The following is a 55,020-nucleotide window of genomic DNA, read 5'->3' as shown; positions in this document are numbered from 1 at the left end:
CCCTCGCACGCGGTGAACATCGAGTCGTTGCCACCGTCCAGGCCGAGCCGGGCGAGGCGCCGGAACTCCAGCGCGGCCGGCCCCGGGATGCCGTCGTCCGTCATGGTCCGGGGCAGGCCGCCCATCGCGCCGTGCACCGAGATACACGCCAGCTCGACCAGCCGTGCGGTGGTCACCGGGTCCTCCACCAGCAGCGTCGTGAGGACGTCCTGGCACGACAGGCAGCGGTCCATGGCCGCCCCCAGCAGCTGGCCGAGCAGCTTGTGGTCCACCGGACGGCCGCCCGGGTCGCGGTAGTCGTCCGGGATCTCGAACCACTCGTGCCCGTGCTCCTGCGGTTCCGGCCGCTCCCGCCGCGGCTTGCCCGGCTTCTGGCGTCCCATCACGCCACCTCTTCCTGCTGGTTGGGGTCGTTCGGCTGTACATCGAGGACAACGCGAAGACCGCCGGAGCGGTGCGTAAGCCGGGTCGGCTCGGACACCCGCAGCGTCGGCGCGTTCTGCAGCACCGGCAGCAGGAGCTCCAGGACCCGCTCGCCGAGCTGGCGATCGTCGGTCATCAGGCGAAGCTGCGGCATCAGCGGGCCACCTCCTCCGCGCCGGTCAGCGCGTCGCCGGAGGTCTGGGCGGGCAGCACGGCGGCCGGGCGGCCGGCCACGTCCGCGAGCCGGTCCAGGACCGCGAGGCAGTCTGCCGCTCCCCGGTGCGGGCCGTTGAGCTTCTGCCAGCGGTAGCCGCCACGGTGCGAAGGCTCCCCGCACCAGGTGCTGAACGGGATCATCACGTCCTCCCAGGTCATGGTGGACAGCCAGGCGTCCGCGCTGGCCCGGGGGTCCGCGTGCCCCTGCCGCTGGTAGTAGCCGGCCAGTTCGTTCCGCAGCACCAGCCGGTCGAAGTCCACGAGGTTCCAGCCCACCACCCGGCGCCCGTAGAGCTCGACCCTGCCGCCCCCGCGGACTTCCCGCCGGGTGAGGGCGTGGGTCAAGTCGCCCATCAGCGCGTCGAAGTCGGTGCGGCCGGTCAGCATCTCGTCCGTGATCCCGTTGTGGCGGGTCGCCTCCGCCGGCATGGGGATGCCCGGGTTCACCAGGCGGTCGAGGAGCACCCGCCGGTCCGTGGTGACCACCCCGATCTCCACGATCCGCGCGGTATCCCCGAGCCCGGTGGTCTCCAGGTCGAGCACCGCCACCTCCGGGTCGTCCAGCAGGGCCGCCGCCCAGGCTGCGAGCCCGGCCACCTCTCGATCCCGTTCCATCCGTTCCTCCACTCCTCCGAGCCGGGCCCGCCGGTCCGGCCTTTCGGTCGGATTTTCGATTTCAGTCACGGCGAGTTCTCTTTTCTGGGGCGATTAGAGCGTATCAAGAAATAGCGCAACATGGGCCGGGATGCAAGTATTTGAGGGGAATCGAAACGATGCGCGGAAATGGGTTTTGCGAGCCGGAACAACAACCGAGGTCGGTTGTTTATGGCCGAGATCGGCGGGCCGCGGAGGGCAATCAACCGAGGTCGGTTGGTCACTCGGCTGTCTCCTCCGGCTCGGGCCGGCCGTAGCGGTCGAGGGCCTGGCGGACGATCCGGCCGGGGGAGTGGATGAGGTCGGCCAGGCGCTCCCGCTCGGCCCGCCCGAGGCTCGGGCTGTAGAGGGCGAGGGGTCGCGCGCTGACCCGCCAGGATGCGGTCCGCAGCTCGGTGACCAGCTCGGATGGGAGGAGGTAGTTCCGTTCCACCAGCCGAACATCGGGGGCCGGCCCCGGCCAGCGGCCGCTCAGCTTCATCTCCCCTTCCTCCTCCGGCGTCAGCGGCTCCCAGGGGCCGGCCAGGTCCGGCTCGGCCAGGCGCTGGCGCACGGCCCCGGCCACGACGACGTCGAGCGGGGGCCAGGTGTCGGGCCGGATCAGCGCGAGTTGCACCCGGGCCTCCCGATGGGTCAGCCCTTCCCTTTTCAGTTCTTTCAGGTATTCATCTTGCTCCAATTTCTGGCGCCTTTTTCGCAGATTGAATCGGCTTGCCTGCTGCGGAGTGATGCTCACCGTGATCTGTACCGAGGTCATGTTTTCCAACCTACCGAGGTCGATTGTTGGGCCCGGCTTGCGCCGCCGTACGTCCGCTCAGCTGGCGGAGTCTGAGGCCGGAATTGATAGTTGGCCCCTGGAATTGATAGTTGGCCCCTGCGGGGTTCTGGCCACACCGGGTAGTTGAGCCGGGCCACGATGGTTGGAACCTGGCCACGCATGTTGGAACCGGGCGACCCTTCTCGGGGACCCTTGAGTGACCCTGTCGACCCTGAGGGATGTGGGCGCCGGCGGCCTGGAACCAGTGAGGAAGCCGGGGGTGTCAGCGCCGGGGGCTACGGTCTCGATCCATGGGTTTCTCCGGATCTTTCGTTGTGGCACGGGCCGAGCAGCCGGTGACCGAGCTGGCAGCAGTACAGGCGCTTGCCGCCACGTCGTGGTGGTCGGCCAGGGATGGCGCCTGGCAGATCCTGCAACTGTCTCCAGGCGTTGCTCCGCATGACTCGATCGCGACTGAGACGGGAGCCCCGGCCCTCGTCATGTATGTCCACGACAGCGACGTCGTCAGCGTGGAAGCAGCCAGCCCCGGCGGTCTGACCTGGCACTGCGCACTGTCTCCGGAGATGGCGCGAGACTACGACGTCCCCGAGGAGTGGATCGGTGATCCCGACGAGGTCACCCGTCAGGCCGTGGCCTGGGCGGAGGCAGCCGGCCTTCAACCCGACCCAGTGGCGGTGAGAACCACCCTTGAGGCGGAATGTGACCCACTCGCCGAGGGTTTGGTACTCGACCTGGTCCATGCCCTGGGGTTCAGGTTCGGCGACGGCGAGAGCCTGATCACGTGTCAGTGATACCCCTCCAGGGGCCGGTAAGCCGCAGGGTCCTCAGCACTGGTACCGGCGAAGCTATACAAGGGCCTTGCTGGTTCCAAGAATCGTGACCACTTGGTGCCAACAAGCGTGTCCCATCGACGAGAAACCGTCAGGTCGCTCGGCCCCACTGGTTCCAACTCTCGTGTCCCGGCTCAGTAGTTGCGACTTTTCGAGCTAGGTGACATCCGATCTCAGTGGTTGACACCGTCGCAGTCAGCGCCGAAGCCGTACCGGATTTCTGCTATGCCCGTTCCTGTGACCCGCGCGCCGTTAGTGTCGAACCCGTGATCGTATGGCTCAACGGCACCCACGGTGCAGGCAAGACGACGACCAGTGCACTCGTGCAGCAGCTGATCCCCGACTCCCGGGTGTTCGACGCCGAGAAGGTTGGCGAGACACTCATGGACATCACACCGGGGCTGCCCGGGACGGACAACTTCCAGCATTGGCCGCCGTGGCGGCCACTCGTAGTCGAGACCGCCCGCCACGTGCTCGACTACACCGGCGGGACTCTGGTGATGCCGATGACTGTCCTGGTCGAGCAGTACTGGCGCGAGATCAGCACGGGCCTCGCCCAACACGCCATTCCGGTGCGGCACTTCGTTCTCCATGCCGACCAGGAGACCCTCCGCGGGCGCATCGCAGGGGACACTGTTGTTGGTCCCAACTCCTGGTTCCGTCTCAAATACCTTGAGCCCTACGCCGAGGCGGCCCGCACCTGGTTGCACGCCGAGGCCGAGGTCGTCGACACCACGCACCTCACGCCCGCCCAGGCCGCCCTGCAGATCGCAGAGGCCGTCAGGAGTTGAGGTCCGCCGCCACGCGAAACAGGCGGGCCAGCTCAGCCCAGCACCGCACTGTCATCCCCGCGCTGGCCGCCATCCTCCTGATCTCGGCGGTCAGGTTGCCCGCCACGCTCCGGCCTCCGCTTCGTGATCTTCACTTGACCGGGTGAACATCACCCCGCCTGGCTACCCGCGGGCGCCGGGGGTGCTGGGGTTGGCGCATGAGTTTCCGGACCGGACCCGCCATCCGCTCGGACGCATGCGATCTCACCGCGCTGATCAGCACGTTCACCGGCGATGGCGATCACCGCCGGCGCCTGGTGCTCGATGCGTCCTGGCCGAGACGCTGGTCGACGACCTGGCTGTTCGACGGCGGCCAGGTGGTCTGGCCGGTCAGGGATCTGGAGTCGGTGCCGGTGCTCGACTCGCAGCCGGTTCGCCGGTTCACCTGGCGGGCCCGGCAGCGGCACCGGCCGGGCCTGGAGCCCATGATCTCCACCGGCCGCCAGCACGGGTTCGAGTCGCTGGAGGAGCGGGACCTGCTGCGGGCGCTGGACTTCCTGCGGGCCCGGGAGGTGCTGCCGCAGCCGTTCCGCCTGGACTTCGAGCACACCGGCGGCCGCGCGGCTCACATCCCGGACTTCCTCGCGCTGATGCCCGACGGCAACTGGCTCTTCGACGTCCGCCCGGCCGCTCTGGTCCGCGACGAGGACGCGCGGAAGTTCGCCGCGACACGAGAAGTCGCGACGGCGGCCGGCTGGCACTACACCGTGGTCACCGGCTGGCGCCCGCACGTGGTGGGGGTGCTGGACGCGTTGTCGGCCCGGCGCCGCCCGCGCAAGGACCTGCTCGGCCTGCACGGCGAGTTGCTGGACGCCGTCGCCGAGGGGCCGTTGCGGTTCGGGGAATTGGTGGAGTCGACGGACTGGCCAGAGCTGGCGCGGGCCGAGGCGGTCCATTTGCTCTGGCACCGCCGGCTCGGTGTCGATCTGGGCGAGCCGCTCGGCGACCGGTCCCCGGTCTGGCTCGCCGGACAGCAGCCGATGATTCCGTCGCAGGGGCGGCGGCAGTGAGCCGCGGCGTCCTGGTCCTGGCGCCCGGCGTCCGGCTGGAGCTCGGTGGCGTCTGTTTCACGGTCGAGGAGCTGGAACCGCATCTGGGCCGGGTGGTCCTGGCCGATGCCGGCGGAGAGCTGAGCCGGCGGTCGTTGCGCTGGCTGGCGAACCACCCCGGTGTCCGTCCGCTGCCCACTCCCGGCCGTCTGGCCCGGACCGGCGGCGACCGACGGGGAACGGTTCTGTCCGACCTGACACCCGAGCAGATGCGGCGGGCCCGGATCCGGGCCGAGCACGTGCTGGAGACCGAGACCGGCTTTCGGGCCGGGCACCCGGCGCGGGCCCTGCAGGGCGAGCCGAGGCCGGGCTTCGATCCGGCGATGACCACGCTTGGCGAGCGCCGCCGAGCCAAGGCCGCCGAACTGCGGGCGATGCCGCCCGTTGAGGCGGAGGCACTGGGGCTGCGGTTCATGAGTGAGCGGACGCTCAAGCGCCTAGCCCGCAGCAAGGGCGAGGACCTGGTGCTGGCCTGCGCGGACGGCCGCTGGCTCCGCGCGGGCGGGGGCCGCCCCAGCATCACCCCGGAGATCCGGGAAGGGATCTACGCGGTGAGGGAGGAATGCCTTCGGCGCTCGCGGATGACCATGGCCGCCCGGCACCGGCTGCTGCACCAGTACATCCGGGAGGTGTTCCCGGACTTCCCGGCCGAGGACGTTCCGTGCTGCAAGACGCTGGCGGCGGTCTGGCAGGAGTGGTTCGGCCCCGACGGTTCGCGGCAGCGCTACGTCCGCACCGCGGAGATCGCGCAGGCCGGGCGGAGGGTGGTGGTCCACCGGCCGGGGCAGGTGGTCGCTCTGGACTCGACGCCGTTGCCGGTGAAGGTCCGCGAGCAGGTGTTCGGCGAGCCGGTGTCGGCGGTGATGTCGCTGGCGCTGGACCTCTACACGCACTCGATCGTGGCGTTCCGGCTCACGCTGGTGTCGGACACGTCGGTGGACATCGCGATGCTGCTGCGGGACGTGGTGATGCCGCTGCCGATGCGCGAGGGCTGGGGCGAGGACATGGAGTGGCCCTACCCCGGCGCTCCGGCCACGCTGGTCGCCCAGTTCGCCGGGCACAGGGTCGCCGCGCTGCCGTTCTTCGCGCCGGAGACGGTCACCACCGACCACGGCGGCCCCTACAAGAGCCACCAGATCGTCGCCGCCGAGCGGGCGCTGGGCTGCACGATCCTGCCGGCGCGCACGCTGCGGGCCCACGACAAGTTCGCCGTCGAGCGGGCGTTCTCCTCGATCAAGACGCTCCTGCTGGAGCACCTGCTGGGCTTCACCGGAACGGATGTCGCCGACCGGGGCGCCGGCCCCGAGGCGGATGCGGTGCTGACGCTGGCTCAGGTCGAGCATGTGGTCGCCACCTGGGTGGTGAAGGTCTGGCAGAACCGGGAGTTGGGCGAGTACGCGCCGGCCTGGGCGCCGGACGGGCCCCACAGTCCGAACTCGCTTTTCGCGGCATCAACACGGCAGGGCGGCCTGGACCTCGAGATCCCGGGCCCGGAGCTCTACTACAAGCTCCTGCGGCCCCACCACGTGATGATCCATGCGGGCCGCGGGGTGAAGATCCTCGGGCTCTACTACTACGCCGACGTCCTGGACGAGGACCGCTTCCACGGCCGGTCCTCGCGCGGCGGCCGGCACAAGGGCAAGTGGGTCATCCGCTCCGACCGCCGCGACCGCCGCACCGTGTTCTTCCAGGACCCCGACGATCCCGAACGCTGGCACGTCCTGCGCTGGACCGGCCTGCCTCCCGAGGGCGAGGTCCCGGCGTTCTCGGACACCAACGTCGACGCCCTGCTCGGCGAGGTCCGCCGGGCCGGGCTGAAACCGCGCTCGGACGAGGAACTGCTGCCGGTGCTCCTGGACATCCTCGGCTCGGCGATCCCGGTCAGCCAGTGGCCCTCCCAGATGGGCAAGCGGGAGAAGAGCGCCCGCTCGCGCCGGGCCGCAGACGCCGCGCAAGCCGCAGCCGACCAGCCCTCCACGCCGGAGGGCCCGGCGGCCGAAGTGGTCGCCTGGCCCGTCGAGGCAGCCGACATCGCGAAGGCGGTCGATGCGGAACGACGCCGGCTACGCGAGGCGTCGGTGGTCCGCCGCCCGGTCCCGCCGCCGCGGCTGGGCGACAGCCTGCGCCGACGCAACCTCTTCCTCATCCCGCCCGACGACGCCCCCGCCCCGCTTGAGGACCACGCATGACCGATGCCGCACCGACCCACCCGCTCGCCGAGATCCTCGGCGGCAAGCCTCCCCGCCGGGACACCCACGAGGGCTGGCAGTACTACTGCCGGTCCCGCCGGTCCTTCGTCCCGGCGCCCCGGCTGTCCCTGGACCAGTGGCAGGCGATGAGCGATCGCGACAAAGCGCTCCACAACCTGCACCGCACGGCGACGCACGTCAACATGCCGCTGCAGGAGACACCGATGGCAAAGAGGGTCGCCTCTCTCGTCGACCGGCGCATCCGGGGCAACGCCATGCGGCTCACGTCCGCGACCTGGCCTGGGGTGATGGTCTTCGGCCTCGGTTACCAGGGAAAGACCGAGACCGTCTGCGACATCGCCGCCGAGTTCGAGGTCACCTTCCGGGAAGCGGGCCACCAGATCAATCCGCACGCGATGCCCGGAACGCGAGCGCTTCACGCCCCTGTCGTCTATGTCCAGACGCCGGTCACCGCGACGCCGAAGAGCACCTGCCAGGCGATCCTCGACTTCTTCGGCGCCCACACGAAGGGCCTGACCCTTCCCCAGCTCGTCCAGCAGGTCGCGGCCTCGCTCGACGGCCATGGGGTCCGCGCGTTGATTCTGGACGACATCACGAGACTCCGCATGCACCGGGCCGACGACCAGGACGTCCTCGATCTGATCCGGGCGTTCATGAGCATGAACGTCACCCTCGTCCTGATCGGCGCCGACATCCCCGGTTCCGGCCTGCTGCGGAAGGCGAAGTGGGACTCCCGGGCCCGCCAGTGGGTGTTCCCGCCCTCGGCGAGCACCCACGTCCACGGCCTGGAGGTGACCCAGACCGAGCGCCGTTTCGACCTCGTCGAACTCGGGACCTTCGAATGCACCACCTCGGAAGGCATCGAGGCCTTCCTGGACCACCTGGCCGGCCTGGAAGACGGCCTGCGGCTGTTCAAGGCCTGGCCAGGAATGCTCACCGGGGGCACCATGCCCGAATACCTGAGGCGCCGCACCAACGGTGTCATCGGCCTGCTCGCGCGCCTGATTGAGGACGGCGCCATGGAGGCCATGGCCAGCGGGAAGGAGTACCTCGACGAGGAGCTTCTCGACACGATCACCATCAGCCTCGACGCACTGGGCCGCGATCCCGGAGCCGGGGAGATCCCCATCGTTCCGGACCTCTCCTCTTCCAAGGCGAAGAAGCCTCCGACCCGACGGCAGAAGCGCCCGCGCAACACCGTCTTCGACGACCTCGGCCCCAGGGCAGCCGCGGGCGGGGCCTGAGTCGATGGTTCCTGGCCGTGACGCACACCCTCCGCTGCCAAGGAGCCTGGCCCCGCTGCCCGGCGAGGGCTTGCCCGGATTCGTCCTGAGACTCGCCCATCACCTCGATCTGACCCCGACCCAGGTGGTCAGGCGAACGGGGCTCGCATTCGAGGACCGGGGCCAGGCCCCGCTCCGGCACCTGTTCATGCTCGAAGCGAACGTCCGGGCAGCGTTCGCCCGCTCGACCCGGCTGACCGAGGACGAGTCCGACCAGCTGACCCTCCGCCCCTGGAGCAGCCACTACCCTCCGGTCGCCGACGTCCTGGTCTGGCCCGGACAAGCACCACGACCCCGAACGGTGACCACCGAGTGGATGCTGCTGTCGTCCAGCCGCTACTGCCCGGACTGCCTCGCCGGCGACGGGAGCCGGATCCAGCAACTGCACGGCGGACCCTGGAAATTGTCCTGGCGCCTGCCCGTGATCTTCGCCTGTCTGGAACACAACCGCATGCTCGTCGACACCTGCCCACGCTGTCGGCGGCCGGCCCAGGCCGGATCATGGGCAAAGAGCCCCCAGCTTGTTCCCCTCCCGGGCCTCGGCCACCTTCACCCCGCACGCTGCCGCAACCGGGTCTCAGCCGGGCCTCAGGGCACGGTCTGCGGCCACCCGCTGGACGATCTCGCGGCCAGCCCCGCAACACAGCTCGCTCCGGACCTCGCTGACCTTCAACGCAGGCTCCAGACGATGCTGGAACCCGGCCACTACCCCTCGACGGCAATCTCGCGCTTCTCGGACCTTCGAGTCGCTGTCGCTCTCATCACCGCGGCCCGGCAGCCGCCAGACCCAGCCGGGCCACCCAGCGGCGCCATCTCGCAGCTCATGGACGAGTACAGACGCGGTGTTCACGGGCCCTGGCCCGGACAGACACAGCCACGCTGGGGCGCTCTGCCCACCGCCAGCACGGCCTCCGCAGAAGTGCTCAGCCTCGCCGACCGGCTCGTCCGCCTGCCGAGAACTGCGTTCCGGGCCGAAATCCACAACCTCGCAGGACGCGCCCCGCGCTACGACGCATCCGCCTGGAGCCAGACCTGGGACATCCTGAGGACCAGGTGTTCACCGCTCTTCAGGCACGACGTCGAGCAGTGCTGCCAAAAGATCTTCGTGCCTACGCATATCTCGCACACCGGCCCGCTAGTCATCCCGGTGCGCGAACGCGGCTACCTGCCTGAGCACATCCCTCAGCGTCCCCCGGGCAGTTGGCTCACCGTCCTGGCAGAGAACGGGGCACCTCCAGGGCACCTGCGAAAGCCCGTCCAGTTCCGCCGAGTCGTGGCAGTCCAACTGGTCCAGGCCGCTGCGGGCTGTTCCGTCGACGCAGCAGCCGAGCTGCTGGGCATTCCCCATAGCTGGGACCGCTCAGGCCCCGGCGCGCTCATGCGTCAGAACCTCCATCCGAGCCAGAACAGCGCCCATCCGCTGTTGAGCGCGGATATCGCCGAGGCCTTCGAGGCCCTCACCCAGCACATCGCCCGAGAACCCGTCAACTACTACCAGCGCCGCCAGAACCTCGCCTTCTGGCACCTTGGGCACTCCGATTGGGACACCATCACCCAACAGCTAGGCCGGATGCTCGGTCAAGGCCCGCGGACAAGCTCCCACGAGCTACTCCGGGAGTGCGCCTCCGCTTACGTCTGGGCCGCCGTCACCGGCAGCGAATGGCAGCTCGCACCCTCGTTCCGAGCGCCGCTGTCCGCCTTCAACCGCCGAGTTGGGCCCGGGACACCCGAGCTCCGGATTCTGCACCACATCCATCACGCCACAGACCACAGGCTACGGACGGTCCTCGACGACCGGGTCCGGGCCCTGATCGGCAGCGCAGATCGCCAACCAGGTGACTACTCTCCGTGACTTTGCGCGACTTGCTCAGGCCAACTATCGGTTCCGAACTGGGCCAACTATCGATTCCTACACGATCCTCCACCAGCACCGATCGACGGATCAGGGGCCAACAACCGATTCCGGTCTCAGAGTCGGGGCGCAGGCCGAGCGGTCGGCGGCCGGTGGTCGGGCGCACCGGGGCCGAGGGCGGGGGCACCAGGCCCTCCCAGGGGTCCGGCCGGGTCCCACGGTCGGCGGGCGGGGCGGCCGGGTGCTGCTGGGGGAGCCACAGCGGCCGGCGGGGAGTCTGAGGGTTCGTCACCTGCCCAGTCTGCCGCACACCGGGGGCCCGTGCCGTGCCCGCAGGCGCTGCCCCGGGTGCGGGTCAGAGATCGTCTCCGACGGGCCAACCCTGCGGAGGGGGTGGCCTCAAGATCCGTGCCGGGCGGTTCTCGCCGTTGGTGGTGGGGTGGGTGCGGGGGAGCTGGGGGTGGCCCCCTCGCCGGACGCCCTCCGCACCCTGGCACAGCCCGGCGGAGGACCAGGGCGACCTGTCCAGGACTTTCCGCCGGCCGCCGCCCGGGGGGCGACGACCACCGGAAACTCCCTCCCAGGCCGGGCGCCCAAGAGGCGCCCGGTCCCTGGCCCCCCACCAGGCCGCGCCCCCACCGTGAGGCCGCCCAACGAGGGAACCACCCCCAGCTCGGGGGGAGGACTGGCGAGCCGCCGGCCGAGCGGGGCCCGGTCAGCCGGCGGCGAACACCCCCGAATTTCATTGCGTTGCATTGCATATCATGGCTGACATGCAATGCAAGGGTGTGCTATGCTATGGAATAGTCGGGGCGGGCGGTCCGCCCCGGAGTCGAGAGGTCGAGCCCATGAGCGAGCAGCCCGCAGAGGTCCCCGGCGACGACAGCGCCGCCGGAGCGGCCGTGTGCGCGTTCCCGGGGTGCACCAGGCCGCCCATCCCCTCCGAAGGGGTGGGGCAGCCCAACAAGTACTGCGACAACCCGAAGCACACCGCGCTGACCGCCTACCGGGAGAAGAAGCGCCGCCAGCGCGCCGGCGGGGAGGAGACCGCGTCGGACCGCCCGGTGAAGGAGGCGATCGAAGGCGTCGGCTTGCTCCGCAAGGACGTGCTGGCGTCGGTGCAGACACTGTTGGACCGCCTGCCCGCGGTGATCGAGCGGCTGGAGACCATCGCCGACCCGGAGGCCGCGGCCGCCGAGATCCAGACCGAGAAGGAGAGCGCGGCCGCCGACGTCGCCGACCTGCGGAAGACGCTCGCCTTGGAGCACAAGCAGCGGCTGGCCGCCCAGGCCGAGCGTGACGTGGCCAGGGCGGAGAGGAAGCAGGCCGAGGACGCCGCAGACCAGGCCGACACCGAGCTGCAGGAGGCCCGCACGCAGTTCGAGGCCGACGCAGCCCGGCTGGAGGAGGAGAAGACCTCCGCCATCGCGGCCGCCCAGGAGGCCGCCGAGGAGCGCGTGCTGCAGGCCCAGGCGGTGGCCGAGGCCCAGGTGACGCAGGTCCGCGAGACGGCGGCCGCCGAGGTGGCCCAGGCCCAGGGCGAGCTGGCGGAGTTCACGGCGGAGCTGGAGGCGTTCAAGGCCACCACCGCCGAGGAGCGCGAGGCCGAGCAGCGCCAGCTCCAGGAGGCGCTGGCCGAGGCCGCCGAGAAGGTGACCCGGGCCGAAGCGGACAAGGCCACCGCCGAGGGCGAGCGCGACCAGGCCAAGGCCCACGCCGCCGACGTCGAGCAGAAGGCCGCCGTCCTGGTCGCCAAGGCCACCGCGACGGCCGAGGCGAAGGACGAGACGATCTCCGAGCTCAAGGAGTCGGCGAAGACCGCCCGGGAGGACCACCGCCAGACCGTCAAGGACATGGAGGAGACCGCCAAGGAGCTGCGGGCCCGCGTCGAGGAGCTGCTGGAGGAGAAGCACCAGGCCGCCACCGCCGCCCAGGCCGCCGCCGACCGGATCAGCGAGCTGGAGGGCCAGCTGGCCGCCGCCACCGACAAGAAGGCCGGCCGCTGACCGGCGGGCCGTCAACTCCGAGACGAGAGGATCACCCCATGGCCGCCACCCCGGAGGACATGTCCCACGCGATGCTGATCGCCATCCTGATGAACAACGGCGGCAGCATCGACCTGCCCGGCGACGCCTTCACCCCCGACGCCATCGGGGGCCGGGACGGCGCCTTCCACGCCGTCGAGATGGTCCCCTTGCCGGACGGACGCCTCCGGCTGTCCGTCGTCGCCCGCCCCGCCGGCGACGAAGGCCGCATCGAGTTCCGCTGACCGGTCCGCAGCTGGCCCGCCCGGTTCTCCCCGGGCGGGCCGAGGGCAAGATGCCGAAGTACGAACGAGAAGGGGGCAGGGTGCTGCTGGAGACCGTGGCCGCCATGCTGGGGGCCGGCGCCGCCGTGGTGGTGGTGAGGCCGTTCCGCCGGGCCCGCCAGCTGGCCGAGGTCGAGGCGGCCGCCGAGCGGGGCCGGGAGCACCGCCGGCGGTTGCTGCGGTCGGCCGCGGACATGGCGATCACGTTCACTCCGGCCGGGCCGGACGGCTGCCGGTACGTCACCGTCGCCCGGGTCCAGGAGCTGGCCACCGAGCACTTCGCCGTCCAGGCCGGCCCCGAGGAAGCCGCCGCCGCACTCGCCGCCCGGCTGCACTACCGGGGGTGGTTCGGCGTCAGGACGGACCTGCACGAGCGCGGCTGAGCCGCCGTCGCAGAATTTCCGATCTTCGGACCATCACAAATCGGGACGTTCCATCCCAGTGACCACAGGAGTGCGTGTCATCACCAGCACGGACCGTAGGAGTTGTGAAATGCTGCCCGATGGCTTAAACCGATCGGATCTGGAGATCGCCTAGACGTCCCCCAGACACGTAGAAGCGCCCCGCCGGGATTGCCGTCCCGTGAGGCGCACACCACGTCAACTACATACCGCTGTTGTCTGACTCTCGATTCCCGCCCAATGGCTACCAACCGCGCCGGGTTCCGAGGTCCAGGACGACACACCCTTTTAAGCGTTCATCCGGGAGACGACTATAGCCGTCAGCTCACCGGTCTGCACAGCACTGCCCCGATCTGACACGCCGAGTCACACCACCACGACCGAGCGTCCCACGTCGTCCAGTTCGCAGATCGTCACCGACTCCGAGACCAGCCCGGGAGCCCTCCGGTTCCCCGCGGTCCACCGCACCACCTGGTACCGCCTCACCTGCCTTGCCCACGAGCGCCGCCGCCACGGCGACGCCGTCCAGGCGCTGCTGCAGCACGCCACGTACGAGTCCGGGGCGCGCGGGATCATCCGCGACGTCCCCCGCATGATCAACACCTACAAGGCCGCTCAGGGCGTCTCCGAGCGGTCGGCTTGGCGTGCCCTGCGGATGGCCGTCCAGGCCGGGTGGGTGCGCTGCCTGCAGCACGCCGCCCCCGGCTACCCGGCCCGCTACCAGCTCCAGGTCCCGGTGGACCTGGTCGTGCCCGGCCTGCCCGAGGACCTGGAGGAGGCCCTGCGGCTGTGGGACAGCGACGCGCTGCCCGAGCCCGACGACGCCGACTCGTACTTCGGGCACCTCTCCCAGGCCCCGATCACGCCGGTCTCGCTGGAACCGCCAGCGGAGCCGTTCCCCGCCCCCCGCACCGCCCCTGATGTCACACCAGACTCTGGTTCTCCCACTGAGTGTCAGACGTCTCCTTATACCGCGAAGGCGCTATCTCCCCTGTGGGGAGATACGTTCACCACCCCAGGGGAAACCGGCGAGCTCGGGGACGAGGACGCATGGCGACCGCCCCGCCGTCGCCAGGCGCCCAGCGCCGAGGAACTGGCCGCCGCGCGGCAGGTGCTCGCCCGGTGCCGCCGCTGGTGGCAGCACCAGCGAGGGGGGGCCGGGGTGCTGTCGGCCCGTGAGCTGGAGGGGCTGGCGGAGCCCACCGCGCTGGCACTTCGCCGGGCGACCGCCAGCGAGCTGGTGGAGGCCATCACGGTGCAGACCCGCTCCGCCCGCTCGCTCGCCGCCCTGGTCGGCCACCGGCTGTGGCGGATCATCAAGACCCGGACCGAGTGGGACCAGGCCCGCCCGCCCGTGCTGGCGGACGGCTGGCGGGCCGACGAGGAGCACGGCCGGTACGCCGCGCTGCTGGCCCGCCAGGCCCAGCTGCCGGAGTGGAACCGGGCAGGGGCCGCCCCGGCCCGCGCCGCCCTGCAGGAGGCCCGCCAGCGGGCCGCCCGGCGGGTCGAGGACGAGCAGGCCGAGCAGCCGTCGAGGGGCTGGCACCGGGAGGCGGAGGACGACTTCCAGGCCAGCCTGGCGGTGCCCGAGGACGTCAGCCCGCTGGAGGTCTACCGGGCCCGGGTCGAGCGCTCCCAGCGCGAGAGGTGGGAACGGCAGTGGCGGTAACAGTCCCGCCTCTCAGCGCGTTGACCAGCACGAACGAACGGGGGAACGGCATGACGAACCACCAGAGCGAGGCCCGCGGCCGAGTGCTGCTGCTGGCCGCCGCACCGAGGCGGAGCCGCCGCCGGCTGCTCGACCCCGAGCACGGCGTGACCACGCTGGCGAACGTCTCGGCGGACCGGCTGCTGCAGGGCTGGGCCGGGCCGGTGGACGCGGTGCAGCTGGTGGACCCGGGCGAGCCCCAGGCCGTGCTCGCCCGCCTGCAGGAGGCCGCGGCCGCCGCCGGGCCGCTGCTGGTCTACGTGTGCGGGCAGCTGATCCGCGACCACCGCCAGCACCAGGTCCACCTCGCGCTGGCCAAGACCGGAAGCACGACGATCAGGTACACCGCGCTGCCCTGGTCGTGGCTGGCGCAGGCCCTCGCCGCCCGCTCGGCAGGCACGACGACCGTGGTCGTGGACGTGATCGCCGACCCGAGCTGTCTGCCGATGCGGGAGGAGGACCTGCAGCTGCCCGAAGCCGTCGAGCGGTACGGCGTCGTCGCCCCGCCAGCCCGGCGCGGCCCGTGGCGACCGCCGGCCTACACGGTGCAGCTGGCCCAGCTGCTGCGGTCCGGTCCGGTCGGCCAGCGGCTGGCGGACCTGCACCCGGTGGCGGCCGCCCAGGCCGGGCTGGAACCGGGCACGGTGGTGCTCGCCCCGCCGCCGGTCGAGGTCGAGGTGCCCCGGCCCAGGCCCGCCGTCCACCAGCCGCCGATGCCGACCCGCCCGCCCGTCGAGGTGCCCGCGGTGGACCTGCGGCCGGCCATCGCGGAGGCGATGCACGCCGGGCACCACCAGGCCGCCGCCGAGCTGGCCGCCCAGTGGGAGCGGAGCGTGCTGCGAACCGCCGGGCACCTGTCCCCGGAGATGGGCGACGTGCTCGAAGTCCAGGCGACCGTGGCGGCCGCCGCCGGGCAGGCCGCGCGGGCCGCCGACCGGTGGACGGCCACGGCGGAGCACCGGCTGCGGTGGTCCGCCGTCGAGGACCAGGCCGTGCAGTTGGCCGCCCGCAACGCGCTCGCGTGCTGGCGCCAGATCCCGCCCGGCGAGCCGGAGCTGGCGACGCTCGGCGCCCGACTGGCCCAGGTGCTGCAGGCGATCGGCCGCGGCACCGCCGCCGACGCCGTTGCCCGGCGGAGTGCCTGACGGCTCAGGAGCTGAACGCGCTCCGGAGGCGGTCCAGCTTCTCCAGGACCGCCTCCGGGGACGCCGCGGCCCGCTCGGCGGCCGCCGTCGCCAGCGACACCGCCGCCATCCGGTTGAGGCCGTCCAGGTTGCTGATCAGCCCGAAGTCGCCATCGGCGAAGGCCCGCAGCGCGGCCGCCACGTCCGCAGGCATCATGACCCGCCCCATCGTCACCACGACCTCCACCGCCACGGTCGTGGTCGGCAGCGCGGCCGTGTCGCCCGGACGGCAACCGAGCGCTTCGACCGCGTCGGCGAACATCTCCTCAGCCCGGTACTTGGCGTGGTGGTAGAGCGCGACGCCGCCGGCCGGGTCGGTCAGCCGACGCATCGCGGTGTTGAGTTCGCCCAGCAGGTCCCGGACGTCGTCCGCGTCGTGTCGGACGCAGGCCCGCAGCAGGTCCACGGCCAGGACGTTGCCCCGCAGTGCGGGCAGCGAAGGGTTGGAGACGGTTTCCATGCCCCGGCCAACGACCCGGCACCCGAGGGGACACCCCGACCCCGGCATGCTCCGTGTCCGAACTTCCTCATTTCTGGTCGAGAAAGTGAAACCGCCCCCAACCCGGTGCAGGTCAGGGGCAGTACGACTGACGGCGCGTCAGGTGGCGTCGGGGGCGGGGGAGAGCTGGCCAGGGTCGGCCGGCCACTGGTGGCCGCCGCCGGGCGGGATGAGCCAGACCCGGCGGTCCACGACCTTGTCGCTCCAGGTGGACCGCAGGACTTCCTGACCGTCGATGATGCCGACCCACCCGGTGGCCGCGTCCAGGACGCGCTCGCCGTCGCGCGGGTGCCGCTCGAACTCGTGAACGGCGTGTTCACCGTTGTGGTAGCTCACCCCGCCTCCGCCTCTCTGCCGTCGAGGGGAAGGCGGTCCAGGAGCTCGGCCACGGCGTGGACCACGGTGGCGGAGACCCGGCCGAGCTCCACCATCGGCTCGCCGCCTCCGGAGGGGTGGTCGCCGCGGACCCCGGGGAGCTCCAGGCCGTGGCGAGCGAGGGAGAGCCGCAGCCGCTCAGACGCCAGGATGGCGAGGCGGTACGCCTCCGAATCGCTACCGGACATGCGCTGAGGTGCCAGATGTGCCATCCCCGCACCGTAGGGAGCGGGAACGGCAGTGGGGGGCACAGTCTGTGCCCCCCACTCCGGTATGACGAACTAGGCCGCGATGCCGACCGACCCGGCCAACTGTCGGGCGGCGGGCCGTACGGACGCCGGGCCGTCGAGGAGCTGGCGGACCAGGGCGTGCGTCTCGCTGTTCCACCGGGGCGTCTCGGGCGCGGCCGCCACCGCGTCGCCCAGGAGCTCGGCCGTGCGCTGGTGCTCGCCGCGGAGCTGATGGGCGCGGGCGACTTCCACCAGGTGCCGGGCCCGGCGCGGGCGGGCGGGGATCTGCCGGGGGTCGAGCCGGTCCGCCCAGGCCAGCGCGGTGCCCACCTGCCGAAGCTCCACCGCGACGGTCACCCCGTGCACGGCAATCGCGGTCGGCGACGCCGAGGTGGGCGACGACCACCAGGTGGCCGGCAGAGTGCGGGCCACCGTCTCCGCGCGGTCGAACCAGCCCCAGGCCGAGCCGGACTCCCCGGCGCGGGCGTGGGTGATGGCCGCATGCCAGCCCATGGCCGCCCAGGCCGCCGCCAGGTCAGGCGAGGAGGAACGCAGCGGGTCGAGCATCAGCAGCGTCTCCTCCGTGACCGTCTGCGCGGAGTCCCACTGCCCCGACTCCCGAAGCGCCTGCACCAAGAACCAGGCCGCCTGTCCGGTCGCGGCCGGGTCGCCGGCGGCCCGCGCGGTGGCCAGCGACCGCTCGGCCACCCGCCACACCAAATTGCCGTCCCCCTGGTACGCGGCGTACATCTGCACCAAGTTCAGCACCGAGGCGTACAGCACCAGGGCCCGCCGGCGGTCGGCGACGTCCGGGTGGACGGCGGCCGCGGCGACGTCGGCGACCAGGCCGGGCAGGAGCTCGGCCAGCGCGGTGCGGTGGTCGCCCCGGGAGTCCCGGGCGGCCCAGCCGGAGGCGAGCGCGGCCGCGACGTGGTCGAGGTCGGGAGCCCGGCCGGGTGCCGGAGCCAGCGAGGCCGAATCGACCGCGCGGCGGACCACCGCGAGGGCCGGGTGCTCGGGGCCGGCGAACAGCTCGGTCGGCAGGGAGAGCGAGCCGGTCAGCTCGGACAGGTCGGCCACCCGCAGGTGTTCGGCGATCTTGACCAGCATGGGCAGCCGGGGCGGAAGCAGCCGGCCTTTCTCCACCGCCTTGAGCCAGCCTTCGGAGCGGCCGAGAAGGCCGGCCAGGACCGCGCGGGACATGCCCCGGGCCTCTCGCAGGCGCTGGATTCGCTGACCGGTCGTCAGGGACTCTGGCAGTGCTGGCATCGGGCTGTCTCCCTGCTGCGGGGGCCACTGTGTGGCGCCAGGGTACGGCGGGGGCCCGAGCCCGCGCACCCGCCGCAGACCAGGCCCACCCGAACGTGCCCCCCGGCGCGTTCCACCCACCGCGACCCCCGGCGCGGTGCTGCGGAAGACGGGCGCAAGCCCGGCTTGCGCGATAGCTTGCTCCGCCGCCGCAAGGACGACTTACGGCACAACTTGCTCGGCCCCGCTGACCTGCGGTGGGGAGAAAACCGGTGAGTTCCAGCGGATGGAACTCACCAGGTCCCGCCCGAAACTCACCGGCCGTCCGCAGGCCCGCAGCTGAAACTCCCCAGCCCAGGTCAGCGTGGGTGCCGGGTCAGCCGACGATCCCGAGCAGCCGGTGGACCCGCTCGCCCGTCGCCCAGCGCCGGAGCAGGTCTCCGTCCACCAGGTGGAGGCCGCCCTGCCGGGAGGCCCAGAGCACGTCACCGCGCGAGAAGTTGCCGAGCGAGACGATCAGCCGGACGACGCCGCCGTAGCCGACCGTCCCGGCCGCCCGCAGCGGAGCGGGGCCGGGGCCGGAGGTGACCGTGTCCTCCTCCCAGTCCGAGGGGCGGAAGGTCACGTCGATCTCCCGGCCGGTCCGGTCCGTGCCGAGTATCCGGGGCTGGCCCTGGTGCGGGGCGGAGACCACCTGCCAGCCGTCCCGGCGGAGCAGGTTCAGCACCACGGCGGGCAGCTGGCCATCGGTCAGCGAGGCCGCCTCCGCCGAGGTGTAGTGGCCGCGGCGCCGGCGGACGGCCGCACCGCGCAGGCGGACGAGGAAGGCCAGCAGCCACAGGTAGAGGGAGCCGCCGAGGACCAGGCCGAGGAGCCCGAGCAGCTGCACCGACCAGGTCAGCCAGAAGGCCCCGGCCGCCACGGCCACCGCCAGGGCGACGAGGGCCGGGCGCAGCTGCTGCAGGGTCGGCGGTGCCTGCCCTGCCTTGCGCAGGCGGTCCCGCTCGATCTCGCGCAGGCGCAGCCGCCAGGCGCGCACGCTGCCCGGGGCTGGCGTCCGCCGCCACACATGTACCTCCCACGGCTGAACTGACGCCCTTACAGATACCCGCTCACCAGGGCCGACCGCCAGCAGGGCACCCGGAATCCGGCCAGGTCAGCCCGCGTACCGGAGCCCGGGGAGCCACTTCCGCCCAGTCGTGACAACCTACTTGTCACGAAGCTGATTCAGTGTCAATCTACTTGTCATGGTGAACGAGAGCAGGCGCCTGCGGGTGCCGCACGCGAGGACCGTCCGCGTCGCCCCGGCGAGCGAGGCGCAGATGCCGCCGATCCCCGACCGCGAGGCGATCGACCAGTGGATGGAGGCGTACGACCGGACCAAGGGGAAGAACCCCGGGCCGCAGCCGGCCGGGATGGGCGCCGGGCACTACCAGGCGCTCGTGCTCGACCTGCAGGAGGGAGTCCTGCGGTTCCACTGCGACGACTGGCGCCGGGACCAGGAGGCCCGGACCTACCACGGTGGGGCGGAGCTGTGGCTGTGGCAGGGCCCCGACGTGGTCCCGACCAGCATGTACTGGACGATCGACTCCGGGGTGCGGCAGCTGCCGTACCTGACGGCCCAGCAGGGCAATGCGCTGGCCGAGAAGGTGGCCCCCGCCGCCCAGGCGTTGCTGGAGAACCTGGTGGAGGTGCCCGGCACGGACGAGGTGGACTGGTCGCCCGAGGCGTTCCGGGCCGCCCAGGAGATGGACCGGTTGGTGCGGCGCGACCCCGACGACCCGACGCGGCTGACCCCGGTGGTGGTCTCGCTGGCCCAGGTGTACGAGGCCCTGCCCGACTGGATCGAGCGCAGGTGGGCGGACTGGACTGCCCGCCAGCTGGACGAGCAGGCCCCGCACCTGACCCGCACGCTCGGGCTGGACCCGGACCGCGGGCTGATCGCCGAGGCGCTGGGCATCGAGCTCGGCCAGGACCAGCGGCTGCTGGTGGTGGGCACCCGGGCGTGGCTGTACGGCTACCGGCGGGAGATGGCCTCCGGGCGGACCCCGATGGAGCTGGAACGGTGGTGGGCCACCAGCGGCCGGGAGTCGCTGGTGAGTGCGGACAGCAGCGAGCGCGACCTGGTCCACCTCGCCGAGCGCGAGCAGCGGGCCGCCACCGAGGACGGCGTGCTGCTGGTGGACGCCGTCCCGGCGATGCGCGCCGAGCGGTCCCGGCTGCGGTCCCGGCTGGTGCGCGAGCTGGAGGTAGTGCTGGGCCCGCGCCGGGTGGAGGCCATGAAGGAGTCGAAGCTGGCCCAGGCCGCCGTCAGCGCGCGGTTGGACCAGATCCTGGCGTGGGCGGACCCGGGCCACGCGAACTACGCGGAGCTCGGCCGCGCGGCGGGGATGAGCCGGCAGGCCGTCCAGGCGAAGGCCGACGCGCTCAAGGCGGACCAGGGCGACGAGGACGAGGCCGACCCGTGGTCCACCGCCGCCGGCCAGCTGGCGGCCGCCGGGACCGGGGCGGTCGAGCTGCAGCCCGGCCACGCGGACGGCGTGCACTGGCGGTGCGTGGTGTGCAAGGCCATGAACGCCATCGACAGCGAGACGTGCGGAGGGTGCGAGCGCAGCCGGCCCCCGCTGTTCGCCGGACAGCGCCGGTACACCATCACCTGCCCGCGGTGCGGCTCGGTGGACGTCGAGGAGTACGGCGAGCCGATCCCGAACACCGACGACTTCGCCGACTGCGCGCGCTGCAACGGCTGCGGGGATAGCTGGGGGCTCGACCCCGGCGCGGACGCTTCCTGCACCCGGTGCGGAGGCAGCGGCATCCCCGGCGCCGGTCCGGTCGTCGCCAAGAGGAACGGCCAGTGGGAGGACGTTCCATCCTGCGAGTGCGTCCCCTCCTGACAGATGGAACTGTCGCCGACAGTTCCACAGATTCGACAGACAGAACTGTCGGCGACAGGTAGACTTGACGCATGGAGAACGAAGAGGGGTTCTGGGCCCCGATCACGCCGGCCTACGTGGAACCCGACGAGGAACAGCTGGAACAGCTGCGGAAGGAGATCTACTCGCTCGCGTGGAACCACGCGGAGCGGATCTCCCGTCGAGTCGCGCAGGCGCCCGAGGGGGCGAAGAAGCACACCCGGGAGGCCCTGCGGCTCACCCAGGACTACACGCTGTCGGTCCTGCGGATGCTGCGGGAGGTCGGCCCGGCCGCCGACGTCATGGCCGCCGAGGTCGCCGGCCGGGCCGGGAGCCAGGGCGCGACCTACGTCCAGCTCGGCGAGGCGTGGGGGATCACCCGCCAGTCCGCCCGCAGTCGCTGGCCCGGCGTCACCCGGATCATGGTTCCCCTGCCGGAGGCGACCGAGCTGGAGATGGCCGGCGGGGATGCCCGGATCAGCTACCACCCCGACGAGAGCGGCTGGTGGTGGATCGGCACCGGCGCGAACGGCCGCCACGACGAGGCCGAGGAGACGTACGACACCCGCGAGGAGGCGCTGGCCAGGGCCGGGGCGTTCCTGCTCGCCAACCAGGTGAAGGAGGAGGAGCAGTGAAAGAGGAGAGGACCGCGGCGCTCGCGCTCGCCCAGGCCGTCCAGGAGATGGTGGACGAGTACCCGATGGGGCCCGACCACCAGGTGGTGATGCTCACGGTCGGCAGCGGGCTCGGCGGCGCGCAGGCCGACGTCGAGGTGCCGGTGGGCAACGCGACCGCGATCACCGAGCTGCTGGCCACCGAGCGGCAGCAGTTCCAGAACGCCCACCCCGACCAGTCCGGCCAGTGCGCGCACTGCCGGGGCACCGGCCAGGTCGGCGCCGACCGGCTCACCGCCGAGGCCGTGGAACGGCGGGCGGTGGAACTGCGGCACCTCACCGTCACCGCCGAGGCCATGGTGCTGGGACGCCACCTGACCGGGTGGAACGAGCCGGTGTACACGAGCGAGGTGCACGAGGCGACGTACCCGGCGAAGTTCACCGCCGCCGAGGTCAGCGCCGCGATCGACGCCGCCGTGGCCCGGTACGGGCTGCAGGACGTCGCGCAGGTCGAGACGGCGCGCGAGCCGGAGTGGCACTGCACCCAGCACGGCGAGTGGGGCGACGGGGAGTACGCCTGCACCTACTGCGAGCGGGAGCGGGAGGTCTGAGCGTGGCTCGGACCAGGCCGCCGGTCCTCCCGGTGCCGTGGGCCCGGCTGCTGGCCGACCCGAAGACTCGGGAGCGGTACGAGGAGAAGATCTACCGGCGCGGGGCCACCCAGTGCTGGTACTGGCTCGGGGCCGTCAGCGACAGCGGGCACGGGAAGCTCAGGGCGGGCAGCCGCACCGACAAGACCAGCCAGATCGTCACCGCCCACGCGCTCGGGTACGCGATCGAGCACGGGGTGGAGCAGGTGCTGGCCGCCGACGTCGTCCGGCACAAGTGCGACTCCCCGAGCTGCCAGAACCCGGAGCACTGGCTGGCCGGCACCCGGGCCGACAACGCCAGCGAGTACGCCGCGCGCATGGGGACGATCGGCCACGCGCTCACCGACCGGCGCGGCGCGGCGGGCCGGGCCCGCGCGATCCGCGACGCCATCAAGGCCGCGCTGGCGGACGGCGCCGATGTCGAAGCCGCCATCGAGGAAGCGATCATCGCGGGCCAGCCGGGCGGTGCCCTGCAGATCGAGCTGTGGTAGCCGCCCAGGCCGGGCAGGCCGACGCACCATCAACAGCCCCGGACAGGGGCGAGGAGGGGAAGACCATGCAGAGCATGCGGATCGAGATCACCAGCTTCGGGTTCGGGCACGGGCCGGTGCCCGAGGCCGAGATGGTGCTGGACCTGCGCAAGCACTTCCGCGACCCCCACAAGCGGACCGGGTTCCGGAAGCTCACCGCGCGGGACCAGGAGGTGCGCGACGTCGTCGCCGCCACCCCGGGCATCCTGCAGGTGGTGGCCGCAGCCGTCACCATGGCGCAGTCGTACGCGATGGGCCCGGAGGCCGACACCAACCCGTTCCGGATCGCCGTAGGGTGCGTGGGCGGACGCCACAGGGCCCCCGCAACGGCCGAGATGCTGGAGAACGCGCTGGTCGCGGCACAGTTCCACGTCTCCCTGACGCACCGGGACCTGGACAGGGAGGTGCTGGAGTCCGGCCGGGACGCCGACCGCACCCAGGCGTACGCCGAGGTGATCGAGCGGGCGCTGGATTCGCTGCTGGACGAGCTGGACGACGAGGACGAGCTGGACGTGAGCGTGGCCGCCGAGAACGCGGCCGGCGCGTTGGTGCACGCCGGGTACTGACCGGCTCGGCGGAGGGGCGGAGCCACCGGGGGCCCGCCCCTCCGGCGTCAGCGGGGGTTGGTCGCGCCGCAGTTCCCGCAGCGGCCCCCGGAGTGCGGGTCGAGCGGGTGACCGCAGTTCCCGCACCCACCTCTCACCGACATGGCGCCCCCTCTCTCCCGGTAACAGTCGCCCCGTACGGGGCGGGGGCGAGCGTAGCCGTTCCACCCGTGGAACAGGTCGGCCGCCCGTGGAACCGGACCGTGGAACACCGCGAGTCGAGTTCCAAAAAAGGCCCCGGACATAGTGTGTGCACGCTAGGAATAGGACATGGCGAAGGACCGTCGAGGGTACGAGGGGGCGCGGATCATCTCCGCGCTGGAACAGGCGTGGGCGGCGATCCGCGCGGCGAACGAGGACGTTCCACGGGCGGTGATCATCACCGGCTCGGGGCAGCCGAACCGCAAGGGGAAGGACGGGAAGCCGGCGCCGCTCAGGCGGGGCCAGCACCGGCCGGACCGGTGGGCCGCGCTGCCGCTGGAGGGGGAGTCGCGGGGGGAGCGGCGCCTGCCGGAGGTGTTCGTGGCTGGCGAGCTGCTGCACATGGGTGGCGAGGCGGTGATGGAGACGCTGCTGCGGGAGGCCGCCCACGGGATCGGGGCGGTTCGGGGGGAGAAGACCCAGAGCTCACAGGGCGGCCGGTGGCATAACCGGCGGTGGGCCGCCATCGCTCGGGAGCTCGGCTTGGAGCCCCCGAGCAAGGCGGAGCCGGTGGTGGGGTTCGCGCGGGCGAAGATGGGCGGCCCGGCGCGGGCGCACTTCGCGGCCGCGATCCGGGCGATCGAGCGGGCCTCCCTGCCGTACCTGGACGGCGGGGAGGGTCAGGGCGAGGAGCCCAACCCGAGGGCGAAGAAGCCGCCGGAGGAACGGACGGCGGGCAAGCGGGTGGCCGCGGACTGCTCGTGCACGCCGCCGAGGCGGCTGCAGCTGACGCCGAAGAACCTGCAGGACGGACCGATCCTCTGTGGAATCTGCGACGAGCCGTTCGTGGAACAGCGGCGGGCGGAGGTGGAACAGCCCGCCGTCGAGCAGCCGGAGGCGGAGCCGGCGGCCGCCGTCGAGGACGACGCCGACGAGCCGGGCGCGGCCGAGGCCGGGGTGGTCGAGGTCGTGGTGGAACTGCCGGAGCCCCGGGTGGAACCGGGCCCGGCCGAGGTGGGCCAGGCGTTCCACCCGGCCGTCGCCGCCGTCGCGGCGCCCGCGGCCGTCGAGGCCGGGGAGGGCGGGCCAGTCGTCGCGGCCGGACCGCCGGCGGGGGCGGACGAGGCCGAGTGGGACATGACGGAGCCTCCGGAGGAGGCGGACTTCCCCGAGCCGGTGGCGGACGAGCTGGAGGGGTGAGGGTGGCCCGGAGGGGGCCCGCGCGGCGCGCAGCCGGGCGGGCCCCCTCCGGCGTTCCTGCCGCCCGCGTTCGGGCCCGGCTGGGAGGGTCTGTCTCGCACCCGCCGTCGTGGCGGCCGCGGGTGACTCCGGTACCGGTCCGTCCGGCCCCGGCACCCGTTCCAGGGCGGGGGTCGGGGGCACGCTCGCCGCCGTGCCAACCCGGGTGGCTCCGCCTCCCCGGACCCCCCGATCTGACTGCAGGTTCCTCCCGGACCGCCCCTGGGCCGGTGGTCGGTTCCTGGCGTGCACTTGATAGACCGCCGGTTGCCTGCCGGCCGGTGGCTGATGACGGTTGGTAACAGTTCCGCGCTCCGGCCGCTGGCGGGCCGCCGTTGGTCGGTGCGGCTCGGCCGCCTGCCGGGCGGGGGCGGAGGCGCTGCCCCGCGCTTCGGGCCGGTGGTCAGTTCCTGGCGTGCACTTGATAGACCGCCGGTTGCCTGCCGGCCGGTGGCTGATGACGGTTGGTAACAGTTCCGCGCTCCGGCCGCTGGCGGGCCGCCGTTGGTCGGTGCGGCTCCGGCCGCCTGCCGGGCTGTTGCTGGTCTCTCTTGGTCTGGTGTTCGTCCGCCTTGGTTCGAGTGGCTGCTGATGTTCTGTTGGCTCTCCCTCTGTGGCCCCTCCTTCCCGCGCTGCCTGGTTCTCTCCCTGGTCTCCTCTTCCCTTTGGTGCCTGCCTCTCTTCCTCCCCCGCCGTTTCTTGTTCTGTCCGTTTTCTCCGTTTCCCTTTTAACCTCACACACCCTTGCGTCAAGACCCGATGGAGCCGTAGAGTGCGATCATGACCGCCACTGTGAGCACCGGGCACGACCCGGAGTACCTGCTGGGGCAGGTGGCCACAGGCGCGGAGAACTACTACCTCAAGGCCATTGAGATCAGCGGCGAACCGCCGGGTGTCTGGCTTGGGGACGGCGCCGCCGAGCTCGGTCTGACCGGTGAAGTTGACCCGGACGTCATGCGCGAGATGTATACACATCTCACGGACCCTCGCTTCATTGATGAGGCACGCAGGGTGACGGACGCTCGGATTCAGGAGTGGCGCGCGGCCCACCCGGAGGTGGACGGCCGCAGCAAGGAGTTCCGCGAGGCCAAGGCCCGGATTCAGGCGGAGGTCCGCGCCGAGTACCGGATGGGCACCGCGATCCGGGACTTCACGCCGAGCACGGAGCGTGAGATCGCCAAGAAGATTGCGGAGCTCGGACCGGACGCCACTCCGGAGGCGAAGAAGAAGGCCGAGATGGCTGTGCGGCTCAACGCGCCGGCCACCCGCCGCTTCCACGATCTGACCGTGTCGGTGTCGAAGAGCACGTCGCTGCTGCACGCCGGGTACCAGGCCAGCGCCATCCAGCTGCGGGAGGCTGGCGACATCGCGGGCGCCGAGGCGATGGAGGCGAAGGCCGCCAAGGTGCTGGACGCGGTGCGGCTCGGCAACCAGGCCGCGCTGGACTACATGCAGAAGCACGCCGGGTACGCCCGCGAGGGCCGCACCGGCCACAAGGGCCCGGACGGGCAGCCGCTGGGCCGCCGGGTGACGGCGGATAAGTGGACCGTCGCCAGCTTCTTGCAGCACCTCAGCCGCGACGAGGACCCGCAGCTGCACATCCACAACGCCATCCACTCCCGGGTCAAGGTCGAGACCGTGGACCCGGTGACGGGGAAGACGGGCGAGAAGTGGCTGTCGATCGACTCCAACGGGCTGCGGGCCCACGCGCTGGCCGCCGGCTTCCTGGCGGAGCGGGTCACCGCTGAGGCCATCGCGTCGGAGCTCGGCGTGCGCTACGAGTGGCGGCCGGACGGCAAGGCGATCGAGGTCATGGGCATCTCCGGCGAGATGCGCGACAAGTTCTCCGCCCGCCGCCAGACCATCACGAAGAAGCTCGGCGAGCTGGCGGCCGCGTACGAGGACGAGCACGGCCGGATGCCCAGCCCGCACGTACTGGCGAAGATGGCCCAGATCATCACGATCGACCCCAGGTTGCGGCCGGGGAAGAAGGACGCCGTCTCCCGCGAGGAACTGCTGGAACGCTGGGAACAGGCGTCCGTGGAACACACCCGGGAGACGCTGGCCGGAGTTCCAGCGTCCGTGGAACAGGCCGCCGCCGAGCACGGGCTGGAGGCCGAGGCGTTCGACCCGGAGGCCGTCATCAAGGCCGCCGTGGAACGCACCCAGGCCGAGCGTTCCACCTTCACCCGCAACCACATGATGGCCAACATCGCGCGGGAACTGCCGGCCTGTCTCGGCGGGCTCGATGTGGACCAGGTCGCCCAGCTGCTCGGCGACCTCACCGACATGGCGGTGGAGATCGGCGCCGCGGACGGCAGCCTGGTGGCGCTGGAGGCCGAGGCGAAGGTGGCCGTCCCGGTGCAGCTGCTGCGCGAGGACGGGGAGTGCGTCTACACCCGCCACCAGGGCACGATGTACGCCACCCGGGACCAGCTCGACGTTGAGCAGGCCCTGCGGGACATGACGAAGGACCGCAGCGCCCGCGCGCTCGACCCCGAGGTGGTCGAAGAGCTCATCCGGGACCGTGGCCTGAACGAGAAGCAGGCCGCCGCGGTGCGCGGGATCACCACCTCCGGCCGCCGGGCGGAAGTGCTGGTCGGCCCCGGTGGAACGGGCAAGTCGTACACGCTGGCCACCGTCACCGACGTGTGGGAGGCCACCGGCGGCCGGGTCTTGGGTCTGGCCGCCTCCCAGGCCGCCGCCAACGTGCTGGCAGACGAGGGCATCACCGAGACCGCCAACCTTGCCGAGCTGCTGACCTACAACAAGCTGCTGGCCCAGGGCGTCAGCAACGAGACCACCGAGCGGTACCGGATCAGGCCGGAACACCTGGTCATCGTGGACGAGGCGTCGATGGCCGACACCCCCACGCTGAACGCCGTGCGCAAGCTGGTGCGGGCCGCCGGCGCCAAGATGGTCACGGCCGGCGACTACGAGCAGATCTCCGCGGTCGGCGCCGGCGGCGCGTTCAAGGCGATGGCGGACGAGCTCGGCGAGCACGCCCACCAGCTGGAGGAAGTCCGCCGTTTCGCCGCCGAGTGGGAAGGCCCCGCCTCCCTGCGGCTGCGGACCGGCGACACCGAAGTGCTGACCGAGTACGCCGCCCGCGGCCGGTTCCGGCACGGCACGTTCGAGGAGATGGTGGAGGCCACCTACGAGACGTGGGTGGCCGACATCATGAACGGCCGCGAGTCCGTCATGGTGACCGGGACCAACAAGACCGCGGGCATGCTTGCCTCCCGGGCCCGCGAGGACCTGATCCGGCTCGGGTGGGTCTCCGGCGGCGAGACCGTGGAACTTCCCCGGCAGGAGACCGCTGCCAGCGTCGGCGACCGCGTTGTGCTGCGGCACATCGACCGTACGGTGCAGAGCCACAGCGGCAACCGGTTCGCGGTCAACCGCGACGTGGTCCAGGTCGTGGGCGTGGACGCCGAGCACGGCCGGATGACCGTCCGGTACGACGACGGCGAAGTGATGGAACTCCCGCCCACGTACGTCCGGGACTATGTGGAACTCGCCTACGCGGGCACGCTCAACTCGGTGCAGGGCCGCACCGTCTACGCCTGCCGGACCCTGGTCGAGCCGGGCATGACCCGCCAGGCCCTGTACGTCGGCATGTCCCGTGGAACGGCGGAGAACACCGGCTTCGTGCCCACGGACGGCGTTCCAGGCGCCCGTGTCGCGGTGGGCGAGGAGCCCGACCCCATGGCGATCCTTGCCGGGGTGCTGGGCAACGACGGCTCCCAGAAGGCCGCCAGCACGGTACTCGCCGAGGTGCTGGAGGCCGCCGAGCGGATCGACCAGGTCTCCCCGCTGCTGGAGGACATGGTCACCCGCGCCGACGACGTCCGCTTCCGCCGGGTGCTGTTGGACGCGGTCGGAGAGGACGTCTACCACCGGGCCGTCGAGGAGCTGGAGGGCAAGCCGTGGAACTCCGTGGTGCGGCTGGCCCGCACCGTGGAACAGCACGGCCACGACGCCGAGGAGATGCTGGCCCGGGTCGCCCGGGAGCGCGGGTTCCACGACGCTGACGTGGCGTCCAAGGCCCTGCACTACCGGCTCAAGGGCGCGCTGGCCACCGCCGAGCGGGTCCAGGCCCGCCAGGACCAGGCCGCCGTGGAACAGGCCGAGGCCACCGAGCGGGCCACCGAGCTGCAGCTGATGCAGGCCCAGGTCGAGGCCGAGCCGTGGTGGCTGGCCGGCACAGAGCAGGACACCGACACCGCCGGAGCCGCCGCCGGGCAGGCCGAGGCCGGCGAGGCGTTCGCCGACCAGGCGGCCGTGGACCAGGCGCCCGCGCTGCCCGGCGAGTGGTGGGCCGAGCTGCGACTGGCCACCGAGGAGGAGGCCGGCGCCGTCGAGGCCGGGTCCGTCGCCGAGCTCCGCGACCAGGCCGAGGCGGAGGCCCTGCAGCAGAGCATGCGCCTGCAGCAGGCCGTCTCCCTCGGGTACAGCCCGGAGCTGACCAGCGAGGAGCTGAACGCCGCCCAGATCGGCGTGCTCGGCGCCCAGTTCCACGACCCCCAGGCCCTGGTCCAGCAGGCCGACGAGATGCAGGAGCTCCAGGACGCCCAGGCCGTCCAGCTGCAGCGCGAGCAGGACTGGATGACCCAGGTCATGGCCACCCAGCTGGCCCCCTCCCTGCAGGCCGGACAGGCCGAGCAGCTGCGGCACGACATGGCCGTGGAACGCGCCGCCGAGGCCGCCGAGCGGGGGTCGTGGAACTGGCGTCTGCGGCACGTCGAGGGCGAGGTGGGCGACTACGCCCGCGGCCTGGTCTCCGAGATCGTGGAGCCGCGCGAGCGCGCGCTGGCCGAGGAGCTGGCCGGGCGCGAGGTGCTGCCCGAGTGGGCCGCCACGTCGCTGGGCCCGGTGCCGGCCGAGGACGACCCGGCGCGGGAGGAGTGGCTGCAGCGGGCCGCCGACGTGATGCAGTACCGCGAGGCCCACAGCTACGACAACGAGAAGCTGGCGATCGGCTCGGCCCCGGCCGAAGGCGCCGTCGAGGTCCGCGCGTCGTGGAACCGCGCGTGGCGTGCACTCGGCGAGCCGGCCGACCGGCGCGACCTGACCGGCGCGACCGACCGCGACCTGCGCGAGCTGGTGGACCGCTACCGGCGCGAGGAACTGTGGGCCCCGGCCCACGTCGCCGACCAGATGCAGGTCACGTACGAGAGCCAGCAGGACCTCATCCGCGAGGCCGCGCAGATGCGCATCCGCGCCGGCGAGGTCGAGGCGACCGACCCCGAGCAGGCCGCCGCGCTGCGGGACGAGGCCGAGACGTACACCCGGATCGCCGCCGAGGCTGCCGAGCGGGCCGAGAAGCTGGAGGTCATCCACCAGGCCCGCCAGGGCTGGTACGAGGAGACCACCGAGACCCGCGAGCGCGCCGAGCTGGCCAAGGGCGAGCTGGACAAGCGCGGCGTGCCGGTGGACGAGCCCGAGGTGGCCGAGGTCCAGTGGCCCGAGGAGGACCTGGAGTCCGCGTGGGCCGAGGACGAGTGGGACATGCCCGAGCCCGAGGCCGAGCTGGCCGAAGCGGAGCTGGCCGCGCCCGAGGCGGAGCTGGCGGAGGTGGAACAGGCCGAGGCCACCGTGGAACAGGCCCCCGCCGCCGACGTCGAGCAGCCGCAGCCGGCCGCCGTCGAGGTCGAGGCGGAGGCGGTCCGCGAGGAGCCGGCCGCCGCCCCGGCTGAGCCCGACGCCGCCCCGGTGGAACAGGCCGAGGCCGAGGTGGAACAGCCCGCCGTCGAGGTCACCCCCGCGTTCCACGCGCCCGAGGTCGAGGCCGACGAAGCGGCCGTCGAGGCCCCGGCCGAGCACCGGCAGACCGAGGCGCCCGCCGCCGCCGTGGCGGTGGACGAGGGCGAGTGGAACATGCCCGAGCCCGAGGAACTGCCCGAGCTGCCCGAGCCGTCCCTGGTGGACACCTTCGCCCAGGCCGAGGAGGCCCGCCGGGCGGAGGTGCAGCGGTCCGCGCTGGAGAACGAGATGCGGCGCCAGGACGAGCTGGCCGCCAGCACCCGCGCCGAGCGCGAGGAGTCCGGCCGGGTCGCCGAGCCGGTCAGCGGCCGCGAGCGCCAGGACCAGGCGCTGGCCGAGGCCCGCGCGGAGATAAGGGACATGGACGCCCGGCGCAACGCCATCGAGGTCCGCGACCTTGAAGGCCCGGCGCTGGACGACGCGGTGGGCGTCGCGCTGCAGGCCAAGGACATCTTGGCCGAGCGCGCGAGCGTCGGCGCCGCCGCCGAGACCGCGACCGCCGAGCCGCCGGCCCCGGCCGTCGAGAAGGTGGCGGCCGTCGAGGCCCCGGTGATCGAGCGGGCCGCCCTGCAGCAGGTGCAGTACTACGGTGGTGGGCTCCAGTGACCGGTTCGCGCCGGGTCACTGTTGCCGCCCCTCAACGGATGGGTACGGTCTGAGCATGGCTGCTGAGAGCTGGTACACCCCCGGGCCGCAGGTGCCCCCGCGCCCGTCGTGGGCCCCGCCGGTTCCACCGGCTCCCCCCACTGTTCCACCCGGGTGGAACGTGGGCCCAGTGTCGGCGGTCCCGCCGCTGCCGGAGGAGCCGCCGGCCCGAGCGCTCCCGGCCGCGGTGAAGCGTTCGTGGGAGGAGATCGAGCTGCTGCTGGAACAGGCCCAGGCGGAGATCGACTTCCGGTGGAACGGCGAGCGCTGGAAGGAACACCACCCGGACCGGCTGCTGACCATGTGGTGCTCGCGCCCGACAGAGGCCGCAGAGGGCATCAAACAGACCTGCCTGTGGATGCTCGGCCGCCGAGGCAGCGGGCCCCTGACCGATGGGCCGTGCACCTTCCCGCCGACCAAGCAGGAGATCGCCGACGAGCACTATCGGGCACGGGACGTTGTCGAGCAGCTGATCCCGGAGTGGCGGGAGATCGGCCCCGACTACGCGGCCGCCTTCATCCAGACGCTGAGGTGGCTGCGGGGGTCCGACGACGAACGGCCCATCGCGGAGCCTGGCTCCCGTTCTTCCTGACCAATGCCAAAGGGTGGGGCCCCGACCGGATCGGTCGGGGCCCCACCCTTGTGGTTGCCGCTGCTGCTACTCGGTGCCCTCCTCCGCCGGCGGGGCGGAGGGCCGGGCGTCGAGGTCGGCCTGGATGAAGAGGCCCACCGCTTCGTCGTCGTGGTCGCGCCAGTGCTCGGTGTCGTCCGCAGGCTGGTGGCGGCCCGCGGCGCCGTCCTTGTAGCACTTCGCCAGCGCGCCCTTGACCCGGGCGTGCGTGCCGGGCAGCCAGCGCTCCAGGAACTCGATCTCCCGGTAGACCGTGCTGGTCGAGTCGTTGAAGGTGAAGTCCCACACGAGGTAGAGCGCGGACAGTTCCTCCACCACCTCCGGGTGCAGGTACCAGCACGGGGTGGTCATGTCCCAGAACCGGCTCGGCCACCGGACCTTGAGGACTTCCCGGCGCCAGCGCAGGAGCTTGGCCCACGCTTCGCCGGCCTCCTCCTCCGTCATGGAGGTCCAGTCCCAGCACGGCGACGGCGCGTTCAGCTTCGCCTTGGCGTCCGCCTCGATCGACTTCGCCAGCCGGTAGATGTTCTGGGCGAGGTTCTGGCTCTCCAGCAGGGCCAGCCGGTCGTTGAGGCCCTGCCGTTCCAGGGTCTCCAGACGCTTCTTGATCTTCGTCTGTTCCATGATGACGACGAAGTGGCCGTCGCCCGGCCTGACGCCCGGGGGCATCTTCTCGGGGGAAGAAGGGGTGGAGGCCATCGGGTCAGACCGCCTTTCGGAACGGGTCGGCCGGACGCTGGCCGGGCTGCTGCTCGGGCACCGGCTGCTTGGGGACGACCGGCTTGTAGGCCGGCATCGGCGGGGTTGCCGGGGTGGTCGGCAGCTCGATGCCGAGCTTCGCCGCCTGCTTCTCCCGCTTCTCCAGGTCGCGCTCGGCCCGGCGGATCTCCTTGTTCACGGCCTTGACGTCGTCGCGCTTCCAGACCGGCACGATCTTGACCACGACCGGGGCCGCGTTGCGGTGGATGTAGAGGCCGCGGAACTTCGCCAGCCGCCGGATCTTGTCGGTCGGCATCACCGGGACCTGCACCGTGGAGACCGACTTGGTCGCCTCCCCCTTGGCGTTGGTCGAGGTGGTGGTGACGTCCTTGTCCCGCTCGCCGCACAGCTCGGACAGGTCGCGCAGGTCGCGGGTGACCGACAGGCCGCCGAACACCAGCTTGTTGGCCAGCTGCCAGATGGTCTCGCCACCGCGCTGGCCCCACCGGTCGTAGAGCTGGCTGGGGGACTGCACGCTGACCGTGATCGGGATGTTGGAGCCGCCCGCGTCGGCGCCCCAGGACTGCAGCGGCAGCGGGCAGGTGATGGCCGCTTCGTCCAGGATCAGGCTCAGCGGCGGGTCGATGCGGTCGTTCGGCGAGCTGGCCGCCAGTTCCTTGGCGGTCTCGTAGATCTCGCCGACCAGGGCGGCGAACAGCGGGGCCACCGAGCCCTTGGACCGGTGGCGGCCCATCAGGTACAGGGTGCCGCCGGCGCGCAGGAACAGCTCCGGGTCGAAGTCGGGGGCGCCGTCCTTCGGGGTGACGATCGCCGCGACGGACGGCAGGGCCAGGCACTCCAGGCTGGAGATCAGGGTCAGCAGGATGCTCTCCCGGGTCCGCTCGGGCGCCTTGATGACCTGCAGCAGGTCACTGGCCCACCCGGGCGGGCAGTCCTTGTAGGACTGCAGCAGCTTGAAGGGCTCCAGCGTGTCCTCATCCATGCTGGTGACCCACTCGCGGACGTCCATCAGGCTCCGGCCGCCGATGTCGGCCGCCATCAGCAGAGCCCGCAACACGCGGTAGGACTGGTTGTCCCAGAAGCTGCTGTCCTCCACCGCGCCGACCGCCTGCCCGGACAGCAGGTAGCCCGCGCGGCGGAAGGCCACCACCGGGTCCTTGCAGCCCTTGGGCACGTCCCAGACCAGGGTGTTGGCGACGCCGGCCACGTCCGGGTTGAAGACGAGGACCGGGCCGCGCTTGGCCCGCACGTGCACGGTGTGCCGGTACAGGTCGCCGCGGGTGCTGGTGACGACGGCGGAGCCGGGGGCGTCCACCACGAACCCGCCCAACAGCGCGGACTTACCAGTCCGCGGCGGGGCGAAGACCAGGGTCATGTCCTCGATCGAGTTGTAGATCTCGCGCTTGTGGATGATGTCCACGCCGATGAGCTGGCCGAGGTCGAGGGGGACCACGTTGCGGCGGCCGCGGGTGGCTACCAGCTCGGGCCGCAGCACGTCCGCGCGCTCCAGCAGCTGCTTGCCGGAGAAGTGCTCGCGGATCTCGCTCCGGTCGGCGAACCCCTCCTTGGTGTTGCGGTCGTACGGCTTGTCCAGCCGGAACTTGAGGTAGCCCAGGCCCGCGGCCGCGACCGCCAGGCCGCCGGCGCCGAGGTGGCCGCCGGGCACGTGCCCGGCGACGTCCCACAGCGCGCTCCCGATGTTGCCGAGGATGTGCCCGGCGTTGGGGGTGTTGACCGTCGTGGGGTTGGTGGTCGGCTGGCCGGTCGGCGCCGCACCGGCCGCCAGCGGCATGCCGGCGGCCGCGTAGGCGGCCCAGCGCCGAGGCGGGGTGGCGTTGCTCCCGTCCACTGTGGGACGGTCGTCACGACGGTCGGTAGCCTGGTCGTCGAACTGGTGCATCGAGGTTCCCTCTCGTTGTTCCAGGCCCCGGGTCGGCGGTTCCAGCGCCGCCCGGGGCTCTGTTGCTTCCGGGACTGGTGGAGCGCTGGTGATGGGGGCCATCACCGTACGCTCCAGGTCTGACAATGGGACAGCGGTTTCAGGAGCTTCCCGCTGTGCGGGAAGCGGGCGGTGTGTATCCCGCCTACTGCAACGGCCGTCAGATCGTTCCGTTGCGCTGCCAGGCGCCGATGTACTTGCGCACCGACTCCTCCGAGCTCATCACCGAGCGGAGCTGGGGGAACAGCTCGGCCGCGAGCTGCTTCTGGTTCATCGACTTCTGCTCGGGCGTCAGCGACTGCAGCAGCTGCAGCAGCAGCTGCTTGCCCGAGAGCTTCGGAGCGGGGATCTCCTCCTCCTGGTCGGCCGGCGGTTCCCCCGGCTGCTGGTCGTCGCCGAGCTCGGCCGGGACGATCGGCGCGGCCGGCTGCTCGACCACCGGCACGGTCGGCTCGGCGTCGAGCAGGTCCGCCACGGGCTCGGCGGGCAGCTGCTCGACCACCGGCTGCAGCACCGTCTCCTGGTGGGGGAGCCGGGCGTGGACCCCGGCCGGGCGGGGCGACTCGGCAGCGCTGGGCCGCTCGGCCACGGCCTGGTCGAAGAGCACCGGGGCCGGGGCGGCCGGAGCCTGCCAGGGCACGGAGCCCTGGTCGCTCGGCGCCTGCCACGGCACCTCCGCCGGGGCCGCGGGCTCGGGGTGGAACCACGAGGACTCCACCGGCTCGGTCACCGGCCGCTCCAGCTTCCGCAGCGGCACCATCCCGCTGTACAGGCTGGCAGCCGGCTGTTCCACGGTGAGCTCGGGCTGTTCCAGCTCGGCCTCCACCAGCTCCACCGGCTGCTCGGGGATCTCCGCCGGGACCGGCTCGGCGACCGCCTCCGGCCCTGCGGCGGGCAGCTGCTGAGCGGTGGAACCGGTCTCCGCCCGGTCGAGCAGCTGGCTCAGTCGCTCCAGTAGCTCCGGGGTGATGGCTGGGGGCAGCTCGGCGACGGGGGCCGGGACGGTGGGCTGGTCGGCCCGTTCCACGGTGATCTTGGGCGCGTACTCCCGGGTCAGGTCCGTCTCCGGCGGCTCCAGGTAGGGCAGGGCACGGCCGTAGCGGGCCAGCTTGAGCGGCAGGACCTCCTCCACCGGAGCCGCGCGGCGCCAGCCGCGTCCGTACCGGTGGCGAAGGACCGCCCGGTACACCAGCCGGCGCTGTTCCATGTCCACGATCTCGGCGTACGAGGTGATCTCAAAGATCTTCATCTTCCGCCACAGCTTGAAGGTGGGGAGCGGGGAGAGAATCCAGCGGAAGAACCGGACGCCCTCCATCTCCGGGCGGCCCGCTTCGATCGCCGCGATGCGGGCGACGGCGTACCGGCCCGCTTCGACCACCCCGACGAACAGCACCGGCAGCAGCGCGTGCAGGGCCATCGGCAGGGGCTTGGGGTAGGCACTGGCCGCGTTGAAGACGATGGTGCCGGCCGTCAGCATCCAGGCGATATACCGCAGGAGCGGGAAGCGGATGCGAAGCCACGTCAGCACCAGGTCCAGGGCGAGGAGCACCGCAATGCCCGCGTCGATGCCGACCGGGAAGACGTAGGAGAAGGTCCCCATCTGCCCCTGGTGCTCGGCCAGCTTCTGCAGGGCCTTGTACGAGCCGACGAAGCCGATCGCCGCGATGACCGCGCCGCCCGCCGCCGACGCCTTCACCAGGCGCCTCATGGTCGGGGTGAGTGTGGCCAGTTGTCGCCGTACATCGGGCTGACCGGCGCCTTTATCCTGGTTGTGCATCCCGGGTTCCTCCTGGAACTCGCTCAGGGCCTCAGCGGTGGTTACGACACCGCTGGGGCTGTTCTCGTTCACGCGCCACGCCTCCGCAGATACTCGTCCAGCGCGAAGTCCAGGAGGTCCTGCAGGTCAACATCGTTGGCCGCGGCGAACATCCGGGCCCGCTTGCGGGTGCTCTCCTTGACCCGGCCTCCGAAGTTCACCCGGGTCTCCGGCTTCTCGCGGGTGGGGGGCATGGGCAGGTTCTCCTCTCCGGTGGGCGGAGTCTCCGAGGGGATCTCCGCCGGGTGGTCGGCCTCTCCGCCGCCACCCCGGCCGGCGGCCGGGTGACCGCTCGGTGCCTTCCCGAAGCTGGGAGTGCCGGCGGGCTGGGGGTTCGGTCGCGTCACGTGCGTTCTGCCTTCTTCTTCATCAGGTCGGTGATCAGTTGGGCGAGGGCCAGGTTCCATGTGCGGCCGCCGCGCAGGCTTTGCACAGGGACGCTCGCGCTGGCGGCGGTGGCGACGGCCGAGCACCGGGGCAGACGACCGGCCACGAGCTCGGGGTAGTTGTTCCTGAGCTCCTTCCACCGCCCCCGGTGTTCCAGGAGCCGGCCGTCGTAGTCGTTGACCACGATCCCGGCGAGGTCCAGTCCCGGGTTGCCCTCCTCCTGGACGACCTTGATGGTGTCCAGGAGCTTGGCGACGCCGTCCGCGCCGAACCGTTCCGCGTCGGCGACGACGACGGCGTGGTGTGCCGCGTTGAGCGCGTTCACCAGCAGGGGCCCCAGGTTGGGGTCCGTGTCGATGAGGATCACGTCGTACTCGCCGTCGAGCTCGGCGGCCCGGATGGCACGCCGCAGGCGGAAGTCCAGCGCGGCCCCCCTGTCGGCTTCCCGGGAGGCCAGCTCCAGCTCGGAGGGGACCAGGTCCACCCCCGGCCAGGACGTCGGCACGATCGCATCCCGCACGCTCGCACCGTCCTTGAGGACGTGGTACAGCACGTCGTTGATCGTGCGCTGCACCGGCACGGCCGGCACCAGCCACACCGTGATGTTGCCCTGCGGGGTCAGGTCGATGACGAGAACCCGCAGCCCTCGCCCGGCCAAGTCGCCCGCGAACCCGGCGGTCAGTGACGTCTTGCCGACCCCGCCCTTCTGGTTGCAGAAGACGAAGATCCGGGTTGCCACACCCGGCGACAGAAGCAGCGACATGTCAGGTTCACCTCCTATCGGTTAGTCGGTTCCGGGTCAGCGTAGAAGAGCAACTGACTGTCGATCGGACCGACAAGCGGACGGCCTAGCTTGCAGATCAAGCGTACACCAGATCAGTCAACAAGTCAGCAAGTTGTGTTGTTGACAGACTGACTGACGGGGCGTTCAATGGAGATACAAGCGAGGGAGCCGGGCTTGGCGGCCCGACTCCCTCAGTTCCGGCAGGCGTTCGAGCGCCCCCGGGACGTGGACCGATCCCCCTTGGAGGGAACAGTCATGGCCCATTCTGTCAGGCCCCCCCGACGCCACCTGATGGTGGTCAACCGCAAGCCGGGCGCGGTCGGCCAGCGCGTGATCGCGCTGGGCCGCATCCGCCCCGCCCACTGCAGCAACTGCGCGGACTTCCGCACCGTGGCCGTGCGCCGGCGGGACGGCGAGCTGTCCGTGACGCACTGCCCCGTGTGCTCCCTCGCGGCCGTGGACATCGTGGCGGTGACCCGATGAGCGCCACCGAGGCCCCGACCCTGCTGGAGCAGTGCCAGCAGGACTACCGCAGCCACCAGGCCAGCGCCGACGACCGCCGCGGGGCGTGCGCCGAGCAGCGGGCCACCGGCCTGGCGCACGGCAACGAGTCCGCCGGCGCGTGGGGCAGCCCCGCCCCCGGCGTCCCCCAGCGGTACTGACCGCCCGTCCGTCACCAGCCCGCCGGGCGGCACGGACCGCCCGGCGGGCAGCCCCAGGAGGCTGCAGTGCCGCACTTCGACACGAACCTGATCCCCTTGAACGAGCTCGGCCTGTCCGGCGAGGGCTTCCGCCGCTGGGCCGCCGCCGCTCTGTTCAGCTCCGACATGACGACCGCCGAGATCGCCGACGAGCCCCGCGCGCTGATCCGCCCGCTGGTGCGGGCGATCGTGCACACGATCGGCGAGGAGGCCCGACAGGGCCGGGTGGCCAGCGAGTTCGGCGAGTACCCGACCGAGGCCGCCGCCCGGATGGCCGCGTGCTCGGCCGCCGTCGCGGACGCCCCGAGCTGGCCGCTGCTGACGGACTGGAAGGTGGCGCGCTGATGTACCGCTTCCGCGTCGTCCAGACGGCCCTCCAGCCCCGCCAGCAGGTCATCGCCATGACCGCGATGCTCGCCGCCGTGCTCGGCGTCGTCGCCGCGCTCACCCACTCCGCCACCGCCGCCGGCACCGGGCTGGCCGCCGCCGCCGGGTACGCGCTGGTGCTCGCCCCGGCCGTGCTGTTCCTGCAGGCCCGCCCGCTCGCCGTGCTGGTCGGCACGGCGCTGATCTCCGCCGAGCTGGCCCGGGTGCCCGTGCACCTGTACCGGCGCCGGCGCTCCGGCGGGGAGGTGTGGGCATGACCCCCATCGCGCTGGAGGAACTGCTGACCCCGTACGAGGAGGGCCGCTTCCGCCACCTCCGCACCGGGGAGCTGATGATCCAGGACCGGCTCGGCGCGCTGCAGGCCCGCCGCGAGGTCCGCCGGCGGCTGGCCGAGGGGGACGTGACCCTGCTCGCCAGCCCCGGCCAGCTGTGGACCCTCCGCCCGGAGTTCGACTCGCTCGGCGACTGGCCGCGCGGCCGGACGCTGGAACTGGTCGAGCGCCGCACGAGCCCGCCCGCCGCGCTGGTCGCGGACGAGGCCGGGCAGGAGCGGGAGATCCGGCTGACCGTGCTCGCCGAGATGTACGAGCTCACCGCGTGGCGGTGGACGGAGTGAAGCGCAAGGTCGTGCCGTTCACCGGCGAGCAGCTGGCGCTGTTCCCCGCGGACGGCGCCGAGGGGCGGCCGGCGGAGAAGCCGGCCGCCGCCCGGCGGGCCCCGCGCTGCCTGCCCCCGCAGGCCCTCCGCCAGCGGCTGGCCGCCGTCGAGGACGGCCCCGGCGAGACGGCCACCGAGTCGTGAGCCGGTACGAGGAGAGCCCGCGCCTGGTGATCGAGCGCTCCGGCCACCACGTCGTGCTCGACCACCAGGGGCTGGCGATCGACGGACAGCGGATCTGCCAGACCCCCCTCACCCCCGCCCAGACCATCCCGCCCGGCCAGGCCGCCACCAGCCGGGCGTTCCAGGTCACCGACGACGGCCAGGTGATCTACCGGGGCCGGATGGTCGCCGAGATCGGGCCCAGCCCGGCCGGCACCGCCAACCCCGGGGAGCTGACCGTCCACGGCCCCAACGGGCCCGAGTGGTACCCGGGCCAGCCCGGGGCCGGGCCCTCCGGCCCGGAGCTGGAGGCCGCGGTGAAGCACGCCGCCGAACTCTCCGCCCGCCGCACCGACCGGAGCGCGGAGGAGGCCGAGGAAGTCTCCTCCGCCCCCCAGCCCACCCCCCGACAGCACGACGACCGAGACCAGCAGATGGAGCTCACGAGATGACCCCGCACCACTGGCAGCCGACGACTGTTACCCCGCTGGTCCCCGCCCAGCCGCCGCAGATCATGAGCGCGGGCACCTACCTGGTCACCCGCTACGGCGGCCGCGTGGCGCCCTTCCTCAGCACCACGACCGCGCTGGTGCTGGCCCGGATCTGGCACGACCAGGGGGCCGCGGGCAGCTGGGGGGACGTCGCTCTGATGCTCGCGTTGTCCGCCGGGAGCACCTTCCACGGGGTTGTCTCGGCGTCGAAGGAGCACGGCCACGAGGTCATCACGGCCGTGGCGTTCGCCGCCTCCGGTTCGTTCGCGTTGATCGGGGTTGCCGCCTACACCAGCAGCTGGGCGCTGGCCGCGATCCTGTGGCTGGTCGCCACCGTGCTGGTCTACTCCGTCACCGCGCGGCACTGGCGCACCGCCCGCGAGCGGGCCGAGGCCCGGTGGCACGAGCTGCAGTTGACCCAGGTCAACCGGCTGGCCGATGTCGAGACCGCGCGGCTCCAGGCCACCGTCCAGGCCCAGGCGCTCACCTACGGGCTGATGCTCGCGCAGGCGATCGACCACCGGCAGACGCTCGACCCGGCGACGTTCCAGGCTGCGATGCTGGCCGGCACTGGGCTGCCCCAGCTGACCCCGGCGAGCACCACCACGACCAAGGAGATCAACAGCTGATGACCGATCAGACCACGCGCGAGGAAGCGGCCCAGGCCGATCTGGCCACGCTGGTGGAGTACGCCGGACACTTCGCCGACAGCTGGTCCACCGCGCGCCGCCAGGCGTGGGTGGCCGCCGTCGCCGACCGGGTCCGCCACGAGGACGGGACGCACAGCTTCGGGCCGTCCACCCCCGTGCCCGCGTGGGCCCGCCTGGAGTTCGACGGTCGGCTGCGGACGGGGGAGTGCCCGATCCTCTCGCTCGGCACGGTGCCGGTCCACGTGGACTGGCCGCGGATCGTGCGCGAGCACCAGGTGGAGATGGCGAACGGCTTCTACGAGACCGCCCCGTACGGGCCGGACATCCTCTCCGCGTTCGAGCTGCTGACTGGGCTCGGGTACGAGCCGTGGCTGGACACCGAGCTGCACCTGGTGGACGTCGCCGAGGACGGGACGCTGCAGATCCGGCTGGAGGCCGGCGCCCTGTACGCCGAGGACCCGGTGCTGGACCGTACGGTGCGCGAGGTGTGGGACCGGCTCGGCAGCACCGAGCGGGTCTGCGTCAGCCCCGATTTCGGCGGCCGCAATGTCGTGGAGTGGGCGTGGTACTGACCGCGTCCGGGCTAGGTTCGGGGGTTCGGCCGCCCGGCCGGACCCGGTGTGAGGGGAAGGGGACGAGGGTGGACGAGGACGACCAGGTGACCGGCGGGCAGGACCACGGCGAGGGGTGCGACGACCCGCAGTGCGAGGTCTGCGGCCCGGAGCCGACCTACGAGGAGTGGGTGGCCCAGCAGATCGGCCCGCGCAAGGTCGGCGGCCGGTACCGCACTCGGCACGGCTACGAGTACGACGTGATCGCCATCGACCCGGGCCCGCGCCCGCGCACCCAGTGGCCGGTCTGGCAGATCACGGTGATCGGCACCGAGGACGGCATCAAGCGCTCCCACTGCACCGCGTGGGACCTGCACGACCAGGTCGTGCAGGAGCCCGGCGAGGTAGTGCTGGAGTGGCCCGCCGCGGGCGCGCGGGCCGCCGGGCTGGCGGCCGCCGAGGCGTTGGAGCCCGGCGGCCGGCACCGCTGACCACCACCACACCGAACCGGAGGGGACCATGACGAACACCCAGGGCAGCCCGCTGCAGCTGCCCGACATCTACGAGACCCGGCAGGGCCACGCACTGCGCGACGCCTACGAGCGCGGCGACATGGACGAGGCCCGGCGCATCGAGGCGCACGTGCTGGCCGAGGCCGCCACGACCCCGGAGGAGCGGGAAGTCTTCGCCGAGACCCTGCGCGGCGCGATGCTGTTCAAGGAGCTCACCCAGGCCAAGGACGCCGGGGACGAGGCCCGCGCCGAGGAGATCAGCCAGCGGATGGTCAAGCTGTGCTCCCGGCGCACGATCGTGCAGACCATCTCCGCCGGCTACCTCCAGGCCGGACTGCGCGAGGGACTGCCGAAGGCGACCCACGACGAGCTGATGGCCATGCTCGCCGAGCTGGAGGTGGGCGGCGAGATCCGCCGTCTCGCCGAGAGCATCCCCGTACACTGACACCCGAGCAGCACGACGAGGGCCCCGCCGCCGGCGGGGCCCTCTCGCGTTCACCGGCTACATGCCGAAGTGGCTCTCCGCCGTGCTGGCCAGCTGGGAGGCCAGTTCCTCCGTGTCGATCTCGTCCAGGTCCTCCAGGTCCCGCAGATACTCCTCCAACTGCGAGCGGAGCACCGCCTGCAGGGAGAAGTCGTCGTCGTCGTCTTCACCGTCGAAGTCGTCAAAGGCCATGGCGGGCAGTCTCCCAGTTCCCCCAGGTGCGCGGGCGGTTCCGGCCGCCGGGGGCGTCCCCCGATCGGGTGGTCTCTGACGCAGGTCAAGGCCCGCAGCCGCGCCAACCGCCCGTGCCAAGAGGTGGCACCGCCGTAGACAAGCAACTACCCGGCGGGGCAGGCGTGGGGGTGACCCGCCGTGACGCAGAGGGGGAGGCGTGGCTGATCGAGGAGCGGGGGCCGCCGTCCGGCGCGGGGCGCCGGTCGGCTCGGTGCTCTCCGGCACCGGTTGCCGAGCGCGCCGGCACCAGGGGGTGACCGGGCGAGGGCTGATGTCAACAAGTCGGCATTGTCGGTCAGTTCCGGCAGCAGGAACGGCGAAGGGGCCCCGGGTGGACCGGGGCCCCTTCTCGCTGACCGGGGTCAGCCGCCGTGCGGGGGCAGCACCCGGGCGGCGTGGTCGGCCAGCTGCTGCACGCGGGCCGGGTCGAAGCCGGGCACCGGGGCGAGGTTGCGGACGATGTGCCGCACCCGCTTGGCCGGCACCACCGTGACGTTCTCCAGCATCACCACCCCGCCGGGCACGCTCGCACCGTGCACGGCGACCAGGGCCCGCACCGGCACCCCGAGCGCCCGGGACGTCTGCTCCGCCTCCCAGGCCGCCGTCCGCAGCGTCTTGCTCTGGTCGTACTTGCCGTAGAAGAGCCGGCCGCCGTCGATCCGCAGCGTGGACTTGGAGCTCTGCCAGTTCTTCGTGTCCACCATCAGCACCCCGGCCGGGCCGATCAGCAGGTGATCGACGTTCGCGCGGCTCCCCGGCACCGCCCGGTCGTGGAGCGCCGTCCAGCCGTCGCGCTGCAGTGGGATCAGCAGCTGGGCCGTGCGCCGCTCGCCCGCCGCCCCGATGGTCCAGGAGTTGCCCACCGGCCGGTACACCCGGCGGGCGACCGCGCCGACGACGACGAGCACCAGGACCAGGCCGAGCCACCACGGCAGGCCGAGGAGCACGGCCAGGACCAGGCCGCCGACCGCGGCCGCCGGTAAAGCCCAGCGGGCCCGCGCGTGCTGGCGGGCCCGCTCGGCGTCGAGCTGCTGCTGGCCCATCCGGGCCGCAGACGCCCCCGCCCCGTGCCGCTGGTCAGGAATCCCTGCCATCCGTTCCCCTCCCCAAAGTTGGTGCCCAAAGTTGGTGCCCGGCGGGACGCTGCCCGCCGGGCGGTCGCCCTACTCCCAGCCGTCCGGGCCGTAGGTCAGCTGGCGGTCGTAGGCGGCGCACTCGCACGGGCAGTGATGGGAGCGCATGCAGTCGCAGTAGTCCAGGCAGATGTGCGTCCCGCAGCTCTCGCAGTCGAAGCGCCCGCAGTCTTCACAGCGGTAGCGGTAGTCACCCATCGCTCGCCGCCGGGCCGTTCCGGTTGCCGTCCTCAGCCAGCAGCATCAGCCAGACGACCCGGCCGATCTCGTGCAGCCCGCTGTGGAGTTCCAGGCGGTCCCGGCCGGAGAGCCGGAGCGTGCGCGTCTCCTGCCCCTCCTCCTCCAGCTCGACCGTCTGGTAGGCGTCTTCCTCGGTCAGCCGGACCGTGATCCGCCGACCCTTGGCGAGCACCAGCTCAGCCGTGAGCGAGGCGACGACCGTCAGCCCCTCCTCCAGGCAGCTGTCGATCATCCCCCTGTGCCGGGCCTCCCTCTCCTCCTCCGGCACGGTCTCCACCAGGTGCTCGCGCAGGTGACCGGCCGCCCGGTGCAGGTGGGACAGCGTCCGCTCTCCCTCCGCGAGGTGGTCCAGGCTGGTGGTGGCCACCATCAGGCCGTGGAGCCCCCCGAGCCCGATGGCGACGTGTACACCCGCCTCCGCCAACGGCTCCCGGGGCTGCATCCGCGCGGCCGGCGACATCACTTCGTGGGCGTGCCGCTCAAGGTCGCGCACCGCCTTCCGGTCCAGCGGCGCGGGCGGGGAGAGCTTCCCCGCCACGGCGGTGGTCGTGTAGGTCGTCATGTCTGTGTCCCCTCGATCGGTGGCAGCCGGAGCCACCACATGAGTTCTTCCTGGCCCCGGCACTCAGACCGGACCCATCACCCCGGAGACCGCCGCCACCACGAAGTCCAGCGCGGTGTTGGCCGCCTCCCGCCGCTCGGTGGCGCTCATCCCCTCGCACGCGGTGAACATCGAGTCGTTGCCACCGTCCAGGCCGAGCCGGGCGAGGCGCCGGAACTCCAGCGCGGCCGGCCCCGGGATGCCGTCGTCCGTCATGGTCCGGGGCAGGCCGCCCATCGCGCCGTGCACCGAGATACACGCCAGCTCGACCAGCCGTGCGGTGGTCACCGGGTCCTCCACCAGCAGCGTCGTGAGGACGTCCTGGCACGACAGGCAGCGGTCCATGGCCGCCCCCAGCAGCTGGCCGAGCAGCTTGTGGTCCACCGGACGGCCGCCCGGGTCGCGGTAGTCGTCCGGGATCTCGAACCACTCGTGCCCGTGCTCCTGCGGTTCCGGCCGCTCCCGCCGCGGCTTGCCCGGCTTCTGGCGTCCCATCACGCCACCTCTTCCTGCTGGTTGGGGTCGTTCGGCTGTACATCGAGGACAACGCGAAGACCGCCGGAGCGGTGCGTAAGCCGGGTCGGCTCGGACACCCGCAGCGTCGGCGCGTTCTGCAGCACCGGCAGCAGGAGCTCCAGGACCCGCTCGCCGAGCTGGCGATCGTCGGTCATCAGGCGAAGCTGCGGCATCAGCGGGCCACCTCCTCCGCGCCGGTCAGCGCGTCGCCGGAGGTCTGGGCGGGCAGCACGGCGGCCGGGCGGCCGGCCACGTCCGCGAGCCGGTCCAGGACCGCGAGGCAGTCTGCCGCTCCCCGGTGCGGGCCGTTGAGCTTCTGCCAGCGGTAGCCGCCACGGTGCGAAGGCTCCCCGCACCAGGTGCTGAACGGGATCATCACGTCCTCCCAGGTCATGGTGGACAGCCAGGCGTCCGCGCTGGCCCGGGGGTCCGCGTGCCCCTGCCGCTGGTAGTAGCCGGCCAGTTCGTTCCGCAGCACCAGCCGGTCGAAGTCCACGAGGTTCCAGCCCACCACCCGGCGCCCGTAGAGCTCGACCCTGCCGCCCCCGCGGACTTCCCGCCGGGTGAGGGCGTGGGTCAAGTCGCCCATCAGCGCGTCGAAGTCGGTGCGGCCGGTCAGCATCTCGTCCGTGATCCCGTTGTGGCGGGTCGCCTCCGCCGGCATGGGGATGCCCGGGTTCACCAGGCGGTCGAGGAGCACCCGCCGGTCCGTGGTGACCACCCCGATCTCCACGATCCGCGCGGTATCCCCGAGCCCGGTGGTCTCCAGGTCGAGCACCGCCACCTCCGGGTCGTCCAGCAGGGCCGCCGCCCAGGCTGCGAGCCCGGCCACCTCTCGATCCCGTTCCATCCGTTCCTCCACTCCTCCGAGCCGGGCCCGCCGGTCCGGCCTTTCGGTCGGATTTTCGATTTCAGTCACGGCGAGTTCTCTTTTCTGGGGCGATTAGAGCGTATCAAGAAATAGCGCAACATGGGCCGGGATGCAAGTATTTGAGGGGAATCGAAACGATGCGCGGAAATGGGTTTTGCGAGCCGGAACAACAACCGAGGTCGGTTGTTTATGGCCGAGATCGGCGGGCCGCGGAGGGCAATCAACCGAGGTCGGTTGGTCACTCGGCTGTCTCCTCCGGCTCGGGCCGGCCGTAGCGGTCGAGGGCCTGGCGGACGATCCGGCCGGGGGAGTGGATGAGGTCGGCCAGGCGCTCCCGCTCGGCCCGCCCGAGGCTCGGGCTGTAGAGGGCGAGGGGTCGCGCGCTGACCCGCCAGGATGCGGTCCGCAGCTCGGTGACCAGCTCGGATGGGAGGAGGTAGTTCCGTTCCACCAGCCGAACATCGGGGGCCGGCCCCGGCCAGCGGCCGCTCAGCTTCATCTCCCCTTCCTCCTCCGGCGTCAGCGGCTCCCAGGGGCCGGCCAGGTCCGGCTCGGCCAGGCGCTGGCGCACGGCCCCGGCCACGACGACGTCGAGCGGGGGCCAGGTGTCGGGCCGGATCAGCGCGAGTTGCACCCGGGCCTCCCGATGGGTCAGCCCTTCCCTTTTCAGTTCTTTCAGGTATTCATCTTGCTCCAATTTCTGGCGCCTTTTTCGCAGATTGAATCGGCTTGCCTGCTGCGGAGTGATGCTCACCGTGATCTGTACCGAGGTCATGTTTTCCAACCTACCGAGGTCGATTGTTGGGCCCGGCTTGCGCCGCCGTACGTCCGCTCAGCTGGCGGAGTCTGAGGCCGGAATTGATAGTTGGCCCCTGGAATTGATAGTTGGCCCCTGCGGGGTTCTGGCCACACCGGGTAGTTGAGCCGGGCCACGATGGTTGGAACCTGGCCACGCATGTTGGAACCGGGCGACCCTTCTCGGGGACCCTTGAGTGACCCTGTCGACCCTGAGGGATGTGGGCGCCGGCGGCCTGGAACCAGTGAGGAAGCCGGGGGTGTCAGCGCCGGGGGCTACGGTCTCGATCCATGGGTTTCTCCGGATCTTTCGTTGTGGCACGGGCCGAGCAGCCGGTGACCGAGCTGGCAGCAGTACAGGCGCTTGCCGCCACGTCGTGGTGGTCGGCCAGGGATGGCGCCTGGCAGATCCTGCAACTGTCTCCAGGCGTTGCTCCGCATGACTCGATCGCGACTGAGACGGGAGCCCCGGCCCTCGTCATGTATGTCCACGACAGCGACGTCGTCAGCGTGGAAGCAGCCAGCCCCGGCGGTCTGACCTGGCACTGCGCACTGTCTCCGGAGATGGCGCGAGACTACGACGTCCCCGAGGAGTGGATCGGTGATCCCGACGAGGTCACCCGTCAGGCCGTGGCCTGGGCGGAGGCAGCCGGCCTTCAACCCGACCCAGTGGCGGTGAGAACCACCCTTGAGGCGGAATGTGACCCACTCGCCGAGGGTTTGGTACTCGACCTGGTCCATGCCCTGGGGTTCAGGTTCGGCGACGGCGAGAGCCTGATCACGTGTCAGTGATACCCCTCCAGGGGCCGGTAAGCCGCAGGGTCCTCAGCACTGGTACCGGCGAAGCTATACAAGGGCCTTGCTGGTTCCAAGAATCGTGACCACTTGGTGCCAACAAGCGTGTCCCATCGACGAGAAACCGTCAGGTCGCTCGGCCCCACTGGTTCCAACTCTCGTGTCCCGGCTCAGTAGTTGCGACTTTTCGAGCTAGGTGACATCCGATCTCAGTGGTTGACACCGTCGCAGTCAGCGCCGAAGCCGTACCGGATTTCTGCTATGCCCGTTCCTGTGACCCGCGCGCCGTTAGTGTCGAACCCGTGATCGTATGGCTCAACGGCACCCACGGTGCAGGCAAGACGACGACCAGTGCACTCGTGCAGCAGCTGATCCCCGACTCCCGGGTGTTCGACGCCGAGAAGGTTGGCGAGACACTCATGGACATCACACCGGGGCTGCCCGGGACGGACAACTTCCAGCATTGGCCGCCGTGGCGGCCACTCGTAGTCGAGACCGCCCGCCACGTGCTCGACTACACCGGCGGGACTCTGGTGATGCCGATGACTGTCCTGGTCGAGCAGTACTGGCGCGAGATCAGCACGGGCCTCGCCCAACACGCCATTCCGGTGCGGCACTTCGTTCTCCATGCCGACCAGGAGACCCTCCGCGGGCGCATCGCAGGGGACACTGTTGTTGGTCCCAACTCCTGGTTCCGTCTCAAATACCTTGAGCCCTACGCCGAGGCGGCCCGCACCTGGTTGCACGCCGAGGCCGAGGTCGTCGACACCACGCACCTCACGCCCGCCCAGGCCGCCCTGCAGATCGCAGAGGCCGTCAGGAGTTGAGGTCCGCCGCCACGCGAAACAGGCGGGCCAGCTCAGCCCAGCACCGCACTGTCATCCCCGCGCTGGCCGCCATCCTCCTGATCTCGGCGGTCAGGTTGCCCGCCACGCTCCGGCCTCCGCTTCGTGATCTTCACTTGACCGGGTGAACATCACCCCGCCTGGCTACCCGCGGGCGCCGGGGGTGCTGGGGTTGGCGCATGAGTTTCCGGACCGGACCCGCCATCCGCTCGGACGCATGCGATCTCACCGCGCTGATCAGCACGTTCACCGGCGATGGCGATCACCGCCGGCGCCTGGTGCTCGATGCGTCCTGGCCGAGACGCTGGTCGACGACCTGGCTGTTCGACGGCGGCCAGGTGGTCTGGCCGGTCAGGGATCTGGAGTCGGTGCCGGTGCTCGACTCGCAGCCGGTTCGCCGGTTCACCTGGCGGGCCCGGCAGCGGCACCGGCCGGGCCTGGAGCCCATGATCTCCACCGGCCGCCAGCACGGGTTCGAGTCGCTGGAGGAGCGGGACCTGCTGCGGGCGCTGGACTTCCTGCGGGCCCGGGAGGTGCTGCCGCAGCCGTTCCGCCTGGACTTCGAGCACACCGGCGGCCGCGCGGCTCACATCCCGGACTTCCTCGCGCTGATGCCCGACGGCAACTGGCTCTTCGACGTCCGCCCGGCCGCTCTGGTCCGCGACGAGGACGCGCGGAAGTTCGCCGCGACACGAGAAGTCGCGACGGCGGCCGGCTGGCACTACACCGTGGTCACCGGCTGGCGCCCGCACGTGGTGGGGGTGCTGGACGCGTTGTCGGCCCGGCGCCGCCCGCGCAAGGACCTGCTCGGCCTGCACGGCGAGTTGCTGGACGCCGTCGCCGAGGGGCCGTTGCGGTTCGGGGAATTGGTGGAGTCGACGGACTGGCCAGAGCTGGCGCGGGCCGAGGCGGTCCATTTGCTCTGGCACCGCCGGCTCGGTGTCGATCTGGGCGAGCCGCTCGGCGACCGGTCCCCGGTCTGGCTCGCCGGACAGCAGCCGATGATTCCGTCGCAGGGGCGGCGGCAGTGAGCCGCGGCGTCCTGGTCCTGGCGCCCGGCGTCCGGCTGGAGCTCGGTGGCGTCTGTTTCACGGTCGAGGAGCTGGAACCGCATCTGGGCCGGGTGGTCCTGGCCGATGCCGGCGGAGAGCTGAGCCGGCGGTCGTTGCGCTGGCTGGCGAACCACCCCGGTGTCCGTCCGCTGCCCACTCCCGGCCGTCTGGCCCGGACCGGCGGCGACCGACGGGGAACGGTTCTGTCCGACCTGACACCCGAGCAGATGCGGCGGGCCCGGATCCGGGCCGAGCACGTGCTGGAGACCGAGACCGGCTTTCGGGCCGGGCACCCGGCGCGGGCCCTGCAGGGCGAGCCGAGGCCGGGCTTCGATCCGGCGATGACCACGCTTGGCGAGCGCCGCCGAGCCAAGGCCGCCGAACTGCGGGCGATGCCGCCCGTTGAGGCGGAGGCACTGGGGCTGCGGTTCATGAGTGAGCGGACGCTCAAGCGCCTAGCCCGCAGCAAGGGCGAGGACCTGGTGCTGGCCTGCGCGGACGGCCGCTGGCTCCGCGCGGGCGGGGGCCGCCCCAGCATCACCCCGGAGATCCGGGAAGGGATCTACGCGGTGAGGGAGGAATGCCTTCGGCGCTCGCGGATGACCATGGCCGCCCGGCACCGGCTGCTGCACCAGTACATCCGGGAGGTGTTCCCGGACTTCCCGGCCGAGGACGTTCCGTGCTGCAAGACGCTGGCGGCGGTCTGGCAGGAGTGGTTCGGCCCCGACGGTTCGCGGCAGCGCTACGTCCGCACCGCGGAGATCGCGCAGGCCGGGCGGAGGGTGGTGGTCCACCGGCCGGGGCAGGTGGTCGCTCTGGACTCGACGCCGTTGCCGGTGAAGGTCCGCGAGCAGGTGTTCGGCGAGCCGGTGTCGGCGGTGATGTCGCTGGCGCTGGACCTCTACACGCACTCGATCGTGGCGTTCCGGCTCACGCTGGTGTCGGACACGTCGGTGGACATCGCGATGCTGCTGCGGGACGTGGTGATGCCGCTGCCGATGCGCGAGGGCTGGGGCGAGGACATGGAGTGGCCCTACCCCGGCGCTCCGGCCACGCTGGTCGCCCAGTTCGCCGGGCACAGGGTCGCCGCGCTGCCGTTCTTCGCGCCGGAGACGGTCACCACCGACCACGGCGGCCCCTACAAGAGCCACCAGATCGTCGCCGCCGAGCGGGCGCTGGGCTGCACGATCCTGCCGGCGCGCACGCTGCGGGCCCACGACAAGTTCGCCGTCGAGCGGGCGTTCTCCTCGATCAAGACGCTCCTGCTGGAGCACCTGCTGGGCTTCACCGGAACGGATGTCGCCGACCGGGGCGCCGGCCCCGAGGCGGATGCGGTGCTGACGCTGGCTCAGGTCGAGCATGTGGTCGCCACCTGGGTGGTGAAGGTCTGGCAGAACCGGGAGTTGGGCGAGTACGCGCCGGCCTGGGCGCCGGACGGGCCCCACAGTCCGAACTCGCTTTTCGCGGCATCAACACGGCAGGGCGGCCTGGACCTCGAGATCCCGGGCCCGGAGCTCTACTACAAGCTCCTGCGGCCCCACCACGTGATGATCCATGCGGGCCGCGGGGTGAAGATCCTCGGGCTCTACTACTACGCCGACGTCCTGGACGAGGACCGCTTCCACGGCCGGTCCTCGCGCGGCGGCCGGCACAAGGGCAAGTGGGTCATCCGCTCCGACCGCCGCGACCGCCGCACCGTGTTCTTCCAGGACCCCGACGATCCCGAACGCTGGCACGTCCTGCGCTGGACCGGCCTGCCTCCCGAGGGCGAGGTCCCGGCGTTCTCGGACACCAACGTCGACGCCCTGCTCGGCGAGGTCCGCCGGGCCGGGCTGAAACCGCGCTCGGACGAGGAACTGCTGCCGGTGCTCCTGGACATCCTCGGCTCGGCGATCCCGGTCAGCCAGTGGCCCTCCCAGATGGGCAAGCGGGAGAAGAGCGCCCGCTCGCGCCGGGCCGCAGACGCCGCGCAAGCCGCAGCCGACCAGCCCTCCACGCCGGAGGGCCCGGCGGCCGAAGTGGTCGCCTGGCCCGTCGAGGCAGCCGACATCGCGAAGGCGGTCGATGCGGAACGACGCCGGCTACGCGAGGCGTCGGTGGTCCGCCGCCCGGTCCCGCCGCCGCGGCTGGGCGACAGCCTGCGCCGACGCAACCTCTTCCTCATCCCGCCCGACGACGCCCCCGCCCCGCTTGAGGACCACGCATGACCGATGCCGCACCGACCCACCCGCTCGCCGAGATCCTCGGCGGCAAGCCTCCCCGCCGGGACACCCACGAGGGCTGGCAGTACTACTGCCGGTCCCGCCGGTCCTTCGTCCCGGCGCCCCGGCTGTCCCTGGACCAGTGGCAGGCGATGAGCGATCGCGACAAAGCGCTCCACAACCTGCACCGCACGGCGACGCACGTCAACATGCCGCTGCAGGAGACACCGATGGCAAAGAGGGTCGCCTCTCTCGTCGACCGGCGCATCCGGGGCAACGCCATGCGGCTCACGTCCGCGACCTGGCCTGGGGTGATGGTCTTCGGCCTCGGTTACCAGGGAAAGACCGAGACCGTCTGCGACATCGCCGCCGAGTTCGAGGTCACCTTCCGGGAAGCGGGCCACCAGATCAATCCGCACGCGATGCCCGGAACGCGAGCGCTTCACGCCCCTGTCGTCTATGTCCAGACGCCGGTCACCGCGACGCCGAAGAGCACCTGCCAGGCGATCCTCGACTTCTTCGGCGCCCACACGAAGGGCCTGACCCTTCCCCAGCTCGTCCAGCAGGTCGCGGCCTCGCTCGACGGCCATGGGGTCCGCGCGTTGATTCTGGACGACATCACGAGACTCCGCATGCACCGGGCCGACGACCAGGACGTCCTCGATCTGATCCGGGCGTTCATGAGCATGAACGTCACCCTCGTCCTGATCGGCGCCGACATCCCCGGTTCCGGCCTGCTGCGGAAGGCGAAGTGGGACTCCCGGGCCCGCCAGTGGGTGTTCCCGCCCTCGGCGAGCACCCACGTCCACGGCCTGGAGGTGACCCAGACCGAGCGCCGTTTCGACCTCGTCGAACTCGGGACCTTCGAATGCACCACCTCGGAAGGCATCGAGGCCTTCCTGGACCACCTGGCCGGCCTGGAAGACGGCCTGCGGCTGTTCAAGGCCTGGCCAGGAATGCTCACCGGGGGCACCATGCCCGAATACCTGAGGCGCCGCACCAACGGTGTCATCGGCCTGCTCGCGCGCCTGATTGAGGACGGCGCCATGGAGGCCATGGCCAGCGGGAAGGAGTACCTCGACGAGGAGCTTCTCGACACGATCACCATCAGCCTCGACGCACTGGGGCCGCGATCCCGGAGCCGGGGAGATCCCCATCGTTCCGGACCTCTCCTCTTCCAAGGCGAAGAAGCCTCCGACCCGACGGCAGAAGCGCCCGCGCAACACCGTCTTCGACGACCTCGGCCCCAGGGCAGCCGCGGGCGGGGCCTGAGTCGATGGTTCCTGGCCGTGACGCACACCCTCCGCTGCCAAGGAGCCTGGCCCCGCTGCCCGGCGAGGGCTTGCCCGGATTCGTCCTGAGACTCGCCCATCACCTCGATCTGACCCCGACCCAGGTGGTCAGGCGAACGGGGCTCGCATTCGAGGACCGGGGCCAGGCCCCGCTCCGGCACCTGTTCATGCTCGAAGCGAACGTCCGGGCAGCGGTTCGCCCCGCTCGACCCGGCTGACCGAGGACGAGTCCGACCAGCTGACCCTCCGCCCCTGGAGCAGCCACTACCCTCCGGTCGCCGACGTCCTGGTCTGGCCCGGACAAGCACCACGACCCCGAACGGTGACCACCGAGTGGATGCTGCTGTCGTCCAGCCGCTACTGCCCGGACTGCCTCGCCCGGCGACGGGAGCCGGATCCAGCAACCTGCACGGCGGACCCTGGAATTGTCCTGGCGCCTGCCCGTGATCTTCGCCTGTCTGGAACACAACCGCATGCTCGTCGACACCTGCCCACGCTGTCGGCGGCCGGCCCAGGCCGGATCATGGGCAAAGAGCCCCAGCTTGTTCCCCTCCCGGGCCTCGGCCACCTTCACCCCGCACGCCTGCCGCAACCGGGTCTCAGCCGGGCCTCAGGGCACGGTCTGCGGCCACCCGCTGGACGATCTCGCGGCCAGCCCCGCAACACAGCTCGCTCCGGACCTCGCTGACCTTCAACGCAGGCTCCAGACGATGCTGGAACCCGGCCACTACCCCTCGACGGCAATCTCGCGCTTCTCGGACCTTCGAGTCGCTGTCGCTCTCATCACCGCGGCCCGGCAGCCGCCAGACCCAGCCGGGCCACCCAGCGGCGCCATCTCGCAGCTCATGGACGAGTACAGACGCGGTGTTCACGGGCCCTGGCCCGGACAGACACAGCCACGCTGGGGCGCTCTGCCCACCGCCAGCACGGCCTCCGCAGAAGTGCTCAGCCTCGCCGACCGGCTCGTCCGCCTGCCGAGAACTGCGTTCCGGGCCGAAATCCACAACCTCGCAGGACGCGCCCCGCGCTACGACGCATCCGCCTGGAGCCAGACCTGGGACATCCTGAGGACCAGGTGTTCACCGCTCTTCAGGCACGACGTCGAGCAGTGCTGCCAAAAGATCTTCGTGCCTACGCATATCTCCGCACACCGGCCCGCTAGTCATCCCCGGTGCGCGAACGCGGCTACCTGCCTGAGCACATCCCTCAGCGTCCCCGGGCAGTTGGCTCACCGTCCTGGCAGAGAACGGGGCACCTCCAGGGCACCTGCGAAAGCCCGTCCAGTTCCGCCGAGTCGTGGCAGTCCAACTGGTCCAGGCCGCTGCGGGCTGTTCCGTCGACGCAGCAGCCGAGCTGCTGGGCATTCCCCATAGCTGGGACCGCTCAGGCCCCGGCGCGCTCATGCGTCAGAACCTCCATCCGAGCCAGAACAGCGCCCATCCGCTGTTGAGCGCGGATATCGCCGAGGCCTTCGAGGCCCTCACCCAGCACATCGCCCGAGAACCCGTCAACTACTACCAGCGCCGCCAGAACCTCGCCTTCTGGCACCTTGGGCACTCCGATTGGGACACCATCACCCAACAGCTAGGCCGGATGCTCGGTCAAGGCCGCGGACAAGCTCCCACGAGCTACTCCGGGAGTGCGCCTCCGCTTACGTCTGGGCCGCCGTCACCGGCAGCGAATGGCAGCTCGCACCCTCGTTCCGAGCGCCGCTGTCCGCCTTCAACCGCCGAGTTGGGCCCGGGACACCCGAGCTCCGGATTCTGCACCACATCCATCACGCCACAGACCACAGGCTACGGACGGTCCTCGACGACCGGGTCCGGGCCCTGATCGCAGCGCAGATCGCCAACCAGGTGACTACTCTCCGTGACTTTGCGCGACTTGCTCAGGCCAACTATCGGTTCCGAACTGGGCCAACTATCGATTCCTACACGATCCTCCACCAGCACCGATCGACGGATCAGGGGCCAACAACCGATTCCGGTCTCAGAGTCGGGGCGCAGGCCGAGCGGTCGGCGGCCGGTGGTCGGGCGCACCGGGGCCGAGGGCGGGGGCACCAGGCCCTCCCAGGGGTCCGGCCGGGTCCCACGGTCGGCGGGCGGGGCGGCCGGGTGCTGCTGGGGGAGCCACAGCGGCCGGCGGGGAGTCTGAGGGTTCGTCACCTGCCCAGTCTGCCGCACACCGGGGGCCCGTGCCGTGCCCGCAGGCGCTGCCCCGGGTGCGGTCAGAGATCGTCTCCGACGGGCCAACCCTGCGGAGGGGGTGGCCTCAAGATCCGTGCCGGGCGGTTCTCGCCGTTGGTGGTGGGGTGGGTGCGGGGGGCTGGGGGTGGCCCCTCTCGCCGGACGCCCTCCGCACCCTGGCACAGCCCGGCGGAGGACCAGGGCGAC

General features: G+C 71.8%; 58 protein-coding genes (1 of these 58 only partly in view). 35 read left to right on the top strand and 23 right to left on the bottom strand.

Features of this window, described 5'->3' with window-relative positions; translation table 11 throughout:
- The 4 genes from F7Q99_RS38860 to F7Q99_RS38845 all read right to left on the bottom strand — a co-directional run.
- Positions 1-383, bottom strand: the 5' portion of a protein-coding gene (locus tag F7Q99_RS38860; protein ID WP_153471814.1) for a hypothetical protein. Its footprint begins 88 nt before the window's first position; only the first 383 of its 471 coding nucleotides appear in the window; it begins with the start codon at positions 381-383; its stop codon lies off the left edge, out of view.
- Entirely contained in the window at positions 383-577 is a 195-nt protein-coding gene (locus F7Q99_RS38855; RefSeq protein ID WP_153471811.1) for a hypothetical protein, read from the bottom strand. Before F7Q99_RS38855 ends, F7Q99_RS38860 begins: the two co-directional genes overlap by 1 nt.
- Positions 577-1,254, bottom strand: a complete 678-nt coding sequence (locus F7Q99_RS38850) for a 3'-5' exonuclease (RefSeq protein ID WP_153471808.1) — start codon at positions 1,252-1,254, stop codon at positions 577-579. The genes F7Q99_RS38855 and F7Q99_RS38850 overlap by 1 nt, the downstream gene beginning before the upstream one ends.
- A 259-nt stretch (positions 1,255-1,513) precedes the next feature.
- Positions 1,514-2,050: a hypothetical protein gene (locus tag F7Q99_RS38845; protein WP_153471805.1), complete on the bottom strand. Its 537-nt coding sequence runs from the start codon at positions 2,048-2,050 to the stop codon at positions 1,514-1,516.
- 311 nt (positions 2,051-2,361) lie between these two features.
- Between F7Q99_RS38845 and F7Q99_RS38840 the strand changes: the two genes are divergently transcribed.
- The 11 genes from F7Q99_RS38840 to F7Q99_RS38790 all read left to right on the top strand — a co-directional run bounded on the left by F7Q99_RS38840 (position 2,362) and on the right by F7Q99_RS38790 (position 15,687).
- Positions 2,362-2,862 carry a hypothetical protein gene (locus tag F7Q99_RS38840; protein ID WP_153466889.1) on the top strand — a complete coding sequence of 167 codons (501 nt, stop codon included), beginning with the start codon at positions 2,362-2,364 and terminating at the stop codon, positions 2,860-2,862.
- A 305-nt stretch (positions 2,863-3,167) separates the two neighbouring features.
- A complete protein-coding gene (locus F7Q99_RS38835) occupies positions 3,168-3,692 on the top strand; it encodes an ATP-binding protein (protein ID WP_326847366.1) in 525 nt (174 codons plus the stop codon).
- A gap of 197 nt (positions 3,693-3,889) precedes the next feature.
- Positions 3,890-4,741, top strand: a complete 852-nt coding sequence (locus F7Q99_RS38830) for a TnsA-like heteromeric transposase endonuclease subunit (RefSeq protein WP_153466890.1) — start codon at positions 3,890-3,892, stop codon at positions 4,739-4,741.
- Positions 4,738-6,969, top strand: coding sequence for a transposase (locus F7Q99_RS38825; protein WP_326847302.1), 2,232 nt, complete (start codon positions 4,738-4,740; stop codon positions 6,967-6,969). Before F7Q99_RS38830 ends, F7Q99_RS38825 begins: the two co-directional genes overlap by 4 nt.
- Positions 6,966-8,234, top strand: coding sequence for an AAA family ATPase (locus tag F7Q99_RS38820; protein ID WP_153466891.1), 1,269 nt, complete (start codon positions 6,966-6,968; stop codon positions 8,232-8,234). The genes F7Q99_RS38825 and F7Q99_RS38820 overlap by 4 nt, the downstream gene beginning before the upstream one ends.
- A gap of 4 nt (positions 8,235-8,238) precedes the next feature.
- The gene (locus F7Q99_RS38815; RefSeq protein WP_153466892.1) at positions 8,239-10,125 is read left to right on the top strand and encodes a TniQ family protein; all 1,887 of its coding nucleotides are present in this window, start codon (positions 8,239-8,241) and stop codon (positions 10,123-10,125) included.
- An 848-nt stretch (positions 10,126-10,973) separates the two neighbouring features.
- The gene (locus F7Q99_RS38810; protein ID WP_153471947.1) at positions 10,974-12,131 is read left to right on the top strand and encodes a coiled-coil domain-containing protein; all 1,158 of its coding nucleotides are present in this window, start codon (positions 10,974-10,976) and stop codon (positions 12,129-12,131) included.
- Positions 12,132-12,169: 38 nt separating this feature from the next.
- The gene (locus F7Q99_RS38805) at positions 12,170-12,394 is read left to right on the top strand and encodes a pRL2-19 (protein WP_153471945.1); all 225 of its coding nucleotides are present in this window, start codon (positions 12,170-12,172) and stop codon (positions 12,392-12,394) included.
- An 80-nt stretch (positions 12,395-12,474) separates the two neighbouring features.
- A complete protein-coding gene (locus F7Q99_RS38800) occupies positions 12,475-12,816 on the top strand; it encodes a hypothetical protein (RefSeq protein ID WP_153471942.1) in 342 nt (113 codons plus the stop codon).
- Positions 12,817-13,426: 610 nt separating this feature from the next.
- Positions 13,427-14,503 (top strand): hypothetical protein, encoded by a 1,077-nt coding sequence (locus tag F7Q99_RS38795; RefSeq protein ID WP_153471939.1) that lies wholly within the window; start codon positions 13,427-13,429, stop codon positions 14,501-14,503.
- A gap of 50 nt (positions 14,504-14,553) precedes the next feature.
- Positions 14,554-15,687 carry a hypothetical protein gene (locus tag F7Q99_RS38790; protein WP_153471935.1) on the top strand — a complete coding sequence of 378 codons (1,134 nt, stop codon included), beginning with the start codon at positions 14,554-14,556 and terminating at the stop codon, positions 15,685-15,687.
- A 4-nt stretch (positions 15,688-15,691) separates the two neighbouring features.
- On the opposite strand, the gene F7Q99_RS38785 is transcribed toward F7Q99_RS38790, so the two are convergent.
- The 5 genes from F7Q99_RS38785 to F7Q99_RS38765 all read right to left on the bottom strand — a co-directional run bounded on the left by F7Q99_RS38785 (position 15,692) and on the right by F7Q99_RS38765 (position 19,117).
- Positions 15,692-16,186 carry a hypothetical protein gene (locus F7Q99_RS38785; RefSeq protein WP_153471932.1) on the bottom strand — a complete coding sequence of 165 codons (495 nt, stop codon included), beginning with the start codon at positions 16,184-16,186 and terminating at the stop codon, positions 15,692-15,694.
- Between the two features lie 138 nt (positions 16,187-16,324).
- A complete protein-coding gene (locus tag F7Q99_RS38780; protein ID WP_153471928.1) occupies positions 16,325-16,561 on the bottom strand; it encodes a hypothetical protein in 237 nt (78 codons plus the stop codon).
- The gene (locus tag F7Q99_RS38775; protein WP_153471926.1) at positions 16,558-16,788 is read right to left on the bottom strand and encodes a hypothetical protein; all 231 of its coding nucleotides are present in this window, start codon (positions 16,786-16,788) and stop codon (positions 16,558-16,560) included. The genes F7Q99_RS38780 and F7Q99_RS38775 overlap by 4 nt, the downstream gene beginning before the upstream one ends.
- 93 nt (positions 16,789-16,881) lie before the next feature.
- Entirely contained in the window at positions 16,882-18,099 is a 1,218-nt protein-coding gene (locus F7Q99_RS38770; protein WP_153471923.1) for a helix-turn-helix domain-containing protein, read from the bottom strand.
- Between the two features lie 355 nt (positions 18,100-18,454).
- Entirely contained in the window at positions 18,455-19,117 is a 663-nt protein-coding gene (locus tag F7Q99_RS38765) for a hypothetical protein (RefSeq protein ID WP_153471920.1), read from the bottom strand.
- Positions 19,118-19,325: 208 nt separating this feature from the next.
- On the opposite strand from F7Q99_RS38765, the gene F7Q99_RS38760 reads away from it, so the two are divergent.
- The 8 genes from F7Q99_RS38760 (at position 19,326) to F7Q99_RS38725 (ending at position 31,772) form a co-directional block, all read left to right on the top strand.
- Entirely contained in the window at positions 19,326-20,972 is a 1,647-nt protein-coding gene (locus tag F7Q99_RS38760) for a hypothetical protein (protein WP_153471917.1), read from the top strand.
- Positions 20,973-21,043: 71 nt separating this feature from the next.
- Positions 21,044-21,625 carry a hypothetical protein gene (locus tag F7Q99_RS38755; protein ID WP_153471913.1) on the top strand — a complete coding sequence of 194 codons (582 nt, stop codon included), beginning with the start codon at positions 21,044-21,046 and terminating at the stop codon, positions 21,623-21,625.
- Entirely contained in the window at positions 21,622-22,215 is a 594-nt protein-coding gene (locus F7Q99_RS38750) for a hypothetical protein (protein WP_153471910.1), read from the top strand. The genes F7Q99_RS38755 and F7Q99_RS38750 overlap by 4 nt, the downstream gene beginning before the upstream one ends.
- 2 nt (positions 22,216-22,217) lie before the next feature.
- Positions 22,218-22,745, top strand: a complete 528-nt coding sequence (locus F7Q99_RS38745) for a hypothetical protein (RefSeq protein ID WP_326847575.1) — start codon at positions 22,218-22,220, stop codon at positions 22,743-22,745.
- A 65-nt stretch (positions 22,746-22,810) separates the two neighbouring features.
- Positions 22,811-23,350: a RapZ C-terminal domain-containing protein gene (locus F7Q99_RS38740; protein ID WP_153471907.1), complete on the top strand. Its 540-nt coding sequence runs from the start codon at positions 22,811-22,813 to the stop codon at positions 23,348-23,350.
- 309 nt (positions 23,351-23,659) lie between these two features.
- The gene (locus F7Q99_RS38735; RefSeq protein ID WP_153471904.1) at positions 23,660-24,730 is read left to right on the top strand and encodes a hypothetical protein; all 1,071 of its coding nucleotides are present in this window, start codon (positions 23,660-23,662) and stop codon (positions 24,728-24,730) included.
- A gap of 819 nt (positions 24,731-25,549) precedes the next feature.
- Entirely contained in the window at positions 25,550-31,141 is a 5,592-nt protein-coding gene (mobF, locus tag F7Q99_RS38730; protein WP_153471901.1) for a MobF family relaxase, read from the top strand.
- A gap of 169 nt (positions 31,142-31,310) precedes the next feature.
- On the top strand, positions 31,311-31,772 hold the full coding sequence (locus F7Q99_RS38725) for a hypothetical protein (protein ID WP_153471898.1): 462 nt from the start codon (positions 31,311-31,313) through the stop codon (positions 31,770-31,772).
- A gap of 66 nt (positions 31,773-31,838) precedes the next feature.
- Here the strand turns inward: F7Q99_RS38725 and F7Q99_RS38720 are convergent, their stop codons facing one another.
- From F7Q99_RS38720 to F7Q99_RS38705, 5 genes are all read right to left on the bottom strand, one after another.
- Entirely contained in the window at positions 31,839-32,510 is a 672-nt protein-coding gene (locus F7Q99_RS38720) for a hypothetical protein (RefSeq protein WP_153471895.1), read from the bottom strand.
- 4 nt (positions 32,511-32,514) lie between these two features.
- A complete protein-coding gene (locus F7Q99_RS38715) occupies positions 32,515-34,431 on the bottom strand; it encodes a type IV secretory system conjugative DNA transfer family protein (protein ID WP_153471892.1) in 1,917 nt (638 codons plus the stop codon).
- Between the two features lie 199 nt (positions 34,432-34,630).
- A complete protein-coding gene (locus F7Q99_RS42310; RefSeq protein WP_230211344.1) occupies positions 34,631-36,178 on the bottom strand; it encodes a DUF2637 domain-containing protein in 1,548 nt (515 codons plus the stop codon).
- 137 nt (positions 36,179-36,315) lie between these two features.
- Positions 36,316-36,480, bottom strand: coding sequence for a hypothetical protein (locus tag F7Q99_RS40685; protein ID WP_195911428.1), 165 nt, complete (start codon positions 36,478-36,480; stop codon positions 36,316-36,318).
- A gap of 149 nt (positions 36,481-36,629) precedes the next feature.
- Complete coding sequence (locus F7Q99_RS38705; protein WP_153471889.1) at positions 36,630-37,436, bottom strand: ParA family protein; 807 nt, start codon at positions 37,434-37,436, stop codon at positions 36,630-36,632.
- A 276-nt stretch (positions 37,437-37,712) separates the two neighbouring features.
- On the opposite strand from F7Q99_RS38705, the gene F7Q99_RS38700 reads away from it, so the two are divergent.
- From F7Q99_RS38700 to F7Q99_RS38650, 11 genes are all read left to right on the top strand, one after another.
- Positions 37,713-37,940: a hypothetical protein gene (locus F7Q99_RS38700; RefSeq protein WP_153471886.1), complete on the top strand. Its 228-nt coding sequence runs from the start codon at positions 37,713-37,715 to the stop codon at positions 37,938-37,940.
- Positions 37,937-38,119 carry a hypothetical protein gene (locus F7Q99_RS38695; protein WP_153471883.1) on the top strand — a complete coding sequence of 61 codons (183 nt, stop codon included), beginning with the start codon at positions 37,937-37,939 and terminating at the stop codon, positions 38,117-38,119. Before F7Q99_RS38700 ends, F7Q99_RS38695 begins: the two co-directional genes overlap by 4 nt.
- A 66-nt stretch (positions 38,120-38,185) precedes the next feature.
- Positions 38,186-38,503 carry a hypothetical protein gene (locus tag F7Q99_RS38690; protein ID WP_153471881.1) on the top strand — a complete coding sequence of 106 codons (318 nt, stop codon included), beginning with the start codon at positions 38,186-38,188 and terminating at the stop codon, positions 38,501-38,503.
- Positions 38,503-38,802, top strand: a complete 300-nt coding sequence (locus tag F7Q99_RS38685) for a hypothetical protein (RefSeq protein WP_153471878.1) — start codon at positions 38,503-38,505, stop codon at positions 38,800-38,802. Before F7Q99_RS38690 ends, F7Q99_RS38685 begins: the two co-directional genes overlap by 1 nt.
- Entirely contained in the window at positions 38,799-39,161 is a 363-nt protein-coding gene (locus F7Q99_RS38680; protein WP_153471875.1) for a hypothetical protein, read from the top strand. The genes F7Q99_RS38685 and F7Q99_RS38680 overlap by 4 nt, the downstream gene beginning before the upstream one ends.
- On the top strand, positions 39,149-39,346 hold the full coding sequence (locus F7Q99_RS38675) for a hypothetical protein (protein ID WP_153471872.1): 198 nt from the start codon (positions 39,149-39,151) through the stop codon (positions 39,344-39,346). The genes F7Q99_RS38680 and F7Q99_RS38675 overlap by 13 nt, the downstream gene beginning before the upstream one ends.
- Positions 39,343-39,816: a hypothetical protein gene (locus F7Q99_RS38670; protein WP_153471869.1), complete on the top strand. Its 474-nt coding sequence runs from the start codon at positions 39,343-39,345 to the stop codon at positions 39,814-39,816. Before F7Q99_RS38675 ends, F7Q99_RS38670 begins: the two co-directional genes overlap by 4 nt.
- Positions 39,813-40,484, top strand: a complete 672-nt coding sequence (locus tag F7Q99_RS38665; protein ID WP_153471866.1) for a hypothetical protein — start codon at positions 39,813-39,815, stop codon at positions 40,482-40,484. The genes F7Q99_RS38670 and F7Q99_RS38665 overlap by 4 nt, the downstream gene beginning before the upstream one ends.
- Positions 40,484-41,077, top strand: coding sequence for a hypothetical protein (locus F7Q99_RS38660; RefSeq protein ID WP_153471863.1), 594 nt, complete (start codon positions 40,484-40,486; stop codon positions 41,075-41,077). Before F7Q99_RS38665 ends, F7Q99_RS38660 begins: the two co-directional genes overlap by 1 nt.
- 68 nt (positions 41,078-41,145) lie before the next feature.
- A complete protein-coding gene (locus F7Q99_RS38655) occupies positions 41,146-41,547 on the top strand; it encodes a hypothetical protein (RefSeq protein ID WP_153471860.1) in 402 nt (133 codons plus the stop codon).
- A 28-nt stretch (positions 41,548-41,575) separates the two neighbouring features.
- Entirely contained in the window at positions 41,576-42,013 is a 438-nt protein-coding gene (locus F7Q99_RS38650; RefSeq protein ID WP_153471857.1) for a hypothetical protein, read from the top strand.
- Between the two features lie 57 nt (positions 42,014-42,070).
- Here F7Q99_RS38650 and F7Q99_RS38645 read toward each other — a convergent pair whose 3' ends face one another.
- The 8 genes from F7Q99_RS38645 to F7Q99_RS38610 form a co-directional block, all read right to left on the bottom strand.
- Positions 42,071-42,244: a hypothetical protein gene (locus tag F7Q99_RS38645; RefSeq protein ID WP_153471853.1), complete on the bottom strand. Its 174-nt coding sequence runs from the start codon at positions 42,242-42,244 to the stop codon at positions 42,071-42,073.
- A gap of 404 nt (positions 42,245-42,648) precedes the next feature.
- Entirely contained in the window at positions 42,649-43,380 is a 732-nt protein-coding gene (locus F7Q99_RS38640; RefSeq protein WP_153471850.1) for a nuclease-related domain-containing protein, read from the bottom strand.
- 69 nt (positions 43,381-43,449) lie between these two features.
- Complete coding sequence (locus F7Q99_RS38635; RefSeq protein ID WP_153471820.1) at positions 43,450-43,617, bottom strand: hypothetical protein; 168 nt, start codon at positions 43,615-43,617, stop codon at positions 43,450-43,452.
- Positions 43,610-44,221 (bottom strand): hypothetical protein, encoded by a 612-nt coding sequence (locus F7Q99_RS38630; RefSeq protein WP_153471817.1) that lies wholly within the window; start codon positions 44,219-44,221, stop codon positions 43,610-43,612. The genes F7Q99_RS38635 and F7Q99_RS38630 overlap by 8 nt, the downstream gene beginning before the upstream one ends.
- Before the next feature lie 63 nt (positions 44,222-44,284).
- Positions 44,285-44,755, bottom strand: a complete 471-nt coding sequence (locus tag F7Q99_RS38625; RefSeq protein WP_153471814.1) for a hypothetical protein — start codon at positions 44,753-44,755, stop codon at positions 44,285-44,287.
- A complete protein-coding gene (locus F7Q99_RS38620) occupies positions 44,755-44,949 on the bottom strand; it encodes a hypothetical protein (RefSeq protein WP_153471811.1) in 195 nt (64 codons plus the stop codon). The genes F7Q99_RS38625 and F7Q99_RS38620 overlap by 1 nt, the downstream gene beginning before the upstream one ends.
- Complete coding sequence (locus tag F7Q99_RS38615; RefSeq protein WP_153471808.1) at positions 44,949-45,626, bottom strand: 3'-5' exonuclease; 678 nt, start codon at positions 45,624-45,626, stop codon at positions 44,949-44,951. The genes F7Q99_RS38620 and F7Q99_RS38615 overlap by 1 nt, the downstream gene beginning before the upstream one ends.
- A 259-nt stretch (positions 45,627-45,885) precedes the next feature.
- On the bottom strand, positions 45,886-46,422 hold the full coding sequence (locus F7Q99_RS38610; protein ID WP_153471805.1) for a hypothetical protein: 537 nt from the start codon (positions 46,420-46,422) through the stop codon (positions 45,886-45,888).
- Positions 46,423-46,733: 311 nt separating this feature from the next.
- Here F7Q99_RS38610 and F7Q99_RS38605 point away from each other — a divergent pair, with 311 nt between their 5' ends.
- From F7Q99_RS38605 to F7Q99_RS38585, 5 genes are all read left to right on the top strand, one after another.
- The gene (locus F7Q99_RS38605) at positions 46,734-47,234 is read left to right on the top strand and encodes a hypothetical protein (protein WP_153466889.1); all 501 of its coding nucleotides are present in this window, start codon (positions 46,734-46,736) and stop codon (positions 47,232-47,234) included.
- A 305-nt stretch (positions 47,235-47,539) separates the two neighbouring features.
- Complete coding sequence (locus F7Q99_RS38600; RefSeq protein WP_326847366.1) at positions 47,540-48,064, top strand: ATP-binding protein; 525 nt, start codon at positions 47,540-47,542, stop codon at positions 48,062-48,064.
- Between the two features lie 197 nt (positions 48,065-48,261).
- Positions 48,262-49,113, top strand: coding sequence for a TnsA-like heteromeric transposase endonuclease subunit (locus F7Q99_RS38595; protein ID WP_153466890.1), 852 nt, complete (start codon positions 48,262-48,264; stop codon positions 49,111-49,113).
- Positions 49,110-51,341, top strand: coding sequence for a transposase (locus F7Q99_RS38590; protein ID WP_326847302.1), 2,232 nt, complete (start codon positions 49,110-49,112; stop codon positions 51,339-51,341). The genes F7Q99_RS38595 and F7Q99_RS38590 overlap by 4 nt, the downstream gene beginning before the upstream one ends.
- Positions 51,338-52,696 carry an AAA family ATPase gene (locus tag F7Q99_RS38585; RefSeq protein ID WP_153471802.1) on the top strand — a complete coding sequence of 453 codons (1,359 nt, stop codon included), beginning with the start codon at positions 51,338-51,340 and terminating at the stop codon, positions 52,694-52,696. Before F7Q99_RS38590 ends, F7Q99_RS38585 begins: the two co-directional genes overlap by 4 nt.
- A gap of 1,314 nt (positions 52,697-54,010) precedes the next feature.
- Here F7Q99_RS38585 and F7Q99_RS38580 read toward each other — a convergent pair.
- Positions 54,011-54,184: a hypothetical protein gene (locus F7Q99_RS38580; RefSeq protein ID WP_153471799.1), complete on the bottom strand. Its 174-nt coding sequence runs from the start codon at positions 54,182-54,184 to the stop codon at positions 54,011-54,013.
- Positions 54,185-55,020: the final 836 nt, after the last annotated feature.

Source organism: Streptomyces kaniharaensis (assembly GCF_009569385.1).
GTDB classification, from domain to species: domain Bacteria; phylum Actinomycetota; class Actinomycetes; order Streptomycetales; family Streptomycetaceae; genus Kitasatospora; species Kitasatospora kaniharaensis.
This window is presented reverse-complemented; position numbering and strand designations above follow the sequence as displayed.

Coding starts and splice junctions, on each gene's coding strand:
- F7Q99_RS38595 (WP_153466890.1), top strand. CDS start 48,262: ATGAGTTTCCGGACCGGACCCGCCATCCGCTCGGACGCATGCGATCTC.
- F7Q99_RS38830 (WP_153466890.1), top strand. CDS start 3,890: ATGAGTTTCCGGACCGGACCCGCCATCCGCTCGGACGCATGCGATCTC.
- F7Q99_RS38820 (WP_153466891.1), top strand. CDS start 6,966: ATGACCGATGCCGCACCGACCCACCCGCTCGCCGAGATCCTCGGCGGC.
- F7Q99_RS38645 (WP_153471853.1), bottom strand. CDS start 42,244: ATGGCCTTTGACGACTTCGACGGTGAAGACGACGACGACGACTTCTCC.
- F7Q99_RS38605 (WP_153466889.1), top strand. CDS start 46,734: ATGGGTTTCTCCGGATCTTTCGTTGTGGCACGGGCCGAGCAGCCGGTG.
- F7Q99_RS38735 (WP_153471904.1), top strand. CDS start 23,660: ATGGCGAAGGACCGTCGAGGGTACGAGGGGGCGCGGATCATCTCCGCG.
- F7Q99_RS38630 (WP_153471817.1), bottom strand. CDS start 44,221: ATGACGACCTACACGACCACCGCCGTGGCGGGGAAGCTCTCCCCGCCC.
- F7Q99_RS38625 (WP_153471814.1), bottom strand. CDS start 44,755: ATGGGACGCCAGAAGCCGGGCAAGCCGCGGCGGGAGCGGCCGGAACCG.
- F7Q99_RS38640 (WP_153471850.1), bottom strand. CDS start 43,380: ATGGCAGGGATTCCTGACCAGCGGCACGGGGCGGGGGCGTCTGCGGCC.
- F7Q99_RS38760 (WP_153471917.1), top strand. CDS start 19,326: ATGGTGAACGAGAGCAGGCGCCTGCGGGTGCCGCACGCGAGGACCGTC.
- F7Q99_RS40685 (WP_195911428.1), bottom strand. CDS start 36,480: ATGCCCCCCACCCGCGAGAAGCCGGAGACCCGGGTGAACTTCGGAGGC.
- F7Q99_RS38720 (WP_153471895.1), bottom strand. CDS start 32,510: ATGGCCTCCACCCCTTCTTCCCCCGAGAAGATGCCCCCGGGCGTCAGG.
- F7Q99_RS38770 (WP_153471923.1), bottom strand. CDS start 18,099: ATGCCAGCACTGCCAGAGTCCCTGACGACCGGTCAGCGAATCCAGCGC.
- F7Q99_RS38620 (WP_153471811.1), bottom strand. CDS start 44,949: ATGCCGCAGCTTCGCCTGATGACCGACGATCGCCAGCTCGGCGAGCGG.
- F7Q99_RS38705 (WP_153471889.1), bottom strand. CDS start 37,436: ATGTCGCTGCTTCTGTCGCCGGGTGTGGCAACCCGGATCTTCGTCTTC.
- F7Q99_RS38685 (WP_153471878.1), top strand. CDS start 38,503: ATGTACCGCTTCCGCGTCGTCCAGACGGCCCTCCAGCCCCGCCAGCAG.
- F7Q99_RS38775 (WP_153471926.1), bottom strand. CDS start 16,788: ATGTCCGGTAGCGATTCGGAGGCGTACCGCCTCGCCATCCTGGCGTCT.
- F7Q99_RS38715 (WP_153471892.1), bottom strand. CDS start 34,431: ATGCACCAGTTCGACGACCAGGCTACCGACCGTCGTGACGACCGTCCC.
- mobF (WP_153471901.1), top strand. CDS start 25,550: ATGACCGCCACTGTGAGCACCGGGCACGACCCGGAGTACCTGCTGGGG.
- F7Q99_RS38790 (WP_153471935.1), top strand. CDS start 14,554: ATGACGAACCACCAGAGCGAGGCCCGCGGCCGAGTGCTGCTGCTGGCC.
- F7Q99_RS38805 (WP_153471945.1), top strand. CDS start 12,170: ATGGCCGCCACCCCGGAGGACATGTCCCACGCGATGCTGATCGCCATC.
- F7Q99_RS38635 (WP_153471820.1), bottom strand. CDS start 43,617: ATGGGTGACTACCGCTACCGCTGTGAAGACTGCGGGCGCTTCGACTGC.
- F7Q99_RS38840 (WP_153466889.1), top strand. CDS start 2,362: ATGGGTTTCTCCGGATCTTTCGTTGTGGCACGGGCCGAGCAGCCGGTG.
- F7Q99_RS38695 (WP_153471883.1), top strand. CDS start 37,937: ATGAGCGCCACCGAGGCCCCGACCCTGCTGGAGCAGTGCCAGCAGGAC.
- F7Q99_RS38740 (WP_153471907.1), top strand. CDS start 22,811: ATGCAGAGCATGCGGATCGAGATCACCAGCTTCGGGTTCGGGCACGGG.
- F7Q99_RS38665 (WP_153471866.1), top strand. CDS start 39,813: ATGACCCCGCACCACTGGCAGCCGACGACTGTTACCCCGCTGGTCCCC.
- F7Q99_RS38845 (WP_153471805.1), bottom strand. CDS start 2,050: ATGACCTCGGTACAGATCACGGTGAGCATCACTCCGCAGCAGGCAAGC.
- F7Q99_RS38815 (WP_153466892.1), top strand. CDS start 8,239: ATGGTTCCTGGCCGTGACGCACACCCTCCGCTGCCAAGGAGCCTGGCC.
- F7Q99_RS38700 (WP_153471886.1), top strand. CDS start 37,713: ATGGCCCATTCTGTCAGGCCCCCCCGACGCCACCTGATGGTGGTCAAC.
- F7Q99_RS38755 (WP_153471913.1), top strand. CDS start 21,044: ATGGAGAACGAAGAGGGGTTCTGGGCCCCGATCACGCCGGCCTACGTG.
- F7Q99_RS38810 (WP_153471947.1), top strand. CDS start 10,974: ATGAGCGAGCAGCCCGCAGAGGTCCCCGGCGACGACAGCGCCGCCGGA.
- F7Q99_RS38795 (WP_153471939.1), top strand. CDS start 13,427: ATGATCAACACCTACAAGGCCGCTCAGGGCGTCTCCGAGCGGTCGGCT.
- F7Q99_RS38585 (WP_153471802.1), top strand. CDS start 51,338: ATGACCGATGCCGCACCGACCCACCCGCTCGCCGAGATCCTCGGCGGC.
- F7Q99_RS42310 (WP_230211344.1), bottom strand. CDS start 36,178: ATGAGGCGCCTGGTGAAGGCGTCGGCGGCGGGCGGCGCGGTCATCGCG.
- F7Q99_RS38680 (WP_153471875.1), top strand. CDS start 38,799: ATGACCCCCATCGCGCTGGAGGAACTGCTGACCCCGTACGAGGAGGGC.
- F7Q99_RS38660 (WP_153471863.1), top strand. CDS start 40,484: ATGACCGATCAGACCACGCGCGAGGAAGCGGCCCAGGCCGATCTGGCC.
- F7Q99_RS38855 (WP_153471811.1), bottom strand. CDS start 577: ATGCCGCAGCTTCGCCTGATGACCGACGATCGCCAGCTCGGCGAGCGG.
- F7Q99_RS38610 (WP_153471805.1), bottom strand. CDS start 46,422: ATGACCTCGGTACAGATCACGGTGAGCATCACTCCGCAGCAGGCAAGC.
- F7Q99_RS38615 (WP_153471808.1), bottom strand. CDS start 45,626: ATGGAACGGGATCGAGAGGTGGCCGGGCTCGCAGCCTGGGCGGCGGCC.
- F7Q99_RS38850 (WP_153471808.1), bottom strand. CDS start 1,254: ATGGAACGGGATCGAGAGGTGGCCGGGCTCGCAGCCTGGGCGGCGGCC.
- F7Q99_RS38785 (WP_153471932.1), bottom strand. CDS start 16,186: ATGGAAACCGTCTCCAACCCTTCGCTGCCCGCACTGCGGGGCAACGTC.
- F7Q99_RS38650 (WP_153471857.1), top strand. CDS start 41,576: ATGACGAACACCCAGGGCAGCCCGCTGCAGCTGCCCGACATCTACGAG.